56 protein-coding genes (2 of these 56 cut by a window edge) are annotated in these 55,835 nt (G+C 62.9%); 29 read left to right on the top strand and 27 right to left on the bottom strand.

From position 1 onward, the window contains the following. Window positions 1–212: the end of an XrtA/PEP-CTERM system amidotransferase gene (locus tag H6P80_RS09820; RefSeq protein WP_185801219.1), read on the top strand. It extends 1,687 nt beyond the left edge of the window; only the last 212 of its 1,899 coding nucleotides appear in the window; its start codon lies beyond the left edge, outside the window; it ends in the stop codon at window positions 210–212. Window positions 213–242: 30 nt separating this feature from the next. On the opposite strand, the gene truA is transcribed toward H6P80_RS09820, so the two are convergent. Next, a complete protein-coding gene (truA, locus tag H6P80_RS09815) occupies window positions 243–983 on the bottom strand; it encodes a tRNA pseudouridine(38-40) synthase TruA (protein ID WP_185801218.1) in 741 nt (246 codons plus the stop codon). Next, complete coding sequence (gene fmt / locus H6P80_RS09810; protein ID WP_185801217.1) at window positions 980–1,885, bottom strand: methionyl-tRNA formyltransferase; 906 nt, start codon at window positions 1,883–1,885, stop codon at window positions 980–982. Before fmt ends, truA begins: the two co-directional genes overlap by 4 nt. A gap of 53 nt (window positions 1,886–1,938) precedes the next feature. Here fmt and recR point away from each other — a divergent pair, with 53 nt between their 5' ends. Both recR and def read left to right on the top strand, forming a co-directional pair. Further along, the gene (recR, locus tag H6P80_RS09805) at window positions 1,939–2,535 is read left to right on the top strand and encodes a recombination mediator RecR (RefSeq protein ID WP_185801216.1); all 597 of its coding nucleotides are present in this window, start codon (window positions 1,939–1,941) and stop codon (window positions 2,533–2,535) included. Between the two features lie 31 nt (window positions 2,536–2,566). Further along, entirely contained in the window at window positions 2,567–3,124 is a 558-nt protein-coding gene (gene def, locus H6P80_RS09800) for a peptide deformylase (RefSeq protein WP_185801215.1), read from the top strand. Between the two features lie 144 nt (window positions 3,125–3,268). On the opposite strand, the gene H6P80_RS09795 is transcribed toward def, so the two are convergent. Continuing rightward, on the bottom strand, window positions 3,269–4,933 hold the full coding sequence (locus tag H6P80_RS09795) for a formate--tetrahydrofolate ligase (protein ID WP_185801214.1): 1,665 nt from the start codon (window positions 4,931–4,933) through the stop codon (window positions 3,269–3,271). A 214-nt stretch (window positions 4,934–5,147) separates the two neighbouring features. On the opposite strand from H6P80_RS09795, the gene rmuC reads away from it, so the two are divergent. Beyond that, window positions 5,148–6,515, top strand: coding sequence for a DNA recombination protein RmuC (gene rmuC, locus H6P80_RS09790; protein ID WP_185801213.1), 1,368 nt, complete (start codon window positions 5,148–5,150; stop codon window positions 6,513–6,515). A gap of 3 nt (window positions 6,516–6,518) precedes the next feature. On the opposite strand, the gene H6P80_RS09785 is transcribed toward rmuC, so the two are convergent. From H6P80_RS09785 to H6P80_RS09745, 9 genes are all read right to left on the bottom strand, one after another. Then, on the bottom strand, window positions 6,519–6,926 hold the full coding sequence (locus H6P80_RS09785; RefSeq protein WP_185801212.1) for a hypothetical protein: 408 nt from the start codon (window positions 6,924–6,926) through the stop codon (window positions 6,519–6,521). A 97-nt stretch (window positions 6,927–7,023) separates the two neighbouring features. After that, complete coding sequence (locus tag H6P80_RS09780; RefSeq protein WP_185801211.1) at window positions 7,024–8,406, bottom strand: cytochrome P450; 1,383 nt, start codon at window positions 8,404–8,406, stop codon at window positions 7,024–7,026. Then, window positions 8,403–9,587, bottom strand: coding sequence for an alpha/beta hydrolase family protein (locus tag H6P80_RS09775; RefSeq protein WP_185801210.1), 1,185 nt, complete (start codon window positions 9,585–9,587; stop codon window positions 8,403–8,405). The genes H6P80_RS09780 and H6P80_RS09775 overlap by 4 nt, the downstream gene beginning before the upstream one ends. After that, on the bottom strand, window positions 9,584–10,384 hold the full coding sequence (locus H6P80_RS09770) for a TrmH family RNA methyltransferase (protein WP_185802090.1): 801 nt from the start codon (window positions 10,382–10,384) through the stop codon (window positions 9,584–9,586). The genes H6P80_RS09775 and H6P80_RS09770 overlap by 4 nt, the downstream gene beginning before the upstream one ends. A 3-nt stretch (window positions 10,385–10,387) precedes the next feature. Then, window positions 10,388–10,660, bottom strand: a complete 273-nt coding sequence (locus H6P80_RS09765; protein WP_185801209.1) for an HPr family phosphocarrier protein — start codon at window positions 10,658–10,660, stop codon at window positions 10,388–10,390. After that, a complete protein-coding gene (locus H6P80_RS09760; RefSeq protein ID WP_185801208.1) occupies window positions 10,657–11,061 on the bottom strand; it encodes a PTS sugar transporter subunit IIA in 405 nt (134 codons plus the stop codon). Before H6P80_RS09760 ends, H6P80_RS09765 begins: the two co-directional genes overlap by 4 nt. Before the next feature lie 16 nt (window positions 11,062–11,077). Next, the gene (gene rapZ / locus H6P80_RS09755; protein ID WP_185801207.1) at window positions 11,078–12,004 is read right to left on the bottom strand and encodes an RNase adapter RapZ; all 927 of its coding nucleotides are present in this window, start codon (window positions 12,002–12,004) and stop codon (window positions 11,078–11,080) included. A gap of 10 nt (window positions 12,005–12,014) precedes the next feature. Next, a complete protein-coding gene (locus H6P80_RS09750; RefSeq protein WP_185801206.1) occupies window positions 12,015–13,568 on the bottom strand; it encodes a sensor histidine kinase in 1,554 nt (517 codons plus the stop codon). Continuing rightward, entirely contained in the window at window positions 13,569–14,282 is a 714-nt protein-coding gene (locus tag H6P80_RS09745) for a response regulator transcription factor (protein ID WP_185801205.1), read from the bottom strand. Between the two features lie 192 nt (window positions 14,283–14,474). Here H6P80_RS09745 and H6P80_RS09740 point away from each other — a divergent pair, with 192 nt between their 5' ends. Together H6P80_RS09740 and H6P80_RS09735 are read left to right on the top strand one after the other, a co-directional pair. Further along, entirely contained in the window at window positions 14,475–16,076 is a 1,602-nt protein-coding gene (locus tag H6P80_RS09740) for a phosphoenolpyruvate carboxykinase (protein WP_407947237.1), read from the top strand. A gap of 159 nt (window positions 16,077–16,235) precedes the next feature. Continuing rightward, window positions 16,236–16,616: a hypothetical protein gene (locus H6P80_RS09735; protein WP_185801203.1), complete on the top strand. Its 381-nt coding sequence runs from the start codon at window positions 16,236–16,238 to the stop codon at window positions 16,614–16,616. A gap of 30 nt (window positions 16,617–16,646) precedes the next feature. Here the strand turns inward: H6P80_RS09735 and H6P80_RS09730 are convergent, their stop codons facing one another. Both H6P80_RS09730 and H6P80_RS09725 read right to left on the bottom strand, forming a co-directional pair. Beyond that, window positions 16,647–17,111: an NfeD family protein gene (locus tag H6P80_RS09730; protein ID WP_185801202.1), complete on the bottom strand. Its 465-nt coding sequence runs from the start codon at window positions 17,109–17,111 to the stop codon at window positions 16,647–16,649. 12 nt (window positions 17,112–17,123) lie between these two features. Further along, window positions 17,124–18,032 (bottom strand): SPFH domain-containing protein, encoded by a 909-nt coding sequence (locus H6P80_RS09725; protein WP_407947256.1) that lies wholly within the window; start codon window positions 18,030–18,032, stop codon window positions 17,124–17,126. A gap of 238 nt (window positions 18,033–18,270) precedes the next feature. Here H6P80_RS09725 and H6P80_RS09720 point away from each other — a divergent pair, with 238 nt between their 5' ends. From H6P80_RS09720 to H6P80_RS09705, 4 genes are all read left to right on the top strand, one after another. Beyond that, window positions 18,271–19,752, top strand: coding sequence for a M28 family peptidase (locus H6P80_RS09720; RefSeq protein ID WP_185801200.1), 1,482 nt, complete (start codon window positions 18,271–18,273; stop codon window positions 19,750–19,752). A 61-nt stretch (window positions 19,753–19,813) separates the two neighbouring features. Continuing rightward, window positions 19,814–21,271, top strand: a complete 1,458-nt coding sequence (guaB, locus tag H6P80_RS09715; RefSeq protein ID WP_185801199.1) for an IMP dehydrogenase — start codon at window positions 19,814–19,816, stop codon at window positions 21,269–21,271. A 3-nt stretch (window positions 21,272–21,274) separates the two neighbouring features. Next, window positions 21,275–22,459, top strand: a complete 1,185-nt coding sequence (locus tag H6P80_RS09710; RefSeq protein ID WP_185801198.1) for an RsmB/NOP family class I SAM-dependent RNA methyltransferase — start codon at window positions 21,275–21,277, stop codon at window positions 22,457–22,459. Window positions 22,460–22,491: 32 nt separating this feature from the next. Beyond that, complete coding sequence (locus H6P80_RS09705) at window positions 22,492–22,995, top strand: hypothetical protein (protein WP_185801197.1); 504 nt, start codon at window positions 22,492–22,494, stop codon at window positions 22,993–22,995. Here the strand turns inward: H6P80_RS09705 and rsmA are convergent. The 4 genes from rsmA to H6P80_RS09685 form a co-directional block, all read right to left on the bottom strand. Continuing rightward, window positions 22,985–23,812, bottom strand: a complete 828-nt coding sequence (rsmA, locus tag H6P80_RS09700) for a 16S rRNA (adenine(1518)-N(6)/adenine(1519)-N(6))-dimethyltransferase RsmA (protein WP_185801196.1) — start codon at window positions 23,810–23,812, stop codon at window positions 22,985–22,987. The two genes, H6P80_RS09705 and rsmA, sit on opposite strands and share 11 nt — an antisense overlap. After that, window positions 23,809–24,810, bottom strand: a complete 1,002-nt coding sequence (pdxA, locus tag H6P80_RS09695) for a 4-hydroxythreonine-4-phosphate dehydrogenase PdxA (protein WP_185801195.1) — start codon at window positions 24,808–24,810, stop codon at window positions 23,809–23,811. The genes rsmA and pdxA overlap by 4 nt, the downstream gene beginning before the upstream one ends. A gap of 13 nt (window positions 24,811–24,823) precedes the next feature. Further along, on the bottom strand, window positions 24,824–26,182 hold the full coding sequence (locus H6P80_RS09690; RefSeq protein WP_407947255.1) for a peptidylprolyl isomerase: 1,359 nt from the start codon (window positions 26,180–26,182) through the stop codon (window positions 24,824–24,826). A 102-nt stretch (window positions 26,183–26,284) separates the two neighbouring features. Further along, window positions 26,285–28,537, bottom strand: a complete 2,253-nt coding sequence (locus H6P80_RS09685; RefSeq protein ID WP_185802089.1) for an LPS-assembly protein LptD — start codon at window positions 28,535–28,537, stop codon at window positions 26,285–26,287. Window positions 28,538–28,710: 173 nt separating this feature from the next. Between H6P80_RS09685 and H6P80_RS09680 the strand changes: the two genes are divergently transcribed. From H6P80_RS09680 to ndk, 3 genes are all read left to right on the top strand, one after another. Beyond that, on the top strand, window positions 28,711–30,183 hold the full coding sequence (locus tag H6P80_RS09680; RefSeq protein WP_185802088.1) for a leucyl aminopeptidase: 1,473 nt from the start codon (window positions 28,711–28,713) through the stop codon (window positions 30,181–30,183). A gap of 9 nt (window positions 30,184–30,192) precedes the next feature. Beyond that, on the top strand, window positions 30,193–30,630 hold the full coding sequence (locus tag H6P80_RS09675; protein WP_185801193.1) for a DNA polymerase III subunit chi: 438 nt from the start codon (window positions 30,193–30,195) through the stop codon (window positions 30,628–30,630). Window positions 30,631–30,718: 88 nt separating this feature from the next. Then, a complete protein-coding gene (gene ndk, locus H6P80_RS09670; protein ID WP_185801192.1) occupies window positions 30,719–31,141 on the top strand; it encodes a nucleoside-diphosphate kinase in 423 nt (140 codons plus the stop codon). Here ndk and H6P80_RS09665 read toward each other — a convergent pair. The 4 genes from H6P80_RS09665 to purM are packed head-to-tail and all read right to left on the bottom strand — an operon-like array spanning window position 31,138 to window position 34,147. Continuing rightward, on the bottom strand, window positions 31,138–31,563 hold the full coding sequence (locus H6P80_RS09665) for a hypothetical protein (RefSeq protein ID WP_185801191.1): 426 nt from the start codon (window positions 31,561–31,563) through the stop codon (window positions 31,138–31,140). The two genes, ndk and H6P80_RS09665, sit on opposite strands and share 4 nt — an antisense overlap. Before the next feature lie 59 nt (window positions 31,564–31,622). After that, a complete protein-coding gene (locus H6P80_RS09660; RefSeq protein ID WP_221892984.1) occupies window positions 31,623–32,102 on the bottom strand; it encodes a GNAT family N-acetyltransferase in 480 nt (159 codons plus the stop codon). After that, window positions 32,083–33,048, bottom strand: coding sequence for a phosphoribosylglycinamide formyltransferase (purN, locus tag H6P80_RS09655; protein WP_185801190.1), 966 nt, complete (start codon window positions 33,046–33,048; stop codon window positions 32,083–32,085). The genes H6P80_RS09660 and purN overlap by 20 nt, the downstream gene beginning before the upstream one ends. Beyond that, entirely contained in the window at window positions 33,041–34,147 is a 1,107-nt protein-coding gene (purM, locus tag H6P80_RS09650) for a phosphoribosylformylglycinamidine cyclo-ligase (RefSeq protein WP_185801189.1), read from the bottom strand. The genes purN and purM overlap by 8 nt, the downstream gene beginning before the upstream one ends. A gap of 62 nt (window positions 34,148–34,209) precedes the next feature. On the opposite strand from purM, the gene H6P80_RS09645 reads away from it, so the two are divergent. The 4 genes from H6P80_RS09645 to H6P80_RS09630 are packed head-to-tail and all read left to right on the top strand — an operon-like array spanning window position 34,210 to window position 39,827. After that, entirely contained in the window at window positions 34,210–35,475 is a 1,266-nt protein-coding gene (locus H6P80_RS09645; protein WP_185801188.1) for a heavy-metal-associated domain-containing protein, read from the top strand. After that, window positions 35,472–36,077, top strand: a complete 606-nt coding sequence (locus tag H6P80_RS09640; protein WP_185801187.1) for an HdaA/DnaA family protein — start codon at window positions 35,472–35,474, stop codon at window positions 36,075–36,077. The genes H6P80_RS09645 and H6P80_RS09640 overlap by 4 nt, the downstream gene beginning before the upstream one ends. Before the next feature lie 23 nt (window positions 36,078–36,100). Then, a complete protein-coding gene (locus H6P80_RS09635; protein WP_185801186.1) occupies window positions 36,101–38,275 on the top strand; it encodes an RNA degradosome polyphosphate kinase in 2,175 nt (724 codons plus the stop codon). 43 nt (window positions 38,276–38,318) lie between these two features. After that, complete coding sequence (locus H6P80_RS09630) at window positions 38,319–39,827, top strand: Ppx/GppA family phosphatase (RefSeq protein ID WP_185801185.1); 1,509 nt, start codon at window positions 38,319–38,321, stop codon at window positions 39,825–39,827. Here the strand turns inward: H6P80_RS09630 and H6P80_RS09625 are convergent. From H6P80_RS09625 to H6P80_RS09615, 3 genes are all read right to left on the bottom strand, one after another. After that, window positions 39,824–40,168: an I78 family peptidase inhibitor gene (locus H6P80_RS09625; RefSeq protein WP_185801184.1), complete on the bottom strand. Its 345-nt coding sequence runs from the start codon at window positions 40,166–40,168 to the stop codon at window positions 39,824–39,826. The genes H6P80_RS09630 and H6P80_RS09625 overlap by 4 nt on opposite strands. Further along, window positions 40,161–41,342, bottom strand: coding sequence for a ribonuclease D (gene rnd / locus H6P80_RS09620; protein ID WP_185801183.1), 1,182 nt, complete (start codon window positions 41,340–41,342; stop codon window positions 40,161–40,163). The genes H6P80_RS09625 and rnd overlap by 8 nt, the downstream gene beginning before the upstream one ends. A 75-nt stretch (window positions 41,343–41,417) precedes the next feature. After that, on the bottom strand, window positions 41,418–41,945 hold the full coding sequence (locus H6P80_RS09615) for a hypothetical protein (protein ID WP_185801182.1): 528 nt from the start codon (window positions 41,943–41,945) through the stop codon (window positions 41,418–41,420). 389 nt (window positions 41,946–42,334) lie between these two features. Between H6P80_RS09615 and aspS the strand changes: the two genes are divergently transcribed. The 4 genes from aspS to H6P80_RS09595 all read left to right on the top strand — a co-directional run bounded on the left by aspS (window position 42,335) and on the right by H6P80_RS09595 (window position 45,963). Continuing rightward, complete coding sequence (aspS, locus tag H6P80_RS09610; RefSeq protein WP_185802086.1) at window positions 42,335–44,125, top strand: aspartate--tRNA ligase; 1,791 nt, start codon at window positions 42,335–42,337, stop codon at window positions 44,123–44,125. Window positions 44,126–44,143: 18 nt separating this feature from the next. Next, a complete protein-coding gene (locus tag H6P80_RS09605; RefSeq protein WP_185801181.1) occupies window positions 44,144–44,929 on the top strand; it encodes a polyphosphate kinase 2 family protein in 786 nt (261 codons plus the stop codon). Window positions 44,930–44,994: 65 nt separating this feature from the next. Next, complete coding sequence (locus tag H6P80_RS09600; protein ID WP_185801180.1) at window positions 44,995–45,426, top strand: hypothetical protein; 432 nt, start codon at window positions 44,995–44,997, stop codon at window positions 45,424–45,426. A gap of 24 nt (window positions 45,427–45,450) precedes the next feature. Further along, window positions 45,451–45,963, top strand: coding sequence for a cupin domain-containing protein (locus H6P80_RS09595; RefSeq protein ID WP_185801179.1), 513 nt, complete (start codon window positions 45,451–45,453; stop codon window positions 45,961–45,963). A gap of 4 nt (window positions 45,964–45,967) precedes the next feature. On the opposite strand, the gene greB is transcribed toward H6P80_RS09595, so the two are convergent. Both greB and H6P80_RS09585 read right to left on the bottom strand, forming a co-directional pair. After that, a complete protein-coding gene (gene greB, locus H6P80_RS09590; RefSeq protein WP_185801178.1) occupies window positions 45,968–46,450 on the bottom strand; it encodes a transcription elongation factor GreB in 483 nt (160 codons plus the stop codon). Beyond that, window positions 46,450–48,465, bottom strand: coding sequence for a lytic transglycosylase domain-containing protein (locus H6P80_RS09585; protein ID WP_185801177.1), 2,016 nt, complete (start codon window positions 48,463–48,465; stop codon window positions 46,450–46,452). Before H6P80_RS09585 ends, greB begins: the two co-directional genes overlap by 1 nt. A 102-nt stretch (window positions 48,466–48,567) precedes the next feature. On the opposite strand from H6P80_RS09585, the gene dapA reads away from it, so the two are divergent. The 8 genes from dapA to H6P80_RS09545 form a co-directional block, all read left to right on the top strand. Further along, on the top strand, window positions 48,568–49,443 hold the full coding sequence (dapA, locus tag H6P80_RS09580; protein ID WP_185801176.1) for a 4-hydroxy-tetrahydrodipicolinate synthase: 876 nt from the start codon (window positions 48,568–48,570) through the stop codon (window positions 49,441–49,443). A 9-nt stretch (window positions 49,444–49,452) separates the two neighbouring features. Next, window positions 49,453–49,935 carry an SsrA-binding protein SmpB gene (gene smpB / locus H6P80_RS09575; RefSeq protein WP_185801175.1) on the top strand — a complete coding sequence of 161 codons (483 nt, stop codon included), beginning with the start codon at window positions 49,453–49,455 and terminating at the stop codon, window positions 49,933–49,935. Beyond that, on the top strand, window positions 49,928–50,506 hold the full coding sequence (locus H6P80_RS09570; protein ID WP_185801174.1) for a DUF2062 domain-containing protein: 579 nt from the start codon (window positions 49,928–49,930) through the stop codon (window positions 50,504–50,506). The genes smpB and H6P80_RS09570 overlap by 8 nt, the downstream gene beginning before the upstream one ends. Continuing rightward, window positions 50,506–52,941, top strand: coding sequence for a response regulator (locus H6P80_RS09565; RefSeq protein ID WP_235973855.1), 2,436 nt, complete (start codon window positions 50,506–50,508; stop codon window positions 52,939–52,941). Before H6P80_RS09570 ends, H6P80_RS09565 begins: the two co-directional genes overlap by 1 nt. Before the next feature lie 69 nt (window positions 52,942–53,010). Beyond that, window positions 53,011–53,367, top strand: coding sequence for a response regulator (locus H6P80_RS09560; protein ID WP_185801173.1), 357 nt, complete (start codon window positions 53,011–53,013; stop codon window positions 53,365–53,367). Between the two features lie 93 nt (window positions 53,368–53,460). After that, entirely contained in the window at window positions 53,461–54,546 is a 1,086-nt protein-coding gene (recA, locus tag H6P80_RS09555; protein WP_185801172.1) for a recombinase RecA, read from the top strand. Between the two features lie 114 nt (window positions 54,547–54,660). Further along, entirely contained in the window at window positions 54,661–55,287 is a 627-nt protein-coding gene (locus H6P80_RS09550) for a glutathione S-transferase family protein (protein ID WP_185801171.1), read from the top strand. A 146-nt stretch (window positions 55,288–55,433) separates the two neighbouring features. Continuing rightward, window positions 55,434–55,835, top strand: partial view of a DUF4410 domain-containing protein gene (locus H6P80_RS09545; RefSeq protein WP_185801170.1) — the 5' portion only. It continues 108 nt past the right edge of the window; the window shows 402 of its 510 coding nt (coding positions 1–402); it begins with the start codon at window positions 55,434–55,436; its stop codon lies off the right edge, out of view.

The following is a 55,835-nucleotide window of genomic DNA, read 5'->3' as shown; positions in this document are numbered from 1 at the left end:
CGATCAGCGCCTGGTTTCGCGGCCCGCTGGCGGGCGAGGCGGACCGGATCGCGAGCAGTTCGGCGCTGGCCGAGACCGACTGGTTTCGCCATGCCGAAATCCGGCGGATCGTGGACGCACACAAGAGCGGGCGCGAGGAGCATGGCCGGCTGATCTGGCAGCTGCTGATGCTCGATCGCTCTCTGAGACGGGTGTTCGGGCTCGGAAAATAACTGTCGCCCCAGCCTTCGCCGGAATGACGATTACGGATATTTCGCTTCCACGAAATACAATCCCTCGGGCGGGGCGTTGAGGCCCAGCCGCGAACGGTCGGCCGCTTCCAGCGCCGCGCCCAGATCGTCCCTCCTCCATTGCCCCTGGCCGACCAGCGCCAGGCAGCCGACCATCGAGCGGACCTGGTGATGGAGGAAGGAGCGCGCCTCCGCTTCGACAAGCACCTCGTCGCCTTCGCGGCGCACCGCCAAACGGTCGAGCGTCTTCAGCGCGCTGTCCGATTGGCAATGGGCCGACCGGAAGGTCGTGAAATCATGCTTGCCGACGAGCAATTGCGCCGCTTCGTCCATCGCTTGATGATCGAGCTCGCGCGGTATGCGCCACGCCTTTCCGGCTTCGAGCGCGAGCGGCGCGCGGCGATTGACGATGCGGTAGCGATAGGCGCGGCCCGTGCAGCTGAACCGCGCGTGCCAATCCTCCTCCACCTCCCGGCAATCGAGGATCGCGATAGGCTCGGCCCGCAATTTGGCGTTGAGCGCTTCGCCCAGCCGGAACGGCGTGAAGGACTTTTCGATATCGATATGCGCGGCCATCGCCAGCGCATGGACGCCGGCATCGGTGCGTCCGGCGCCATAGACCAGGGTCTCTTCGCCGCTAATCGCCAATGCCGCCTCCTCGATCGCCTGCTGCACGCTGGGGCCGTGGGGTTGGCGCTGCCATCCCATATAGGGGCCGCCATCATATTCGATTGTCAGCCGGAAGCGCGTCACGACAGGATCGTGCCCTCGGGAATGGGGAAGCCGCGGAGCAGATCCTCGGTGTTCATCGCCGATTTGCCGGCGCGCTGGACGAGGGTCGGGCGCAGCGCGCGCTCGCCGCAGGCGATCGTAAGGCGATCGTCGATCACCGCGCCCGGCGCGCCGCTCTCGTCGACGATGTCCGCCGTCAGGACTTTGAACCGCTCGCCCTCATGCTCGAAGAAAGCACCAGGCATCGGGTTGAAGGCGCGAACCGCCCGTTCGAGCATCGCGGCGGGTTCAGAAAAATCGAGCCGCGCCTCGGCCTTGTCGAGCTTGCTCGCATAGGTGGCGTGGCCGCCATCCTGTGCCTCCGGGTCGTAGGCGGAAAGATCGGCCAGCACATCGACGATCAGCGCCGCGCCGAGATCGGCCAGTTCCTGCGTCAGTTCGCCGGCCGTCTTGCGGTCGACCGGCGTTTTCCGGGTCGCGAGCATCGGGCCGGTATCGAGCCCGCGCTCCATCTGCATGATCGTGACGCCGGTGCGCATATCGCCGGCCAGGATCGCGCGCTGGACGGGCGCGGCCCCGCGCCAGCGCGGCAGGAGCGAGGCGTGGATATTGAGGCAACCGCGTTGCGGCGCTTCCAGGATCTCCCGGTTGAGGATCAGCCCATAGGCTGCGACCACCGCTACCTCGGCGGCAAGCGAGGCGAAATCGGCTTTCTCCGTATCGCCCTTGAGGCTTGCCGGGGTCCGCACCTCGATGCCGAGCTCTTCGGCGCGCAGGTGAACGGGGGAGGGACGCGGCTTCTTGCCCCGGCCCGCCGGGCGCGGGGGCTGGCTGTAAACAGCGGCGATATCGTGCCCGGCATCGACCAGGGCATCGAGCGCCGGCACGGCGAAAGCCGGGGTTCCCATGAAAACAATCCGCATGATGTGCGCTTGAACCGCTTGGCAAGCCTAAGCGCAACCCCATAGATGGGGGCATGGCCTCTCAGGAGATCGAACAGCTGACCCAGGCGCTGGCGCGCCTGCCCGGATTGGGCCCGCGTTCGGCGCGGCGCGCGGTGCTGCATCTGCTGAAAAAGCGCGAGACGGCGCTGGTGCCGCTGCTGCGCGCGCTGGAAACGGTCGGCGACAAGCTCTCGACCTGCGAAATTTGCGGCAATGTCGATACCAGCAACCCGTGCGGCGTCTGCTCGGACCCCAAGCGCGACCTGCGCTCGCTCTGCGTCGTCGAGGAAGTGGCGGACCTTTGGGCGCTCGATCGCTCCCGGCTGTTTCCCGGCAAGTTCCATGTGCTGGGCGGGCGGCTCTCGGCGCTCGACGGTGTGCGGCCCGAGGATCTTGGCGTGGACACCCTGATCGCGCGGGTCTCGGGCGGCGAGATCGACGAGGTGGTGCTGGCGATGAACGCGACCCTGGAGGGCCAGACGACCGCGCATTATCTCGCCGAACGGCTCGAAAGCTATCCGGTGCGGATCACCCAGCTGGCGCACGGCCTGCCGGTGGGCGGTGAACTCGATTATCTCGACGAGGGGACGCTGGCGCAGGCCTTGCGGGCAAGAAGGCCCGTCGCTTGACCTGAATCGTCCCAATTCCTACCTAGCGGCTATGGCCATCTTACCCATCATCGAAGCGCCCGACCCGCGCCTGAAAATCGTGTCCGATCCCGTCGAAACGGTGGACGACGAGGTGCGCGCGCTGATCGCCGACATGTTCGAAACGATGTACGACGCGCCCGGCATCGGGCTTGCGGCGATCCAGGTGGGCGTGCCGAAACGCATTCTCGTGATCGACCTGCAGGAACCGGCCGAACATGATCATGAGCATGGCGAAGAGTGCGATCACGACCATGAGCCGGTCCGCGATCCCCGGGTCTTCATCAATCCCGAGCTCTTCGATCCCGCCGAGGAAATGCGGAGCTACGAGGAGGGCTGCCTGTCGGTGCCCGACCAGTTCGCCGAGGTGGAACGGCCCGACACGATCGGCGCGCGTTGGCTCGACGAAAATGGCGAAAAGCACGAGGAGCGGATCGAAGGGATGCTGGCGACCTGCCTGCAGCACGAGATGGACCATCTCGAGGGCATCCTGTTCATCGATCACCTCTCGCGGCTGAAACGCCAGATGGTGCTCAAAAAGCTCGAAAAGGCGCGGCGCGCGGCTGCCTGACGCGGCTCGCTTGCAATGTCGGAAAATGTGGCCCTGTTCGGGTCGTGACGGACACGGCGATGCCTGGCGCAGCCTATCTGGCTGGGCCGACATCGCTGTGCGCCCACGTTGTAAACTTTGCGCGATTTCAGCAGGCGGTCAGGGCTAGAACAGCCCCTCGATCTGCCCATTCTCGTCGAGGTAAATCGCTTCGGCGGACGGCACCTTGGGCAGGCCCGGCATCGTCATGATGTCGCCGCAGATCGCGACGACGAAGCCCGCGCCGGCCGAAAGGCGGACCTCGCGGACCGTGACCTCATGCCCCTCGGGCGCGCCGAGCTTGGTCGGGTCGGTCGAGAAGCTGTACTGGGTTTTCGCCATGCAGACCGGGAAATGGCCGTGGCCCATCTCTTCCCATTGCTGGAGCTGCTTGCGTACGGCGGGCGGGATATTGACCTCCGCCGCGCGGTAGATCTCCCGCGCGACCGTTTCGATCTTGTCGGCGAGCGGGATATCGTCGGGATAGAGCGGGGTGAAGTCGGGCGCGCCGGCATCGGCCTTGTCGGCCACGATCCGCGCCAGCTCTTCCGCGCCCGCGCCCCCATCGGCCCAATGCTTGCAGACCACGGCATCGGTATCGAATTCGGCCGCCATCTCCCGGATCACCGCGATCTCGGCATCGGTATCGAGATAGAAATGGTTGATCGCGACGGTGGGCTGGATGCCGAACTTGCGGAGATTTTCGATATGGCGCTTGAGGTTCACCGCGCCGGCGCGAACCGCCCCGACATTTTCCTCGGTCAGGTCGGCCTTGGCGACGCCGCCATTCATCTTGAGCGCGCGCACCGTGGCGACGAGCACCACCGCATCGGGCTTCAGCCCCGCGATCCGGCACTTCACGTCGAGAAACTTCTCGGCGCCGAGGTCCGCGCCGAAGCCGGCTTCGGTCACCACATAATCGGCCATCTTCAGCGCCGTCGTGGTGGCGATCACCGAGTTGCAGCCATGGGCGATATTGGCGAACGGGCCACCGTGCAGGAAGGCCGGGTTGTTCTCCAAGGTCTGCACCATATTGGGCTGGATCGCGTCTTTCAGCAGCACCGTCATCGCCCGGTCGGCCTTCACGTCGCGGCAGAAAACCGGGGTCCGATCCCGCTTGTAGCCGATCACGATATTGCCGAGCCGTTCCTGCAGATCCTCGATATCCGAAGCGAGGCAGAGGATCGCCATGATTTCCGAGGCGACCGTGATGTCGAAACCGCTTTCGCGCGGAAAGCCGTTGGCGACGCCGCCCAGCGGGCCGGCGATCTGACGGAGCGCGCGGTCGTTCATGTCGAGCACGCGCTTCCAGACGATCCGGCGGACATCGATATCGAGCGGATTGCTCCAATAGATCGAATTGTCGATCATCGCGGCGAGCAGGTTGTGCGCGCTGGTGATCGCATGGAAATCGCCGGTGAAGTGAAGATTGATCTCGTCCATCGGCATGACCTGGCTCTTGCCGCCGCCCGCGCCGCCGCCCTTCATCCCGAAACAGGGGCCGAGCGAAGGTTCGCGCAGGCACAGCATCGTCTTCTTGCCGATCCGGTGGAGCGCGTCGGACAGCCCGACCGAGGTCGTCGTCTTGCCTTCGCCCGCCGGCGTCGGGTTGATCGCGGTAACAAGGATCAGCTTGCCCTGGCTGCTGCTCGCGGGGAGCGCATTGCGGTCGATCTTGGCCTTGTACTTGCCATAGGGAATCAGCGCCTCGTCCGGAACGCCGGCCTTGGCGGCGACTTCGGCAATAGGCTTTAGCGTCGCCTGGCGGGCGATCTCGATATCGGTCGGCATCCTCTGGAATTTCCTTCTTTGTGGGAAATATGAAACGAATCGGGTTTGTAAGTAACCTATACAAATTGATTGTTGCAATGCCGTGCCGGGATAAATCGTGGCGGCGGGCGATGCCGTAGCGACAGGGTGCTATCCACGGTTTCACGAGGCGCGGCTTGTATGCCGGACCAAGGCGGCTTAAGTTCACCCTTCGTTCCCCAACGCCAGAGAGCACATGGACCCGGTTTTCGTCATCCTTTCGGTATTGATCGCGACCGTGATCGGCGCGGGGCTGGGCTGGTGGGCCAATGGCCGGACACTCGCGCCGCTGCGCGAGGAAAATGCGCGGCTGCGCGAAGAAGGCGTTGCGACGGCAACCGACCTGCGAACCGCGCTCGATGGCGTGCGCGACGAGCGCGATGCCGCACAGCAGGAGCTGGCGGCGCTCAAGGCCGATGCGCGCAACCATGAAAAACAGATCGCCCAGCTTCTGGAAGCCAAGGAGGCGCTGGCCGCCCAGTTCAACGAAGTCGGCTCGAAGCTGCTCGGCGAGGCGCGTGAGGAGTTTCTCAAGCGTGCCGACGAGCGTTTCCATCAAGCCGGGGAAAAGAACGAGGAAAGGCTGAAACAGCTGCTCAACCCGGTCGGTGAACGGCTGAAAGCCTATGAGGAACAGGTCGGCAAGGTCGAGAAGGACCGGACCGAGGCCTATGGCACCCTGACCGGCCTGATCGACCAGATGCGCGCCGGGCAGGAACGCGTGCAGACCGAGGCGGCACGGCTGGTCAATTCATTGCGCAACGCCCCCAAGGCGCGCGGGCGCTGGGGCGAGCAGCAGCTCAAAAATGTCCTCGAGAGCTGCGGCCTTGCCGAACATACCGATTTTCAGACCGAGGTGAGCATCGACAGCGCCGAAGGGCGGATGCGCCCCGACGCGATCATAACGGTGCCGGGCGGGCGGTCGCTCGTGGTCGATGCGAAGGTTTCGCTCAACGATTATCAGGACGCGTTCAACGCCGATGACGACGAGGGCAGGGCGGTCGCGTTGGCGCGGCACTGCGTGTCGATGAAAACCCATATCGATGGGCTCTCGCGCAAGGCCTATTGGGACCAGTTCGAGGATGCGCCGGACTATGTCATCATGTTTGTGCCCGGCGAACATTTCCTGACCGCGGCGCTGGAGCATGATTCCACGCTCTGGGACCATGCCTTCGAAAAACGGGTGTTGCTGGCCACGCCGACCAACCTGATCGCCATCGCGCGGACGGTTTCCGCGGTGTGGCGGCAGGAAGGCCTGGCGCGCGAGGCCAAGCAGATCGGCCAGCTGGGCAAGGACATGTATGACAGGCTGGCCGTCGCGGCCGGGCATTTGAAGACGGTCGGCACCGGGCTGACCTCGGCGGTCAACAATTACAACAAGTTCGTCGGCAGCTTCGATCGGAACGTGATGTCGACGGCGCGCAAATTCGCGGAACTCAATATCGAGACCGGCAAGAACGAACTCGACGAAGTGCCGATGGTGGAAGCCGTAACGCGCAATTCCAGCACCGATACGCTGCCCGCGCCCGATGCCGACAATGACGGCGAGGAAGCCGCCGAATAGCGCCTAGGGCGGGCCGCCGCAGCCCTGCACCAAGGGCCGCCCGTTTTCGGTGACCGTGACCGTTGCCGGATAATAGGCGCCGCTCATCGCGTCGCTGCACGGATCCTCGAGTATCTCGACGGTCAGCGCCTGCGTTTCGTAACGCCGCCCGCCGCCAAATTCCGTCACCTCGGGTGTCGGCACCGTCACCGTCCGTTCGCCATAATCGGCCCGGTAGGAGATCACGTCAGGATAGATGTGTACGGTCCAGCCCGGCTCTTGCCCGACGGCGCGGAAGATCGGTTGCTGTTCGGCCTGCTGCGCTTCTTCTTCGGTGACGATGCTGGGCGAGTCCTGCACGCTGGCTTGCGGCGTTTCATCGCATGCTGCCAGCAGCGCGGCGCAGGCGAGTAGGGCGGCGGCCGCCCTCATCCGTATAATCCCTCGTCATAGAGCGGTTCGCCGCCCGCTCCGGTCGTCGCGCAGGCCGCCAGCGCAAGCATCAGGGCCATCGCCGCATATCGCATGATCAGCTTCCTCTCCGCCGTTCCATGTCCAGCCTGATACCATTTTCCGAACGCAAGGTCAGCCTCGCAACGGGTTTGGGCACATGGCCTTCGACGGGAGACACGGTCCAGTCGCGCATGACCGTCGCCAGCACGATCACCGCTTCCTGCAGCGCGAACGCCGCGCCGAGGCAAACGCGCGGGCCTTTGGAGAAGGGCAGATAGGCCTTCTGTTCGGATGCCTTGGTTTCGGCGCGCGAAAACCGGTCCGGATCGAACATGTCCGGATTGTCCCAATGCTCGGTATGGCGGTGCATCAGCCAGGGCGAAACGAACAGGATCGATCCGGGCAGGATATGCTTGCCGCGCATCTCTTCGGCCTCGGTCGCGTCGCGCGGGACGAAGGCGACCGGCGGATAGAGACGCAGGGTTTCGCGAAACACATCGCGGGTGAAGGGCAGGCGGCGCATCTTCTCGAAACTCAGATCGCCATCGGCAAAGGCGGCGTCGGCCTCTTCCTGCAACCGGCGCTGTACGTCCGGCACCTGCGCGATCAGGTAGAGCGCCCATCCGAGCGCCGAAGCCGAGGTTTCGTGGCCGGCAAGGAACATGATGCCGACCTGGTCGACGAGTTCGCGATCGTCGAAGCGCTTGCCGGTTTCCGGGTCTTCGGCGGCGATGAAACTCGCCAGCATATCGCGTTCGGGCACGGCGTCGCCGCTTTCCATCGCGGTCATACGCTCGCGCACCGGCTTGTGGAGCAGTTCGCGGATCGTCGCCGCATAGCGTTTTGCCCGATGCTTGCCGACCGAGAGCCAGTGCGGAACCCCGGCCAGCGACCACACCCCGTGGAGCCAGGCGAGGCGCTGGAACTTCTCGAAATTCTCGAAAATGATCTCGGCTTCCTCGCGGGTGAAGGAGCGCGAATAGATGGTACGGAAGATCACGTCGGCGGTGACGTGCGTCATCTCCAGGTCGATCGCCGTGTCGGGGCCGGCTGCGCCCTCGTCGAAGCGCGCGGCCATCGCGTCGACCGCCTCTTTCATCAGCGGAAAGATCGCCTTGATCCGCGTCGCCTCGAAAGCCGGGTCCATCATTCGGCGCTGCTGCTTCCACAATTCGCCGTTCGACACGAAGATGCTCTCGCCGAGCAACAGCTCCAGCATCGTCGCCATCAGGTCGGACTTGGGATAGCGATCGACGTCGCCGAGCAGGATATTCTGGACGAGATCGGGCTGGTTGACGAAATACATGGTGCGCAGCGGCAGCTTCACCTCGCCGAGCTTCATCGAATAGCTGTTGGCGTAGAGCGGCGCGGTCGAGGAGTGCAGGCTCTTGAAGAAGCGCGCCAGGGGGGTCAGCTTTTTTGGCTGGGGCTCGGGCTTCGGGGGGATATGGCCGGTCATCGCACGGCCTTCATCCGCCCCAGGCGCAACCTTGTGAAGTCCCGCACGGACGGCCGATGCGCGAAACGCTCGGCGAGCGTGCGCGGCCCGGCGGTGATCGCGAAATAATCGTAATCGGAGGGCCGCGCGGCGGCCATGATGTACTGGAAATGCAGCCGCATCCAATCGCGCGATTTTCTGTCGAACTCCGCATCCGGCATGATCTCGTGAAATTTCGCGTTGAGCAGTTTCGGGTTTTTCCGGCCGGGATTGCGGTCGCCGATCGCGGTATAGGGATCGACCAGCGCGAAACAGGCGCCGTCCGGCGGAGCGGAAATGTCGAGCCAGTCGACCGCGTCGGTCTCGGCAACCGCCGCGATTTCCTCGCGCATCGCTTTCGCTTCGGGGAGCCAGGCCAGCCACATGATCGTCTGGCCCAAGGTCAGCAGCGAGAGTTTCGGCGCGTTCTCCGGCATTTGCTCCAGCGCCCGGGCGACGGTGGCTATCGCGATAGCCGCGCCATAGCTGTGGCCCGCGACCAGGATCTCGTCGACATCGCCGTCTTTCAAGCGCGCCGCCAGATAGTCGCCAAAGGCATCGCGGCGCTTGTCGAGGATATTGGTCGGGCTGCGTTCCTCCTCGATATGGAAATTCACGATCCGGCCGACCCAGGTGAGGTTGAACTTCTGCTCCATCCGATAGGCCAGCCAGAACAGGCCGAAACCGATCGCCAACCCGGCGGCGAGGCCGATCGGGCCGAAGGCGGCAAAGCCGGCCCCGCTCAGCCCGAGGCCGAACAGCAGCAGGAACAGGATCACGAAGCCGGGCATGGTCGCGGTCATTCCCGCGGGCCAGCTCCATTGGAAGGTTTTGACGAAAACACCCGCAAGCCAGGCTTTCCACGACGATGTCAGTGTGATCCAGGCGAGCTTGGCCGGCTTTTTGACCCAGAACAGCCGAACGATATCGTCCCATTCGCAATAGACATATTCGGTCTCGACGGTCTCGCCATCCTGCGTCGAACCGACATTCCAGCGATACATGTGCTCGCCGAGCCGTTCGCGTTTGCCGACGTCGATTTCATAGCCGGAAACCTCGGCCTGTTTTGCCGCTTCGGTGCGATAGAGCTGGTGATAATAGCGCACGCCGCGCGGATCGAAGCCGCTTAGGTAGAGGACGAGACGCTTTTTGACCTTGTTCATCGGCGAAACTGGTTCAGCGCCTCATAGGCCATCACGGCTGTCGCGACCGCGGCGTTGAGGCTGTCCGCCTTGCCCATCATCGGCATTTTGACGAGGAGATCGCAGGCCGCGGCATAATCGGCGGGCAGCCCGGCCGATTCGTTGCCGACGAGCAGGAAAACCGGCTTTTCGTAGCGCGGTTCCTGGTAATCGAGGTCGGTATCCAGGCTGGTGCCGATCAGCTGGCCCTTGCCGGCGCGCAGCCAGGCGAGGAATTCCGTCCATGGCGCGGCGGCGAGACCGAGCGTGAACAAGGCGCCCATCGAGGCGCGCACGGCTTCCACCGAAAAGGGATCCGCGCAATCGTCGATCAGGATCAGGCCTCCCGCGCCGACCGCATCGCCGGTCCGCAGCATCGTGCCGAGATTGCCGGGATCGCGCAGCGCCTGCGCAACCAGCCAGATTTGCGCGCTATCCCGGTCGAGCGCATCGAGCGAGAGATCGAATTCGGGATAGATGCCGACCACCGCCTGCGGATTGTCCTTGCCCGAAAGCTTGGTCAGGATCGCGCGGCTCGTGCGGATCGCTTCGCCTCCGGCTTGCTCCGTGGCGTCGATCAGCGCCTTTGCGCGCGGATGGCTTTCGGAGTCTTCGGTGAAGAATATTTCGCTGGGAAGCCGGCCGGATTCCTCGGCCTCGCTCAATATGCGCAGCCCTTCGGCGAGGAACAGCCCCTCGCGGCGTCTATGTTTCTTGTCGCGCAGGCTCCGGGCGCGCTTGATGAGCGGGTTGGAGAACGCCGTGATCTCGCGGGGCAGGGGTCAATCCTCCCCGAATTTGGACTCGACCAGCGCTACCAGCTTTTCCACGGCTTCCTGCGCGCCGTCGCCTTCGGCGCTGATGGTGATGCAATCGCCCATCGCCGCGCCGAGCATCATCAGGTCGAGGATCGAGGACCCGGCCACGGCGTTTCCTTCGCGGCTCACCTCGACCTCGGTGTCGAGTTCGCTCACCAGCGTTACGAACTTGCTGCTTGCCCGTGCGTGGAGGCCGCGCTGATTGACGATAGTGACCGTGCGTTCGACCCTGCTCAAGCCGCCTGTCCCAATATCTCCGAGGCGACCGAGATATATTTCTGTCCTGCCTCGCGCGCCGCGGCGACGGCGTCGCCCACGGTCATCGATTGCCGTGCGCCGGCCAGGCGGATCAGCATCGGCAGGTTCATGCCGGCGATGACCTCGACCTTGTCGGGCTGCATGAGGGAAATCGAAAGATTGGAGGGCGTGCCTCCGAATAGATCGGTGAGGACGATCACGCCCTTGCCGCTCTCCACCTTTTCCACGGCTTCGGCGATTTCGCCGCGCCGCTGCTCCATATCGTCTTCCGGGCCGATACAGATCGACTCGATCTGCTCCTGCACCCCGACGACATGTTCCATGGCGGTGACGAACTCGCGCGCAAGATTGCCATGCGTCACCAGAACCAACCCGATCATTCACTCACCTGCGGTTTCATTTCCGTTTCCCCGGCGCGCGCTCCACGGAATCGAGCGACGGAAAGGCCAAATCGCGATGGGCAACCGTGGGGGAAAATCCCGCCCCACGCAACCGTTCCGCTATGCGTTCGGCCACATGTACCGATCTATGACGGCCGCCCGTACACCCGAATGCGATGGTGACATAGGCTTTTCCTTCGGCAAGGTAGCGCGGCATCAGCAGCAGCAGCAGTTCCTCGATGCGGGTCACCGCATCCTCATAGGCTTCGTCCCGGGCGATAAAGGCCGCGACATCCTCCTCCAGCCCCGTTTTCGGGCGCAAATCCGCGTCCCAGTGCGGATTGCGAAGGAACCGCATATCGAACACCAGGTCGGCATTGCGCAAAATCCCGCGTGCAAAGCCGAAAGAGGCGACCGTAACCGTGGTGTCCTCGGTTCCGCCGGACCCGAAACGCGCGCGCAATTCCTGCTGGAGATCGTTCGCGGAGCTGTCCGTCGTGTCGATGACGTGCGCCGCCCAGCGCCTGAGCGGCAGCATGAGCTCGCGTTCGAGAGCGATGCCATGCGTCGCCGGCCGGTCGAGCGCAAGCGGGTGCCGCCGCCGGGTTTCCGAAAAACGCTGCTCGAGTACGGTGCCCCCGCAATCGAGGAACAGCGTTTCGATCTGGAAATCGTGGTTTTTAGCGAATTCCTTGAGCCGGTCGACGATCGCGCCGGCGTCGAAACCCCGCGTCCGGCTATCAATGCCGACGGCAAGCGAGCGTTCATTGTTTCCGGGTTCGAAAGACGGGGCTTCCAGGAAATTTTCGAACAGGCTGAGCGGCAGATTATCGACCGTCTCCCAGCCCATATCCTCGAACGTGCGCAGCGCCGTCGACTTGCCGGCCCCCGAAAGCCCGGTAACGAGGAGGATGCGCCGGTGAGAGGCGGATTCGTCGGTCATGCCTTCTCGATCACGGTTGGGCCATCGGAAGCTTGATAATGAATCGCGCACCACTTGCCGAGTCATGCCGGTCCTCGACGGTGATCGTCCCGTCATGCCCTTCGATAATCGCCTTGGCTATGGCGAGGCCGAGGCCCGAATGATTGCCGAATCCGTCGCTCTCCGGCCGCAGGCTGTGGAAACGGCGGAAGATTTCCTCGCGCACATCCTCGGGAACGCCGGGGCCTTCATCCTCGACCTTGATCAGCACATGTTCGCCGTCATTGGTCGCGGTGATCCGCACCGTGCCGTTTTCGGGCGAGAAGGAAACCGCATTGTCGAGCAGGTTTTCAAGCACGCGGGCGAGCTGCGAAGCATCGCCCATCACCTGCGCGCTGCCCTTTCGGGGACGGCCAAAGGCGATGCGGACATTGCGGTTGAGCCCGCGCTGGTCTCGTGCGGCAACGATCGAACCGATCACTTCGCCCATATCAACAGGATCGAAGTTGGACCGCGAGAGCTCGGCATCGATCCGGGAGGCGTCCGAAATCTCGGTAACGAGACGGTCGAGCCGCCGAACATCGTCCTTCACCACATCCAGCAACTGTTTCTGCAGCGCGGGATCGTCGATGCGTTCGAGCGAATCGACGGCGGAGTGCAACGAGGCGAGCGGGTTTTTGAGCTCGTGCGCGACGTCGGCGGCGAAGGCTTCGGTGGCATCGATCCGCTTGCGCAGCGCCTGGCTCATATCCGAAAGCGCACGGGCGAGCAGGCCGATCTCGTCGCGGCGGGAGGGCAGGCGGGGGACGTCGACCTCGCGTGCCCGGCCCAGGCGCACGCGCTGGGCCGCGATCGAAAGGCGCCGCAGCGGCCGGACGATGGTGCGCGCCATGAACAGCGACAGCAGGATGGAGATGATCGCAGCGGCCAGCACGATGATGCCGAGCCGCAGCCGTTCGTCGCGGACATCGCCGCGAATGTCGCGCGCATTCCCGGTAAGCAGGAGCACGCCCTCGGGAATATTGCCGAGCGGAACCGCCGCCGAAACCATCGGCGTCCTGTCCGGTGCGAGGCCTATCTCCACCGCGCCCGGCACCCCGAGCGCGACGGCTTCGGCGACCGGCCAGGCGCTTCGGCGGTCGCTATCGGGTTCGCGAAAGGGCGGAAGTTCGTCCGCGCCGACCAGGGCCTCGATCCCGGCGTCCATCGCGCGCGCGACGTGCCGCCGCCAAGGTTCGGTGGCCGGATCGCGATTGGTGTAGGTCGGCTCGGCAAGCGCCCAGCTGTCGAGCATCAGCACGCCGTCCGCGCCATAGACGCGAATACGGTTGCCGCTGCGATTGCCCATGCGCACGGCCAGTTCCGCCCGTTCGGGGCTGTCGGCGCGACTCATCACGGTGCCGATGATATGAGCCTGGGTCTCGGTCTGCCGGGCGCGCTCGTCGAGCAATCGGACGCGGTAGCTGTCGAGCCAGAAAAAACTGCCGGCAAGCAAGCCGAGGGCGATGATGTTGACCGCGAGGATGCGGCTGGTGAGCGACCAGCGTGCCGACCATTTCAGGGCAAGATCGTCGCGAACCGACATCTATTCTTCGGCGAAACGGTAGCCGACCCCGTACAGCGTCTCGATCGCGTTGAAATCGCCGTCGACTTGCCGGAACTTGCGCCGCAGCCGCTTGATATGGCTGTCGATGGTGCGATCGTCGACATAGACATCGTCGGTATAGGCCGCATCCATCAGCTGGTCGCGAGATTTCACGATACCGGGGCGCTGCGCCAGCGATTCGAGGATCATGAATTCGGTCACCGTCAGCGTGACATTGTCGCCGTTCCAGGAGACGCGGTGGCGCGCCGGATCCATGTCGAGCCGCCCGCGCACGATGCGTTCGGGCAATTCGCCCTCCGCCTCTTCGCTGCTCTCGCTGTGCGCGGAAAGCTCGGTGCGTCGCAGGATCGCCTTGATCCGCGCGATCAGCAGCCGCTGCGAAAAGGGCTTGGAGATATAATCGTCCGCGCCCATGGCGAGGCCCAGAGCCTCGTCCAGCTCATCGTCTTTCGAGGTAAGGAAAATCACCGGAATCGAACTTTTTTCACGCAATCGGCGCAGCAGTTCCATCCCGTCCATTCGCGGCATCTTGATGTCGAGAACGGCAAGATCGGGCGGATTTTCGATCAGCGCCTTCAGTGCCGTTTCGCCGTCCGAATAGATGCGCGTCGCAAATCCTTCGGACTGGATCGCGATCGACACCGATGTAAGAATATTTTTATCGTCATCGACAAGCGCGATCGTGGCGGTCATTCGGTTATCATATCCTTAGAAAGCCCGGCGCCTGACTAGCCGTCCCCGCATCGTCCGGCAATGGGCCGCTTTTACCTGAAATTTGCCCTCGGTGCGTTGATTTTTGCGCCGTCACCTGCTTAGGGCAATCCCGAGTGATGCAGGCGCACGGCGATGCAGCCGCATCTTTTCCGAAGTTTTAGGAGACCTCTTTTGTCGAACACTATTCCCACCTTCGATCTCGCCAAACAGGGCATCGAAACCGGTGGCGCGGACCTGCACTGGAATCTCTCGACCGCGCCGCTGGTCGAAACCTCGCTGCAGCGTAACGAAGGGCATCTCGCGAAGGATGGTCCGTTGGTCGTGGAAACCGGCAAGCACACCGGTCGTTCGGCGAAAGACAAATTCATCGTGCGCGACGAGGAGACCGAGGACACGGTCTGGTGGGGCAAGGTCAACGTCCCGATGACCCCGGAACATTTCGCGGCGCTGAAAGAGGATTTCCTCAAGGAAGTGGCGAAAAAAGACACGCTCTTCGTGCAGGATCTTTATGGCGGATCGCAGCCGGAACACCGGGTTCGCGTGCGCGTGATCAACGAGCTGGCATGGCACAATCTGTTCATCCGGACGCTGCTTTGCCGGCCTGAAAAGGATGAGCTTGCCGGTTTCGAGCCCGAATTCACGATTATCGACCTGCCGACCTTCCAGGCCGACCCCGCGCGCCACGGCACGCGGAGCGAAACCGTGGTCGCGGTCAACCTGTCAGAAAAGCTGATCCTGATCGGCGGCACCGCCTATGCCGGGGAAATGAAGAAATCGGTTTTTGGCATCCTCAACTACAAGCTGCCCGCCGAAGGCATCATGCCGATGCATTGTTCGGCCAATATCGGGGCCGGCGGCGATACGGCGATTTTCTTCGGCCTTTCGGGCACCGGCAAGACGACCCTGTCCGCCGATGCAAGCCGCACGCTGATCGGTGATGACGAGCATGGCTGGTCGGACACCGCGGTCTTCAACTTCGAAGGCGGCTGCTATGCCAAGATGATCCGGCTTTCTGAAGAAGCGGAGCCGGAAATTTACGCGACTACGCGGCGCTTCGGCACGGTGCTCGAAAATGTCGTGATGGATCTCGAGACGCGCGAGCTCGATTTCGACGATGCGAGCCTCGCCGAAAACAGCCGCGGCGCCTATCCGATCGATTTCATCCCCAACTGCTCCGAGCATAATCTCGGCCCGGTTCCCAAGAACGTGATCATGCTCACGGCCGATGCCTTCGGCGTGCTGCCTCCCATCGCGCGGCTGACGCCCGAACAGGCGATGTACCATTTCCTCTCAGGCTATACTGCCAAGGTCGCGGGCACCGAAATCGGCGTCACCGAACCGGAAGCGACCTTCTCGACCTGTTTTGGCGCGCCGTTCATGCCGAGGCATCCCAGCGTCTATGGCAATCTCTTGAAAGAGCGGATCGCCAAGGGCGGCGTCAAATGCTGGCTGGTCAATACGGGATGGACGGGCGGCAAATATGGCGTGGGCAACCGGATGCCGATCAAGGCGACCCGCGCCTTGCTCAACGCGGCGCTCGACGGCAGCCTTAGCGGCGCGGAATTCCGGACCGATCCCAATTTCGGTTTCGACGTGCCGGTATCGGTCCAGGGCGTCGACGATGCGATCCTCGATCCGCGCGGGACCTGGGACAATCCGGAAGAATATGACGAGATGGCAGCGAAGCTGGTCGGCCTCTTCATCGAGAATTTCGCCGAGTTCGAAAAACATGTCGATCAGGGCGTAATCGAAGCCGCGCCCACTGCGGCCTGACCGCTTCTCTCGACCGACAAAAAAAGGGGGCGCCGGAGCAAATGCCCGGCGAATCCTGCGCGCGATGGTTAGGATAGAATTGCCGGGCGGCGGGAAAATGGATTTACCCGCTGCCGGGCCGCTGGCATAAATCGCGCCATTCATATCAGGAGCGAGGCCATGGGAATTCTGGACGGATTACTGAACCAGTCGGGCGGCGGGCTGGATCTCGACGATCTTGCGGGCAAGGTCGGCCTGTCGGCGGATCAACTGCGCACGGGGGCCGATTCCATCCTCGGCCGGCTCGCGGGAACGGGCACCGACGATCCCGACGTGGCGGCGAGCGAAGCGGCGGCCGAAACCGGCCTCCCGCTCGATCGGCTGCAGGAGCTTCTCCCGCAGCTGACTCAGCATCTGGGCATGGGCGAAGGCGGCGACGGCGCGAGCGGCGGTATCGGCGGGCTTGTCGAGCAGGCGAAGGGTTTTCTGGATCGCGACGGCGACGGCAACCCGCTCGACGATATCGCCGACATGGCCAAGGGCCTGTTCAACCGGGACTGATGCGGAAGCCGGGAACGGTCCCGGCTTTCCTCACTCCTCGGGCAGCGCCGGCAGCGGTTCGACTTCGAGGCAATTGCCTTCGGCGCCGGTGATTTTCATCCGCGCGCCTTCGGGGGCGTCGGGGCCGCTGGCCGACCACACGGTATCGCCGACCTTTACCCGGCCCGATCCATGCTCGATCGGCTGCACGACCGTGACCGTCTGGCCGATCATCTGCGCGATGCGGGCGTTGAGCAGCGGCGAGGTAGAGAGGATCGGATAGACTTCGAACCAGCGCTTGGCGACATAGACGAGGCCGACGGAACTGATCGCGAAGATCAGCAGCTCCATCGGCAGCGAAAGCGGCAGGGCATAGCCGAGCAGGCCGGTGAACAAAGCCGCGGCGCCGAGGAACATCAGATACATGCCCGGCGCCATCATCTCGACGCACAGCAGGATGATGCCGACGACGATCCACAGCGCCTCGGTGTCGATCTCGAATCCGAAAATGGTCATCGCGGTGCCTTCCTACGATCCCGAACGGGGCGGACGTCCGGCGATGGCCTGGCCGCCGTCCGCCTTGTCGCCGCCAAAGGCTTCGCGCGCCAGTTCGCCGATGCCGCCGAGCGTGCCGATCAGCTGGGTCGCCTCGACCGGGAAGAGGATGGTTTTCGCATTGGGCGAACGGGCGAAGGCCTCGATCGTCTTCACATAGTCCTGGGCGATGAAGTAGTTGATCGCCTGGGCGTCGCCGCCGGCGATCGCGTCCGACACCAGTTGGGTTGCCTTGGCTTCGGCCTCGGCTTCGCGCTCGCGGGCCTCGGCGTCCTTGAACGCGGCTTCGCGGCGGCCCTCGGCCTGCAGGATCTGCCCCTGTTTCTGGCCCTCGGCGTGGAGAATTTCGGAGGCGCGTGCGCCCTCGGCTTCAAGGATGGAGGCACGCTTTTCGCGTTCCGCCTTCATCTGCCGCGCCATCGCGTCGACGATATCGGTCGGCGGACGGATATCCTTCACTTCGACGCGGGTGATCTTTATGCCCCAGGGCGTCGTCGCATCGTCGACCACCGCGAGCAACCGGGCGTTGATCTCGTCGCGCTTCGACAGCGTTTCATCGAGGTCCATCGCGCCCATCACCGTGCGCAGATTGGTGGTCACCAGGTTGAGGATCGCCACGTAGAGGTCCGACACTTCATAGGCGGCCTTGGCGGCATCCAGCACCTGGAAGAACACGACCCCGTCGGTCGAGATCATCGCATTGTCCTTGGTGATGATCTCCTGGCCCGGAATGTCGAGCACCTGTTCCATCATGTTCACCTTGCGCCCGACCCGGTAGAAAAAGGGCACGATGATCTGCAGGCCCGGCTCCGCGGTGCGCGTATAGCGGCCGAAATATTCGATCGTGTAATTATAGCCCTGACGGACGATCTTGATCGACATGAAGACGAAGATGATCGCCAGCAGCGCGAGAAATCCGATTGCCGAAAACAGGCCTTGCATGATCGCTTCTCCCCGGGACCCTGTGAACGATATCCTTATGGCCCGATCGACGCTTCGCTGCCAAGCTTAATCGGCCAGATCTGTGTGGAATGCCGCCCATGGGAAACCGCTTGCCGTTCGTCGAAAGCCTGAGCGCGCAACGCTTGCGGCAGGCCCGGCGCGCTGCCATGCACCGCCGATGATCGTCCGTCTCCTGGCCGCCGCTGCGGCGCTTCTCCTCGCTGCCCCGCTTCCCGCCCAGGCGCTCCCGACAGAGGGGGAATTGAGGGCCCATATCGAGACGCTCGCCAGCGACGCCTTTCAGGGCCGCCAGCCCGGCACGCAGGGAGAGGCGATGGCGACCCAATATATCGCACAGCAGATGGCGCAGGCCGGCCTCCAGCCGGGCTATGGCGGCAATTTTTTCCAGCCGGTGGCGCTGGTCGAGCGCCGCGAAGGACAGGCCCGGATTCGCATCGGCGGGGCCGATCCTGCGGCCCCCGAAACCGCGCAACTGCTGCTGCTCGGCAATATGGAGAATGTCGAGCTGGCCGGCGCCCCGGTGCTCTTCGCTGGCTATGGCCTCGATACCGGTCGGGACGGGGAAGACAGCTTTGCCGATGCTCGGTTCGATGGCGCCGTCGTCCTGTTCCTCGCCGGCTGGCCCGAAGGCATGGACGATGGCCCCTCCTATCGCAGCCGGATCGCCAGTTTCCGCGAGCGCGGGGCCCAGGCCGCGATCGGCATCATCGATCCCGACCTGCCCTGGCAGGCCGCCCGCGCGGGGATGATGTTCCGCCAGACCTATCTTGCCTCGCATGTGGTGGCTCCTGTGGAGGGGATCATGTCCGCCGCCATGGCCGACGCGCTTTTCGCCGGTATCGGCCGGAATTACGCAGGGTTGGAGGCGATGGCGGCGCAGGAGGATTTCGCGCCCTCCATCCTCGACGTCGATATGGTCATCAATGTCACCACGCCGATCGATCGCTTCGACGGCTTCAATATCGTCGGCCGCCTGCCGGGCAGCGGGAACACCGGCGAGGCCGTGCTGTTCACGGCCCATCACGATCATTTCGGCATCTGCCGCCCCGAAGGCCGGGAAGACCGGATCTGCAACGGCGCGGTCGACAATGCGAGCGGCACCGCCGCGGTGATCGAGGTCGCCCGCACGATCGCTGCCGGCCCACGGCCGGTTCGCGATATCCTGTTCGTAACGACGACCGCCGAGGAACTCGGCCTGCTGGGTGCGATTGAATTCGCCGATCACCCGCCGATGCCGCTCGACGATATCGTCGCGGTGTTCAATCTCGATACCATCGCCATTGCGCCCCGCGGCGCCCCGGTGGGAATTATCGGCCGCGGGATGACCCCGCTCGACGATCTGATCGATACCGTCGCCCGGGAAGCCGGACGGGACATATATACCGGGCTCGACGTCAACGCGTTCGTGAACCGGCACGATGGCTGGGTCTTTTTCGAGCGCGGTGTGCCCGCCGTGATGGTCGGCGGATCCTTCACCGATCCCGAATTGCGGACGGGCTTTCTTTCCGGGCCCTATCACGCGCCGGAGGACGAAGCCGAGGGGCTGGAGCTGGGCGGCGCGATCGAGGATGTCTGGCTGCACATCGCGCTGGGCCGCGCTTTCGCCGATCCTGCACGGTATCGGACTCCTCAGCGCTAGCAACGCGCGCACTTCATCCCTATAGACGCGCCACACCGATTCTGGAGGAGTAAGCGCGGCCATGGAGATCACCGAAGGACTGACCTTTGACGATGTCCTGCTGCGCCCCGGCGAATCCGATATACTGCCGAGCCAGGCCGACACCACGACGCGCGTAACCCGCGAAATCGGCCTCAATATCCCGATCCTGTCGGCCGCCATGGATACGGTCACCGAAGCCGATATGGCGATCGTGATGGCGCAGCTTGGCGGCATCGGCGTGCTCCACCGCAATCTTTCGATCGAGGAACAGGCGAGCGCCGTGCGCGCCGTGAAGCGCTTCGAATCCGGCATGGTCGTCAACCCGATCACCATGGCCCCCCATCAGAAGCTGAAAGATGCGCTGGAGCTCATGGCGCGCCACAAGATTTCGGGCATCCCGATCACCGAGGAAAGCGGCAAGCTTGTCGGCATCCTCACCAACCGCGACGTCCGCTTCGCCGACAATCCGAAACAGCCGGTTTCCGAGCTGATGACCAAGGACAATCTTGCCACGGCGAGCGAAGGCGTAACGCAGGAAGAAGCGCGCAAGCTGCTTCACCAGCGGCGCATCGAGAAGCTGCTCGTCGTCGACGAGGATTATCGCTGCGTCGGCCTCGTCACCGTCAAGGACATCGAAAAAGCCGTCACCTATCCGCATGCGACGAAGGACGGTTCGGCCCGGCTGCGCGTCGCCGGCGCCACCACGATCGGCGACAAGGGTTTCGAACGCACCGAGGCCCTGATCGATGCCGAATGCGACCTGATCGTTATCGATACGGCGCACGGCCACAACAAGGCGGTCGGCGAGGCCGTGGAGCGCGTGAAGAAGCTTTCCAATTCGGTCCAGATCGTGGCCGGCAACGTTGCTACGCTGGAAGGGACCAAGGCGCTGATCGGCTCGGGTGCGGACGGCGTGAAAATCGGCATCGGACCCGGTTCGATCTGCACGACGCGGGTCGTGGCCGGCGTCGGCGTGCCCCAGCTCACTGCGGTGATGGAAGCGGCGGAAGCGGCGGCCAAGGACGATATTCCGGTAATTGCCGATGGCGGCCTGCGCACGTCCGGCGATATCGCTAAGGCGCTCGCAGCGGGCGCTTCGACGGTGATGGTCGGATCACTGCTGGCCGGGACCGCCGAAGCGCCGGGCGAGACCTTCCTCTACCAGGGCCGCAGTTACAAAAGCTATCGCGGCATGGGCTCGGTCGGCGCGATGGCGCGCGGCTCGGCCGACCGCTATTTCCAGCAGGACGTGACCGAGCAGCTGAAACTCGTGCCCGAAGGCATCGAGGGCCAGGTGCCGTTCAAGGGCCCGGCCAAGGATGTCATCCACCAGCTTGTCGGCGGCGTGAAGGCGGCGATGGGCTATACCGGCGCCTCGACGATTGCCGAGTTGCAGAAGCGGGCGAAGTTCCTCCGGATCACCAATGCGGGCCTACGCGAAAGCCATGTCCATGACGTGTCGATCACCCGCGAAGCCCCCAACTACCCGACCCGCTAGGCGATGCTTCCGGCCGCGCGGCTCCAGGCGGCGATCGAGCTTCTCGACGAGATTATCGCCGCAGCGCGGGATGGCGGCGCCGCGGCCGACACGCTGATCCAGCGCTATTTCAGAACACGGCGCTATGCGGGGTCGAAAGACCGGCGCGCGGTACGCGATCTCGTCTATCGCGCGATCCGGGGCTTTGGCGAGGCGCCTGCAAGCGGCCGGGCGGCGATGATCGGGCTGACCGCCGAGGATCCCGAACTCCTGCCGCTGTTCGATGGCTCGCCCCATGGACCAGAACCGATCGGCGAAGGCGAGGCGGGGGCTTCCGCAACGCCATTGCCGGCCTGGCTCAGGACGCGTTTCGCTTCGACCGTCGACGATACCGACATCGCCAGCCTGTCGGGCCGGGCGCCGCTCGACATCCGCGTCAATCTCTCGCGTACGACGCGCGAAGAGGTGCTGGCCGCGATCCCTGATGCCGAACCGGGCAGGCTGAGCGCCTCCTCGGTCCGCTTGCCCGATGGGTTCCGGATCGAAGACCATGCGCTGTGGCACGAGGGCCATGTCGATATTCAGGACGAAGGCAGCCAGCTGCTCGTCGATGCGGCGGATCCGCGCGCCGGGACGACGATCGTCGATCTGTGCGCGGGCGCCGGCGGCAAAACGCTGGCCCTTTGGGATCGCACCGGCGGAAAAGCGCGAATTGTCGCCTGCGATACCGATCGCGCGCGGCTTTCGCGGCTCGCGCCGCGCGCGGCGCGCTCCGGCTTCACCGATATCGAAACCCGGTTGCTCGATCCGGGCAAGGAAGCCGCGGCGCTCGGCGATCTCGACCGCGGCGCCGATCTCCTTTTCGTCGATGCGCCGTGCAGCGGGACGGGCACCTGGCGGCGCAATCCGGAGGCGCGCTGGCGGCTTACCGACAAGCGGATCGCGGGCTTTGTCGCGGCCCAGCACCACATCCTCGAATTCGCCGCGCCGCTGGTCGCGCCGGGCGGGATTCTTCTCTATGCTGTCTGCTCGCTGCTGGCGGCTGAAGGGGAGGATCAGATAGCGAATTTCCTCACATCCCGTTCGGACTTCAGAAAGGTCGATTGCGATACCATCGGCGGTGTCGCATCGGGGCAGGGCTATCTGCTCACCCCCGCGCGGCACGGGACCGACGGGTTTTTCTTCGCAAGGCTCGAAAGGTCGTGCTAAACGAACGCGAAGAGACTTTTTGGGAGTTGATTATGCGTTTTTCGCCCACCGCCATCGCCGTTTCGCTGGTGCTCGCCACGGTATCGAGCAGCGTTTACGGCCAGCGCACCGATGACGATATCGATCCGCAGTCGATCGCCCTGGTGGCCGAAGGCAGGGCGGCGCTCGCTGCCGGCGAGAATGCGCAGGCCGCCGATCTTATCGAGACCGCCCTCGCCGTCGACGCGCGCAACCGCGACGGCTTCGTCGCGCTCGCGGAAGTCGCGCAGGCGCGCGAACTTCCGGGCCTCGCCATCCGCTATTATCGCGAAGCGCTGACCATCGATCCCAACGATCTTGCCGCGCTCGAAGGGCAGGGCCGGGTGCTGGTCAGCCGCGGGGCGATAGAACGCGCACGGCTGAACCTCAGCCGGATCGAGGCGCTGTGCGAAAGCCGCTGCGCCGAAGCGACCGCGCTGGCCGCGGCCATCGAAGCCGGACCGCCGGCAACCGCGCTCGCCGCGCAGCAGGCCACCGAAGAGGCCGTCACCCCCTAGCGTCGATCGCCCGGGCTATGGCGACGAAATCCTGAACCGAAAGCGTTTCCGCCCGGCGCCGTGGGTCGATGTCCAACATTTCCAGGCTTTCAAGGGCATGGGGCAGGTTTTTGAGGCTCTGTCTCAGCATTTTGCGGCGCTGGCCGAACGCCGCCTGGGTCAGCCGCTCCAGGGTCGCGAAGACCACGCCGTCCGGCACTTTCATCGGCACGATATGCACGACCGCCGACATCACCTTCGGCGGCGGCACGAATGCGGAGCGGTGTACCTTCAGCGCGATTCGCGCCTCCGCCCGCCATTGCGCGAGTACCGATAGCCGCCCGTAAGCACCGCTTCCCGGCTCGGCCACGATCCGCCGCGCGACCTCCTCCTGAAACATCAGGGTCAGCGATTTCCACCAAGGCGGCCAGCTTTCGCCGCCCAGCCACCGCACCAGCAGCGCGGTACCGATATTGTACGGCAGATTGGCCACGATATGGGCACCGCCAAGCCCGAGAGACGCCTCGACGCTATCCATCGCATCGCCAGCGCGGATAGTAAGTTTGTCCGGAAAATGCCCGCAAAGCTCTTTCAACGCCGCGATGCAGCGATCGTCGCGCTCGATTGCGACCACGGTGGCGCCGGCTTCGAGCAACGCGCGCGTCAGCCCGCCGGGACCCGGTCCAACTTCGTAAACGGTCTCTCCCGCCACATCGCCCGGTATGGCGGCAATCCGCGCCAGGAGCTGGCCGTCGAGAAGGAAATTCTGTCCAAGCGCCTTGTTTGCGCGCAGATCATGGCTGGCGATAACCTCACGCAGCGGCGGGAGGTCGCTCACGCCGCCGTGGCGGCTTCGGCAGCGCGGTTGGCAGCGCAGAAGGCAGCAAGGCCGATAGCCGCGATTGTCGCCCCGGGATTGGCGATATCCTTGCCGGCTATCTCGAACGCCGTGCCATGATCGGGAGACGTCCGCACGATCGGGAGACCGAGCGTCAGATTGACACCTTCGTCGAAATGCAGCGTTTTGAGCGGAATAAGCGCCTGATCGTGGTAGAGGCAGAGCGCGGCATCATATTTCTGCCGTGCGGCCTCGTGGAACATCGTATCGGCGGGAAACGGCCCGCGTGCGTCAATCCCTTCGTTGCGCAATTCTTCGATGGCAGGCTGGAGAAAATCGATTTCCTCGCGGCCGAGCGCCCCAAACTCCCCAGCATGGGGATTGAGTCCGGCAAAGGCGAGGATCGGTTCGGCGATCCCGAAGTTGCGGGTCAGGCCGCGCGCTGCCGCCCGGCCCTTGTTGACGATAAGCTCGATCGAAATAATCTCGGCGACGTCGCGCAGCGGAATATGCGTTGTGATCGGGACCGTGCGGAGCGACGGACCGGCCAGCATCATTGCGGCATTTTCGCGCGATACGCCGCAGCGTTCGGCAACGAATTCGGTCTGTCCAGCATGAGTGAAGCCGATATCGTAAAGCCGCGCCTTGGATACCGAACCGGTGACGACGGCCCCTGCAGTGCCGGATCGGGCCAATCCTACGGCCAGTTCCAACGAATCAAGGGCACAGCGCGCGCCTTCTGCCGTAGGCAAACCCGGCTTGGCTTCTTCTCCCGCTTCGACGGAAAATAGTGGCAAAGCATGATCGAACACCGAGCGAGCCTGATCGGGCTCGTCGATCCGATAGATCGGGCCGTCCCAGACCTTTCTCAGCGAGCGTTCGTCGCCCACGCAGAAAAAAGGCTGAAGGTTATGCCTTTCCCGGGCGAGCCAAGCCTTGGCGGTGACTTCGGGGCCGATGCCGGCCGGGTCGCCCAGCGATACGGCAATCGGTTCCATCGAAAACTCCCGCTCAGCGATACTCGATCACCGCATCGCGCCGGAGATCGCGAAGATAGCGGCGCGCACGGCGATCGGCACGCTGCTGCTCCAGCCGCGCCATAATCACATCGGCATCGGGCTCGGCGGTTTGCTGCGGATCGTCACGGCCGCACAGCACAAGGACGCGAACGCCCTCCTCGAGCGATCCAAAGGGCGGTGTTGCCTGGCCGACCTGAAGATCGATCATGGTGCCCTGCAGAACCTCGGGAAGGTCGCCGAGCCGGATACCGTCGTTCTGCACGATCTCACCACCAAGATCGGCGGCGATCTGGTCGGCAACGCCGCAGCCGCCACCGCCCTGCGTCCGCTCGGCAAGCGCCGTCACGCGCGGTTCTGCCACCGTACGGTCGGTGCCTGCGGGAAAAGTGATGGTGATCTGCTTGAGGCTGAGAATCGCATCACGCGGGTTCGCTACGAGCACCTGTCGCCGGTCGACAAGGGCGATGATCGAGAAACCGCCGGGAACCGGGATCGGCTGGCTGATACCGTTCACCGGCATTTGCGCCACGACCGATGCGAGTTCGGGCGGCAACTGGGCCGGCTGGACCCAGCCAAGATCGCCGCCAACCGCGGCGGTCGAAGCTTCGGAGAATTGGCGGGCATAGGCCTGAAAGGAGCCGCCCGCGGATATCTGTTCGAGAATCTGGCGCGCGCCCTGAAGAACCTGTTCTTCATTGTCCGGGCGGGCGGAAAGGTAGATTTCGGCGACTCGATATTCGGTTTGTCCGCGGGTCGCCTCCAAATTGCGTACGATCTCCTGCACCTCGCGATCGCTGACGCCGACGGTGGGGTTCACATATCGGCTGAGGAGACGGCGCCAGGCGAGTTCGCCTTCGATCTGGCGCTTCATCGTCTGCTCCGAACTGCCCTGCGTCTGCAGGAACTCGGCAAATTCGGTCGGGGTCGCTTCCGAACGCTGCGCGACGCTGGCATAGGTCTGGTTGATATCGGCCTGCGGAATCTGGATATCGTTCGCCCGCGCTTCCTGGATTTGCAGCATTTCGTCGATCAAATTGCGGACGACCTGCATTCGCAGCCGCTGGCGTTCGGCATCGCTGATCTGCGCGGCACCGTTGGCAGCGAGAAACAGGTTCAGCCGATGATCGACATCGGTCTGGGTAATGATCTCACCATTCACAATCGCCGTCGGCTTGCGGATATTGGGGTCGTGCTGCCCGAACAGCATGAAATTGGCGGGCAAGCCAAGTTGCGTGGCGGTATTCGCCATCATCTCCTGGGACGCGGTCTGCTCGGCATCCTGCGCCCAGAGGGGTGTCGCGGCGGCGCCGAGCGCCACACAAATGGTCAGTAAGCCGCGTTTCACAGGCATATTTTTACGTACGTTCATGATTTAAAGGAATCCCATGTCTCTGCGCCAGTGGCCGGCATGTCTTCTCGAAATATTATAGCCTCAACGATCCTTAACCGCAGCTTAGCGGCCCAAATTCGTCAAGGCAAAGCGCAGCAGGAACGTATTGCCGCGACGCGCATCGCCCGTATCGTCATAATCGCGCCGCCACGTAAAGCCGAATTCGAGACCTTCGTCTTGATAACCGAAACCGAGGCGGGTGCGAACCGGCTCGAAACCGTCCGATTGCGAAAGCGGATCTTCGCGCTGGCTGGTAAGATCGACGACCGCAGACCCGAATAGGGACCAATAGTTTCCGATTGCCACCCGCGCCGCCGCGCGCAATTCTTCGCGGTCACGCAAATCCTCCACATTGAACGTGATATCGCGGTTGAGCCTCAGATAGCCGATCTCGCCATAGGTCGTGCGCGAGCCGACGGAAAAATCGATCTCGTTGCGGCGCAGCTCCAGATTGTCCTTGTCGAGCCGGAAACGGTGGGTGAGGGCGAGGAAGCGCCCATAGCGGATGTCCGTCCGCCCGACGATGTCGGAAAAGCGGGCCGCAAGCCCGGTGCCATCCGGAAACAGCGCCGGCTCCCTGCTCAGGCGATAACTTTGGGCAATGCTCGTGCTTAGCGAAAAACGCGGGATATCGAGCCGATATTCGCCGCCATAGGTGATTCGTGCTCCGTCTTCGAAACGATCGTTACCTGGAAAGCGGTTGAGCGAAAACACGTTGGAGGTTTCAAGCTCGATCGACCGGGAATCCTCGTTCGGTACTTCAAGGTTGGAAAGCGGGGGCGTGGCGACGAATTGGATCCGCGGGGTGATGCGCTGTACGCCGCCGAAAATCTCTCCGACGAATGGCCATGCAATATCGGCGGCGACGGCGCCGATCCCGCGAAACTGCCATCCTTCTTCTCCGCGATAGAAGGAGGTCAACGTGTTCGCATTTTCATCCGAATGATAGGCGTCGCCCCGCACCAGCGCCGTCAACGTCACTTCCTGGCCCAAAGCCGTAATCCGACGCAGGTCCCATTGCGCGCTGGCAAAAGCGCGTTGCGTATCCTGTCCATCGGTGCGGACGATACCGAGGGAGTTAAGCCGCACGTTGACCGTTCCACCGACGATGCTCTCCTTTTTCCGGTACCGATAGTCCAGAACCGGTAGCGCGATGGGTTGCTGTCCGGCATCCGAAGTGACACGCAAATCCTGGACGGCCCAGCCTGCGAGCGAAAAATAACTGTCCCGTCCGATGCGTTCGAGCGTCACCGTCGAGCGCAATCTGTCATCGCGCGAAATATCGTAGCGGCGCAGGAAGGTATCGTCGGTGGTCAGGCGCCCCGATCCGCTGGCGCTCCAATAAGGCGTAATCTGGAAACGACCATTGGCCTCGATATAGCCACGAAAATCCTCATTTCCCGACGAAACGAAACCGGCCGGGGGATTGATCTCACGCCGCGTGCCATAGGTCGCCATACCGCCGATCTGGAAGGCCCCTTCCGCAGCGAGATGGCGGTAGCGCGCCTCGATCGCCGGCAGAACTTCTGTATAGATCCGCGGCGTGATCGTGAGATCTCGGTTCGGCGCGAGTTGAAGATAATAGGGCAGGCCGACTTCCAGCCCATTCGACCGACTGAGGCGAAGGTCCGGAACCAGCAGCCCGCTTGCGCCGCCGGTCGAGCCGTCGGGATGCGAGAAGGCGGGCAATGCCATCACCGTGACCCCAAACAGCTCGAACCGCGCATTCGAATAACGGATACGGTTGGTTTCGGGATCGTGGACGATCCGTGCCGCCGTGATCCGCCAGCTCGGTTCCTGTGGTTCGCCATCATAACCATAGGCACGATAGGGGGTGTACGCGGCACTCGTCAGCGTCGACACGCCGTCTACCCGGACACCGTGGCGCGCCGCGAGCCGCCCGCCATTTTCAAGGACGATCAGCAGATTTTCAACCATGCCGTCCCGCAGCGTGTCGCTGAGCGAAGCGCTGTCGGCATAAGCCGACTCGCCGGCCGGCGACCGTATCGCGACATCGCCATTAGCCTCGACCGCACCGGTACGGCGATTCCAGACGACCCGGTCGGCGCGCAGCCGCATCCCTTCGCGAACCATATGGACATCGCCCATCGCGGTGACGATATCGGCTTCGCTATCAAACTCTACCGTCTGGGCGCTAAAGACAATCTCATCGGGATTTTCGGGCGAAGCCAGCGGCGGCAATTCCTCGGCCGACAGTTGCACGGTCGGCACGGCGTCCGGAAGCTGGCCCCCGGCCTCTTCCTGCGCCTGCGCCGGCACGGCTTGGGCGATCAGGAGCAGCGGCAGGGCCGTCATGCTGAGAATGGGGCTACGCGTCACATTTTCCACCGGTCGGGCGATCCGTCATTGCGGCGCCTATCGCACCCCGCGCGCCGTGCTGCAATCGCCTTTGCCAGCGCGCGGCGGCTGGTCTATCGGGAAGCCGAAGCCCTGCCGATACAATCAGACACGGGAGAGAACCGATTTCCATTACCGTTTCCTTCGTTTCATCGCGTCCGAATGACGATTCCGCGCTCATATTGCCTGTTCATAAGAGCGCGCCCTTGGACAACGTATTAACGGGCCTTGCCGAAGCTGACGCTTCCGCCCTGAAACGCGCAGCCGAAGCCAGCCGGTTCGACGGAGATCTCGGTTCTATCGTCGATATATTCGTAGCGGCCGGCGAAGGCAGCCGGCGGATCGTGCTGGTCGGGGCGGGAAATGGCTCGGACGCCCAGGGCTATCAAAAGGCCGGGGGCGCGGTCGCCGCAAAGCTGCTGAGTTCGGGCGAAAAGGCGATCACGATCGATGTGGGCTCCACAATTGCGGACGACAATGCCGGATCGTTGATGGCGTTCGGCGCGCTGCAACGCGCCTGGAACCTCGAAATCTATCGCACGAAAATGCCGGAAAAATCGAAAAGGACCGTCGAGACCGTCACTGTCGTCGCCGACGAAGCCGAAGCCGCGGGTTGGGAACGCTTCCAGGCCGTCTATGCCGGTATCGCTCTCGCCCGTGAACTGGTGACCGAACCTCCCAATGTCATTCACCCGCAAGGCTTCGTCGAGCGCTGCCGTCCTCTGGAAAAACTCGGCATCTCCATTGAGGTGCTCGACCGGGATGAAATGGCCGAACTGGGTATGGGCGCGCTGCTCGGCGTGGCCCAGGGCTCTGTTCGCGAGCCCAAGCTGCTTGTCATGCGCTGGGATGGAACCGGCGGCGCGCAGGAAAAGCCCGTTGCATTTGTCGGCAAGGGCGTGACTTTCGACACTGGCGGTATTTCGCTGAAACCCGGCCCCGGCATGGAGGATATGAAATTCGATATGGGCGGCGCCGCGGCGGTCGCCGGCACGATGCGCGCGCTCGCCGGCCGCAAGGCCAAGGCGCACGTCGTTGGCGTGTGCGGGCTCGTTGAGAATATGCCGGGCAGCAACGCACAGCGGCCCAGCGATATCGTGACCACTATGTCCGGGCAGACCGTCGAGGTACTCAACACCGATGCCGAAGGCCGCCTCGTGCTGTGCGATGCCATGCACTGGGTGCAGGAACGCTATCGTCCCGATGTGGTCGTCGATCTTGCAACCCTGACCGGGGCGATGATCATCGCGCTGGGCAATGAACATGGCGGTTGCTTCTCCAACGACGACGGGCTCGCCGAGGAATTGCTCGCCGCGGGCCAGTCGAGCGGCGATAAGTTGTGGCGCATGCCGCTCGGCAAAGCCTATGATAAGCTGATCGATTCCCCGATCGCCGACATCAAGAATGTGGGGCCGCGCGAGGCGGGTTCGATCACCGCCGCCCAATTCCTCCAGCGCTTCGTGCAGGATGGCGTCAAATGGGCGCATCTCGACATCGCCGGCATGGTATGGATGAAATCCGCCTCCAATCTCTGGGCCAAGGGCGCGACCGGTTATGGCGTGCGCCTGCTCGACCAGTTCATCGCCGACAATTACGAGGCCTAGAGGAGCCGGGTGCAGGTCGATTTCTATCAGCTTGCCGGGACACCGATTGAGAAAGTCGTGCCGCAACTCGCCACGAAAGTCGCGGAAACCGGTGAGCGCCTGCTGATCGTTGCCGCCGAGGATCGGCTTCTGGACCTGCTAGACGAGGCGTTGTGGACGCATGAAGCCGCGTCCTTCCTGCCGCATGGGAAGGCAGGGGCCGGCAGCGACGCCGAACAGGTCGTACTGCTTTCCGATGAACCGGCCGCCGGCAACGCTGCGAGGTTCGTCATGCTCGCCGACGGACAGTGGCGCGACGAAGCTCTCGGTTTCGATCGAGTCTTCTACCTGTTCGACGAAGCGATGCTCGATGATGCGCGCTCGGCCTGGCGGTCTCTCATGGCGAAGGACAGCGTCGAGCCGCGTTACTGGAAACAAGACCATGGTCGATGGAGGCAGGGGCCCTAGAACCGCCGAAACACTTGCCTTGCCGCGCAACATTGCCTAGGGGCACGCGCGACTTTCCAACAACAGAAATATTCGGAGTTCCGCCGCCATGGCCGTGTCACGCACCTTCTCGATCATCAAGCCCGATGCCACCCGCCGGAACCTGACGGGTGCGGTCACCAAGATGCTCGAAGAAGCCGGGCTGCGCGTCATTGCCTCCAAGCGCATCCACATGACGCGCGAACAGGCCGAAGGCTTTTACGCGGTGCACAAGGAACGTCCGTTTTTTGGCGAACTCGTCGATTTCATGATGTCTGGCCCGGTCGTCGTGCAGGTGCTCGAAGGCGAGGATGCCGTGGTTCGCAACCGGAAGATCATGGGCGCGACCAACCCTGCCGACGCCGAGGAGGGTACGATCCGTAAGACCTTCGCAGAATCGATCGAGGCGAACAGCGTTCACGGATCGGATAGCGACGAAAATGCGGCTATCGAGATCGCCTTCTTCTTCGACGAAGGCGAAATCGTCGGTTAGGCAACACCGTTGCAGCGGATCGACACGATCTCGTCGCGATTGATGCTGTAGGTCAGTTCGACCGCCGCGCAGCCGCCATCGTCGATGCTCGGCACCAACGCTTCGTCAGTCCATGTGACGGCGCCGATATTTGGTCCCATATTCTCATAAACACCATAGACAAGATCGGTGTCGGGCTCGCTCGCACCCGGACCGGTCTGGCCGTAGCGGCGCGCATAGCCGGCAGGTTCAATTTCGAGGTCCCGTCGGTCGCGGACGAGCTCTTCGATGTGATCGGCGAGTTCGAAACGCCCGGTATCCGATGAGAGATCGACCGCGGCGCGACTGGCTTGGGCCGAAATGTGCGCGGCGCCCGAAACGAGCAGGCCCATCATGGCGGCGATCGCGGCTATACGGCCGATCCTGGAAGTGCGATTTTTCATGACCGGAATATGCCCGCGGACCAGGTGACGCGATGTGACTCAGATCACGCGCAGAACATTCAACCTAGCGATTTGGAGAAACAGACGGCTTCCGGCCGCCCGCGATACTTCCCGTAATTCGGTATCCGCCGGTATCCGTGGCGTTCGTAAAACCCAACGGCTCGTTGGTTGACTTTGCGCGTCTCGACCAGTGCCGTCGCATAGCCGTCGGCGCACGCCATCCGTTCGAGCGTAACCAGCAGCGCACCGCCGACACCGCGGGTGCCGGGCAAAGCGAGCATGCGTTTGATTTCCGCTTCGTCCGGCGAAAAGGGCCGATAGCTGCCGCAGCCGACGGCGCGCCCTTCTTCGTCATATGCGAGCAGGAACGCCGCACGTTCCCCGTCGATATCAGTGATGTCGAAAGACCCTCGGCCGCTCGAGCCGGTCATTGCCGCCAAGGCGTTCGAAAGGCGGTCGAGCAGGACCACCGCATCCGGGCTGCGGGGGTCAGCCCGTTCAATCGTCAGCGCGGGCAGTTCAGAATTCGGCGGCGGCATCAAACAACCGCGTAAGCTTTTTCGGCGCGACCATGCTCCAGCTTTTCCGCAGCCATGCTTCGATATGGTTCCAATCGGTGTTCCCGGTATCGAGGCGGACCGCGATCCAGCCCGAGGCGCCGTAGTAAGCGGGGCGATAGTATAGCTCCGGCTCGGCCTCGATCAGCGCGGCCATCTCGTCAGGGCCGCTCGTCTTGGCGAGCAGGGCGATCGCATCCTCGCCATGATGCCGGACCGAGACATAGGCAAAAAACTTGCCGGTGCTTTCGCTGCCGACCCGCCAGCCCGGTGCGCCATGCGATTCGCGGAAATGCGTCTCGGGCAACGCCAGCGCCAGCTCGCCTACCTTTTCGACGAGCCAGTCGGGATCGAGTTCGCGCGAAACATAATCGGAGAGCACGCGCGAATAGAGTTGGTGCTCGGCGAACAGGATGCGCGCGGCCAAGGTATCGGACGTGTCGCCGGGCAGGATCGCGACTTCGGTCTGGCCGAGAACGGGCCCGTCGTCGAGTTCCGCCGTCACCAGATGGACCGTGCACCCCGATACCGTATCGCCCGCCTTGATAGCACGCTCATGCGTGTCGAGCCCCTTATATCTGGGCAGCAGCGAGGGATGGATGTTGAGGATACGATCCTTCCACTTGCCAACGAATTCTGGCGAGAGCAGCCGCATGTAGCCGGCAAGCGCGACATAGTCGGCGCCGGCGTTGCGAATTTCGCGGTCCAGGATCACGTCGAATTCGCCGCGCTTCATGCCCTTGTGGCTCTGCGCGAAAACCGGAACGCCTTCGGCTTTCGCCAATATCAGTCCGGCCGCGTCCGGATCATTGGCCGCGACGAGGGCGATCTCATAGGGACAATTTCCGCTTTTCGCCGCATAGAGCAGCGCCGCCATATTCGATCCCCGGCCGGAGATCAGCACGGCGACGCGCGCGCGGTCAGCCATTATGGGTGGCGCTCCAGGCGACCATCGCCGACCAGTCGTCCGCCGAACCCGAAACGGTGCAGCCCTTTTCGCTGGCTTCGATCCGGCCGATACGGTGGACGGTCTCGCCGGCTTCGGCGAGCGCTGCTTCGACTTCTTCAGCAACGTCCTGAGCAACAAGGATCGCCATGCCGATTCCGCAATTGAAAGTCCGCGCCATTTCAGCCGGTTCGATATTCCCCTGCGCCTGCAGGAACGCCATCAGCCGCGGCTGCGGCCAGTTTCCCGCCTCGACATGGGCATGAAGCCCGTCGCCGAGCACGCGCGGGATATTTTCCAACAGGCCGCCGCCGGTGATATGCGCCATCGCCTTGATCTTGCCACCCCTGACCAGCGGCAACAGCGATTTAACGTAAATCTTTGTCGGTTCGATCAGCGCATCGACGAGCAGCCGATCCTGATCGAAAGGGGCGGGACGGTCCAGCTTCCAACCCTTGTCGGCCGCCAGCTTGCGGACGAGCGAATAGCCGTTGGAGTGTACGCCGGAAGAGGCGAGGCCGAGGATGACATCGCCAGCGGCCACTCCGTCTCCGGTCAACGCCTCGCCGCGCTCGACGGCGCCGACGCAGAATCCGGCGAGATCATAATCGCCGTCGGCGTACATGCCCGGCATTTCCGCCGTTTCACCGCCGATCAGCGCACAGCCTGCGATCTTGCAGCCTTCGGCGATTCCCGCGACGACGCGCTCGGCAACGCCCCCGTCAAGCTTTCCTGTCGCGAAATAATCGAGGAAAAATAGCGGTTCGGCACCCTGGACGATCAGATCGTTGACGCACATCGCGACGAGATCGATGCCAATCCGGTCATGTCGGTCGTAATCGATGGCAAGTTTTACCTTGGTGCCGACCCCGTCATTGGCGGCAACGAGCAACGGGTCCGAATAGCCTGCCGCCTTGAGATCGAAAAAGCCGCCGAATCCGCCGAGATCGGCATCGGCCCCGGGGCGCGCGGTAGCTCGTGCGAGCGGCGCTATGGCCTTCACCAGGGCGTTGCCGGCCGCGATGGAAACCCCGGCCTTTTCGTAGCTGTAGGATTCGGGAGAATTGTGCTTGGCGTTCATGTTTATAGCGACTAGCCACATCGCTCTTGGATTTCCACGGGCAAGTCGTCAAAAGGCCCCCAATGCAGTTAGTAAAAAAGAATCTGAAGGCGCTCGGCGCACTGGCTGCGCTGGCATTGGGGGCAACCGGGATCCTGTATGCGCAGCAGGAGGACCCGCAAAACCCGCGTGATTTCGGGTTCGATGTCTCCGCCAATTATGAGGTCACGGGAATAACGGTCGATGCTTCGGGCGAGAATGCCGAGGATGCCCGCCGTATCGCCTGGACGCGCGCAGAGCGGGTTGGCTGGCGGATGCTGTGGAACCGGATCACGGGCGGCCACAGCAATTCGGCCCCCAATCTCAGCGATGAATCGCTGAGCGCCATCGTCACCGGCATCATCGTCGAGGAAGAGCAGATCGGACCGACCCGTTATGTCGCGCGGCTCGGCGTGATGTTCGATCGCGCCCGTGCGAGCCGGTATCTCGGTGTGTCGGGCGTTATCCGCCGATCGCCACCGATGCTGGTCGTACCGGTCCAATGGATCGGATCGACCCCGCAAGGTTTCGAGGAACGGACGCCATGGCAGAATGCCTGGGTGCGGTTCCGCACCGGCGAAAGCCCGATCGATTATGTCCGCGCGAGCGCATCCGGTGCGACGCCGATGCTACTGACCGTCGGCCAGACGGGCCGACCAGGTCGTGGCTGGTGGCGATTCCTGCTCGATTCCTATGGCGCCGCCGACGTCGTCGTGCCGGTCGTCCATCTTCAATATTCCTATCCGGGCGGGCCGGTCGTCGGCCGTTTCGTCGCCTATCACGGTCCGGACCGCACGCTGATCACGCAATTCTCGCTCCGTGTGCGGAGCAGCGACAGTCTCGACCAGCTTCTCGACGCGGGCGTGAGCCGGATCGACGCCGCCTATGCTGCGGCGCTTGAAGATGGCCGTCTCCGGCCCGATCCTTCGCTGAATTTCGAATTCGGTATCGACGAGGATGCGCTGGAAGAGGCGCTCGACCAGCTCGATGAAAGCGTGGCCCAGGCACCGCGGACCACTGTGGAGGCCGTGAACACCGAACAGGCGACGTCTACCGGCCGATACACGATTCAGGTCGTAACGCCCGATGCGAACGCGGTCCGGTCCAGCGAAGCGGCTGTACGGGGCACGCCGGGGGTGCGCGGCGCCAGCACCTCCAGCCTCGCCGTCGGCGGCGTTTCGCTGATGGAGGTCAATTATATCGGCGATCTCGATACGCTGGCTTCGGCGCTCGCTGCGCGTGGCTTCACCGTTCAACGCGGTGCCGGCACCTTGAGGATCAGCAGGGCCGCGCCGCCGGAAAGCGAATGAGCCAGTTCGCACTGCCGCTTGCCCTGCCCGAAGACGGCGGCGACAACGCGTTCATCGTCGACGCAAGCAACAGCGAAGCCCTGCGACATCTCGGCCATTGGCAACATTGGCCGGTTCCGGCGGCGCTGCTGACCGGCCCCCGCAAATCGGGGCGCTCCTCGCTCGGCCGGCTGTTTGCCGGCAGGACCGGCGGGACAGTTATCGACGATGCCGATCTGTCAGACGAAGAATCGCTGTTCCATGCCTGGAATGCAGCGCAGAGCAGCAAGATACCGCTGCTCATCATTGCCGACGAACCGCCTCCGCGATGGAAAATCGCGCTTCCCGACCTGCGTACGCGGATCGCGGCGACCCCCAAGATCCAGATCGAGGAGCCCGGCGACGCGCTGATCGAGCAAAGACTTCACCGGCATTTCGGTGCCGAAGGGCTGGCGGTACCGCAAAATGCAATCGACTATCTGCTGAAACGGATGGAACGCAGCCATTACGCGCTCCACCAGCTGATCGAAACCATCGACCGGATGGCTTTCGAAAGGCAAAGCCGGATTTCGCTGGGCCTTGTTCGCGATGCGATGAATGCGCTCGGTTTCATCGACGTGTAATCATCCATACGCTAAAAGCGGCTATGGACGAGTATAATCCTGAACATATCACCGAAGATTTTTCGCGTGAGACGGAAGCGGAGCCGGGTACCGAGCATCGCTATTTCAACCGCGAGCTAAGCTGGCTCGGCTTTAACGAACGCGTGCTGGAAGAGGCTGGAAACGACGCTCATCCGCTGCTGGAACGGCTGCGCTTCCTGTCGATATCGGGCAACAATCTCGATGAATTCTTCATGGTCCGGGTCGCCGGTCTCAAGGGCCAGCAACTGCAAGGCGTGGAACTGCGTTCGACCGACGGGATGACGCCCACCCAGCAACTTGTCGCGGTTTCGGAGCGCGCCAATGCGCTGATGGACGAGCAGCAGCGCGTTTGGGAAGAATTGCGCGGGCTGATGGCTGAGGCCGAAATATTCGTGCTGTCCGATACCGAGATTACGGGCGATGCCGAAAAATGGCTCGCCGCGCATTTCCACGAACATATTTTCCCCGTTCTGACGCCACAGGCGCTCGATCCGGCCCATCCGTTTCCCTTCATTCCGAACAAGGGCTTCAGTCTCGTTTTCGATCTGAAGCGCAAGAGCGATGGCGCGCCGATCCGCGAACTCTTGATGGTGCCGACGACCTTGCCCCGCTTCGTCCGAATTCCCGGCGAAACCGCGCGTTACGCGGCAATCGAGACGGTCATCCGGCGCTTCACGCATATTCTTTTCCCTGGTTATGACGTGCTGGGGCAGGGCGCATTTCGGATCATCCGCGATAGTGACATCGAGGTGGAGGAAGAAGCCGAGGATCTCGTTCGCTATTTCCGCAGCGCGATCAAGCGGCGGCGGCGGGGCAGGGTGATCCGGCTGAAGCTCGAGGCCGACATTCCCGGAGATATCGAACAGCTGATCCGCAAGGAGATGGGCGGATCCGATGCGATTGTTGCCGAATCCAGTGGTTTTCTGGGCGTATCGGATCTGGAACAATTGGTTGAGGAAGATCGGCCGGATCTTAAATTCCCGCCCTTCAGTCCGCGCTTTCCCGAGCGCATCCGCGAACATGGCGGAGACTGTTTCGCGGCGATCAAGACCAAGGATATTGTCGTCCACCATCCCTATGAGACGTTCGACGTCGTCGTCGCGCTGTTGAAACAGGCGGCCGACGATCCCGATGTCGTGGCGATCAAGCAGACCCTGTACCGCGCCGGCAAGCAATCCGCCGTCATTCGCGCGTTGATCGATGCGGCCGAGGCGGGAAAATCGGTTACTGCGGTCGTCGAATTGAAGGCGCGGTTCGACGAGGAACAAAACCTGCTCTGGGCGAACGCACTGGAACGCGCGGGCGTGCAGGTCGTCTATGGTTTCATCGAATGGAAAACCCACGCCAAGGTTACGATGGTCGTCCGCAAGGAAGACGGCGGGCACAAGACCTACTGCCATTTCGGAACCGGCAACTATCACCCGGTCACCGCCAAGATATATACCGATCTCAGCTTCTTCACCGCCGATCCGCGTGCCGGAAGGGATGCGGCGCAGCTATTCAACTATATCACCGGCTATGTTCAGCCGGAAAATCTGGAGTTGATTTCGATGTCGCCGCGCGACATGCGCAACGACCTGATGGGCCTGATCGATGCGGAGATCGCGAATGTCCGCGCCGGCAAGGATGGCGCAGTGTGGGCGAAGATGAATTCGCTGGTGGATCCGGCGATCATTGAAAAGCTTTATGAGGCATCGAACGAGGGTGTGCAGATCGAGTTGATCATTCGCGGCATTTGCTGCCTGAAGCCCGGCGTTTCCGGCATGTCGGAAAATATCCGGGTTCGTTCGGTCGTCGGACGGTTCCTCGAACATAGCCGCATCGCCTGTTTCGGGAACGGCGCTGCGCTGCCCAATCGCAAGGCGAAGATTTACATCAGCTCGGCCGACTGGATGCCGCGAAATTTCGATCGACGCGTCGAATATATGATGCCGATCCAGAACCCGACCGTGCATGCCCAGATTCTCGACCAGGTGATGGTCGCCAATCTGATCGACAACGAACAGAGCTGGCAGCTGGGCCCGGACGGCCGCTATGCGCGGATCCAGCCCGGACACGCCCGGCCATTCAACCTGCATCGCTATTTCATGACCAACCCGTCGCTGTCAGGCCGGGGCGCAGCGTTGCAGGAACAGGGCTCGATGCCCAAGAAACTCAGCGTCAAAAGGCGTGGATAAGGCGGTATCCGGCCGTCTCCCAACCGTTTAGGGTCTCGCGTCAATGGCTGTGATTTCGCTTTTCCGTCCTGAGGAAAACGACCCTGCCGAGGGGGAGGGGCGCACCGCCGTCATCGATATCGGTTCGAATTCCATCCGGCTCGTCGTTTTTGACGGCCATGGCCGGCTCCCCGCATTCCTGTTCAACGAAAAGGTGATGGTCGGCCTTGGCGCGGAGCGGCGCGAGGACGGCGGCCTCTGCGACAAGGCGATCGCGGCGGCAATGGAAACATTGCGGCGCTTCCGTCTGCTTGCGAGCGAAATGAACGTCACCGATCTGCGCACGGTGGCTACGGCGGCAGTGCGCGATGCCCCGAATGGTCCGGCCTTTATCGCCCAGCTCGAAGCCATCGGGCTGCCGGTACGGTTGCTCTCCGGCGAGGATGAAGCAAAACTTGCCGCGCTCGGGGTGTTGTCGGCAATCCCTGATGCCGAAGGGCTGGTCGGCGACCTGGGTGGGGGCAGCCTCGAACTGGCGCGAATTTCCGACGGCGAAGTCAGGGAGCGCGTATCTTTTCCCCTCGGCGTTTTGCGGGTCGCCGAACTGCGCGAGAAGAAGAAAAAAGGCGCGCTCAAGCGGGCGGTGGCCAAGGCGCTGAAATCGGCGGATTGGGTGCATCAATGCGCCGGCCAGCCTTTCTACCTTGTCGGCGGATCGTGGCGCGCGCTTGCCCGTGTGGATATGCACCGAACGAAATTTCCGCTGCCGATCGTCCATCATTATACGATGCAACCCGATCGTCCGGCGCGCCTGGTGCGATTGCTTGCCCATATCGACACGTCCAAACTCAACGGAGTTCCCTCGCTCGCGGCCCAGCGTATCCCCAATCTTCCAGATGGTGCGGCGATATTGTCCCAACTGGTCAAGCAGATTGGCCTCGGGGAACTCATCGTCTCGGCCTATGGGCTGCGCGAGGGGTTACTCTACGAGCGTCTCGACGATGAAACCCGCGCCATCGATCCACTGATCGCAGCGACCCGCGACGAAGGAGAGCGGCAGGGCCGCTTCCCCGAACATGGAGACCTTCTCAACCGCTGGATCGCGCCACTGTTTCAAGCCGAGTCCGATACCGACAAGCGCCTCCGGCTCGCCGCCTGCCTGCTCGCGGATACCGGTTGGCGCGCGCATCCCGAGTTTCGCGCCGAACGCGGGCTGGAGATGGCGCTGCACGGCAACTGGGTGGGGATCGAGAGCAACGGGCGCGGCAAGATGGCCCAGGCCTTGTTCACCAATTTCGGCGGCGGCACCGGCGGCGTGGACGAGTTCGTCAGCCTATGCAGTCAGGACGAACTGGATCAGTCCGCGCGCTGGGGCTTGGCTATGCGGCTCGGTCAGCGGCTGTCGGGCGGCGTCGCCGGACCGCTTGAGCTCAGCGAAATCGCGATCGAAGGCGATCGCCTCGTCCTGTATGTCGATAATAGCGATGCCGAGCTTTACGGTGAGCCGGTTGCCAAGCGCCACCGCCAGCTTGCAGACGCCTTTGGCAAAGAGCCCGAGATGCGACTGCGCTAGCCGCAGCGAATGGCGGTTACGTTGCGGGCTTCGTCATATTCGATATTGAGCCGGGTGGGCCGGTAATCCATCGTCACCGAGCTGTCGGGCGCAATCCAGCGCAGTTCGCGCGCACCCGTATACCGCATTGCCTCGACGCCCAGCGCTTCTGATATCGGCTGGCCGACATATCCCTGCGCCGCTTCAGCATCGCAGGGGCCCTCGCCGGCGACGGGGATCGGCGCGCCAGTCGAACCGTCGGCGGCCGGCGGCATCCAGCTATCGTCATGACCGTCCAGGCCGGGGGCGCATCCAGCAGCCAGCACAGCGGTGGCGGCAATCGCGAAAAAAAACCTATTCATCCTCTTTGTCCTCCGCGTGCGTCATCTTGAGCTTGCCGTCACGGACCGCGAACGCCAGCCGCCCTTCCACAAGATCGACCGCGTCACGGCCGAATTCTTCATAGCGCCATCCCGTGAGGATTCCCAAATCGTCGCGGCGGCCCGCGGCGAGATGCTCCAACTCGTCGGCACGCGCGACAAGCCGCGGCGCAACCCCGATCTCCCGCGCCCGTATCTTGAGCAGCAATTTGAGAAGGTCGGCGACGAGCGCGCCTTCCTTGCCAAGACCCGGCTTGCGGTCCTTGCGCGACGGCAACTCGTTTTCCGGCAAAGCTTCGGCCTTGGTCATGACGTTCATCAGTCGCCCGCCGATATCGTTGCCGGCCCAGCTTGAAGGCAGACCGCGAACCTTGCCCAGCGCCTGTTGCTGCCTGGGCGGGTGTGCGGCGAGATCGGCCAGCGTTTCGTCCCGAAGCAGCCTTCCACGCGGAAGGTTCTTGTCCTGCGCCTCGCGTTCGCGCCAGGCCGCCAGCGCCTTCAGCCGTCCCAGGACATCGGGCTTGCGGCTCTGGATGCGGACGCGCTTCCACGCTTCGTCGGGCGCGTTCTCGTAATTGGAGGGATCGGCGAGCTTATCCATTTCGGCATCGATCCAGGCGCCCCGCCCGGTTTTGCGGAGTTCGTCCAGCATGTTGGGAAACAGCTCCGCAAGATGGGTAACGTCGGCGACAGCATAGTCGAGTTGTCGCTTGTCGAGCGGGCGACGGCCCCAGTCGGTAAAACGCGCGCCCTTGTCGAGTTGCCGGCCCAGCAACGCATCGACGAGGTTCGAATAGCCGATCTGCTCGCCCAGCCCCAGCGCCATGGCTGCGATTTGCGTGTCGAAGATGGGATGGGGCGTCCGGCCCGTCAGGTTGTAGACGATCTCGACATCCTGGCCGCCGGCGTGAAACACCTTGAGCACATCCTCATTATCCACGAGCAGTTCGAGCAGCGAGGAAAGGTCGAGTCCCTGCGCTTTGGGATCCACGGCAGCGGCCTCCTTGCCGTCCGCGATCTGGATCAGACACAGGTCGGGCCAATAGGTGCTTTCGCGCATGAACTCGGTGTCGACGGCGACGAAATGCGACTGAGCCATGCGGGAGCAAAGCTGTGCCAGGGAATCGCTGTCTTCGATCACCGGGTGTATTTTCATGACCAAACCTTAGGCGCCCCTACGGCGCGCGCCACCGGTTCAAACGCCAATCTTGTGGAAAGCTGGACGATTTCCCTATTGGAGGCTTGCCCGCTCCGCGTCGCATTGATCCGACTCGCTGGCGATCTGGGTGACAAATGTCGTGAAATCCTCTGCACTGCTGCCCCGCTGGCGAATCCGGCGGTCGACAACGTCGATATCCGCAAGCACGGCGTCCCGCGATTTTCCGATCCCGGGGTCGGCGGCTATCTGCTCGGCCAGGCCAACGAATATCCGCGCTTGGGCCAGATTGTCCTGAGCACCGCTCCGTGCCTGCGCGGCCCGCGCCGGATCGCCATCGTCATGGGTCGACGCGATAACATCGAACACGTTTGAAACATTGAGCGCCGTTGCCGCACATTCGACTGCCCGATCATATCGTGCTTGCGGCGAGGCCTGCTGGTTGGCTGCCGCTTCACGCCCTGCTTCGATCTGCGCAATTTCCTCTTCCGCGGTAAGGCCGTCAGAGCAGGCCGGCAAAGTCAGCGCGGCGGCAAGAACGAAGCCACTGATCCGTATTTTCATTGGTGAAACTCCACTTTTTTCTCGGTTTGAAAATCCCATTCAAGCGAAGCTCAGGGCATGAACTCGGCATGCTTGTACGAAATGCAATCTTCGATCCTGCGCGTTCGATGTCGCGTTGAGCTGATTGGCCGTCGAAGTCGTATAGCCGGCGCAAAGATTGGCCGTACCGGACATGCCTTCGGTATCTTCGAACGGGGAACAGCCGCCGATGGCCTGTGCCATGGGTACGGCCGGAGCTGATAAGAAACGTTTCACTGAATCCGCCTGTTTTATCCAGCGCGACCCGTTTCCAAATCCTGCGTAGATGGAGGTGGCGGCGAGTCAACAAGAACAGCTCGAAAAACCGCGTTAGGTGTGAGATCCGCCGCAAGACCTATATTTCGCCGCTTGCCCGACCACGCGATTGCGCTATGGAGCCGCCCATGAACATGCACACATACCGCACGCACAATTGTTCCGAACTTCGCAGCCATCATGTCGGCGAGGAGGTCCGCCTCTCGGGATGGGTCCACCGCAAACGGGATCATGGCGATCTCGTTTTCGTCGATCTGCGCGACAATTTCGGCATCACCCAGATCGTGACAGAGGTCGACGGCCCTGCCTTCGAAACCTTGGAAAGTTTGCGCGCGGAATCGGTGATCACGGTGACCGGCAAGGTCGTTGCGCGGTCTACCGATCTCATCAACCCGAAACTCGATACCGGCGAGATCGAAATTCGGGCGACATCGGTTGAAGTGCAGTCGGCGGCCGAAGAATTGCCGATGCCGGTGGCCGGCGAGGCTGATTACCCCGAGGATATCCGCCTGCGCTACCGCTATCTCGATCTGCGCCGTGAAAGCATGCATGCGAACATCATGCTGCGGTCCGAGGTCATCACCTCGATCCGCAACCGCATGGTGAAGCAGGGCTTTACTGAATTCCAGACGCCGATCCTGACGGCTTCCAGCCCCGAAGGCGCGCGCGACTATCTTGTCCCCAGCCGCGTTCATCCCGGAAAGTTCTACGCGCTGCCGCAGGCACCGCAGATGTTCAAGCAGCTGATCATGGTCGCCGGCTTCGACAAATATTTCCAGATAGCGCCCTGTTTCCGCGACGAAGACGCGCGTGCGGATCGCTCTCCCGGCGAATTCTACCAGCTCGATTTCGAAATGAGCTTCGTGACGCAGGACGATGTCTTCGAGGCCATCGAACCCGTGCTCTGCGGCGTGTTCCAGGAATTCGCCGACTGGCAGGGCAAGGGCCGCACCGTCGATCCCGATTTCGTCCGCATTCCCTTCGCCGAGGCGATGCTCAAATATGGCTCCGACAAGCCGGACCTGCGTAATCCCATCGAGATCGTCGACGTCTCCAGCCATTTCGAAGGGTCGGACTTCGGCCTGTTCGCCAATATCGTTGGCTCGGGCGGTGTCGTCCGCGCGGTCCCGGCCCCGAACACCGGCGATAGGGGGCGCCGCTGGTTCGACAGCATGAACGAATGGGCGCGCGGCGAGGGTTTTGCGGGCCTCGGCTATATCAACCGCAAGGAAGGCGCACCTTCCGGTCCAATCGCCAACAACCATGGCGAAGAGAAAACCGCGAAGCTGCTCGCAGAATTGGATCTTGGCGATGCCGACAGCGTTTTCTTTGCCGCCGGCAAGCCCGGCGAAGCAGCAAAATTGGCGGGCGCCGCGCGGACGCGGCTTGGCGAAGAGCTTGGTTTGATCGATGAGAGTGTCTTCAAATTCTGCTGGATCGTCGATTTCCCGATGTACGAATATGACGAGGAACAGAAAAAGGTCGATTTCAGCCACAACCCCTTCTCGATGCCGCAGGGCGGGATGGAAGCGCTGGAAGAGAAGGACCCGCTCGATATCCGCGCCTGGCAGTACGACATCGTCTGCAACGGCGTGGAGCTCAGCTCGGGTGCGATCCGGAACCACCGGCCTGATATCATGTACAAGGCGTTCGAGATCGCCGGCTATAGCCAATCCGATGTCGACGAGAACTTCTCGGGCATGATCAACGCGTTCAAATTCGGCGCCCCGCCCCATGGCGGCTCGGCGCCGGGCATCGACCGCATCGTCATGCTGCTCGCCGGCGAGCCGAATTTGCGCGAAGTCGTTCTCTTCCCGATGAACCAGAAGGCCGAGGACCTGATGATGGGGGCGCCTTCGGAAGTGTCCGCCCGTCAGCTACGCGAGCTTAATATCCGCGTGGTAGAGCCGCCGAAAGACGGATAACGGCCCGGAAGACCGCATATGACGATCGACCTGAAAGACTATGAAAAAGGCGCCGGGTTCGACGGCGATTACGACGATGCCCTGATCGAACTACAAGAGCGGCTCGCGCGGGTGCAGGCCTGCTATATCGTCAACGACAAACGCGCCGTGATCGCCGTCGAGGGCTGGGACGCAGGCGGGAAGGGTGGCATGATCCGTCGTCTCGTAGGGCGTTGGGAACCGCGCCATTATGACGTCTGGGCGATCGGCGCACCGACCAAGGAAGAGCTGGCGCATCATTATCTCTGGCGGTTCTGGCAGAAGCTGCCCGGGATCGGGGAGATCGGGATTTTCGATCGCACCTGGTATGGCCGCGTGCTTGTCGAGCGGGTCGAGGGCTATTGCAGCGAGGCCGAGTGGAAGCGCGCCTATGATGAGATCAACGAGTTCGAAGCGCAGCAAAAGGACAGCGGCACGCCCATCGTGAAGCTGTTCATGCATGTGACGCAGGAAGAGCAGGACAAACGCTTTCGCGCCCGGCTCGAAAACCCCTGGAAACGCTGGAAGCTGAAACCCGACGATTTCCGCAACCGGGCCAAGCGCGACGCCTATCTCGAGGCGATGGACGACATGTTCGCCCGCACCGACACGCGCTGGGCGCCCTGGCAGGCGATTGATGGCAACGACAAGAAATCCGCACGGATCGCGGCAATGACTCATATTGCCGAGCGGCTCGAAGAAACGGTATCGATGGACCCGCCCGAGGCCGATCCCGCCCTGGTCAAACTCGCCGAGTCCCAATTGGGGACAAAGCTCAAGGATTGATTGACCCTGTTTGCGCTTTCGGGTGCGACCGTGCGATATTCCCGCAACCAAGTGAAAGGCGGGACATGCGCAAAATTCTTCTGGCAACGGGCATGCTGGGCGTGACGCTGAGCGGCTGCGCCTACGACAGCTATTCCGGCTATGGCGGATCGGACGACTATTATGGGGAGCGCGACGGCTATTACGACGCCGACTATAATGGCGGGAACGGCTATTACGGCGATCATGGCTATGGCGACCGCTACGACACGCCGTTTCGGATCAGTGAGCGCGGCCAGCTCGACCCCTGGCTCGCCGAAACCCGCGAAGGGCAGCAATTCGTGCGTGATCTTCTACGGCTAGGTTATCGTAACGAAGTCGACCGTGGCGATGCCAACCGGGCCAACGCCTATTTCCGCCGCTGGGCCGATACTGATCGCGATTACCGGCTGACCGACGCCGAAATTCGCATCGCGCTGGTCCATATCGCCAACGGCTATGGTAGACACCGCTACTGATCCAACGGTAGCGGGTGGGAAAATATGGCCGGCACGGGAAGGCGCGTCGTCACCGGGCACGACGCGAACGGGAAATCGGTGATCCTCGAAGACGGCCCGCCGCCGCAAAATCATCCGATGCAGGGTGAAGGCGTCGGCGCGGATTTTATCGAGATCTGGAACGCGCCCGAACCCGTGCCGACGCTCACGGCCGAACAGGCCGAACCGAATGATCGCAATTTCACGATCATGCCGCCGTCGGGGCATCTCATCCGGATCATCGAGATGTATCCCGAAAGCATGGGCGGTCAGCGCACCGTCATGCACCGCACCCGCACGCTCGATTACATGGTCGTGATCGAGGGCGAGGTCGTGCTGCTTCTCACCGATAGCGAAACCGTGCTGAAACAGGGCGATGTCGCCGTCCAGCGCGGCACCGACCATGCCTGGGAAAACCGCACGGACAAGATCGTCCGGCTCGCCTTCTTCCACATCGATGCGCGGTTCGATGAAGCGCTGCTCGAGACGCTGCCAAAACCGCTCGATCTGATGGCCTGAACGCTCAGCCCTCGTAGCTGATCGCGACGACTTCCCATTCCTTTTCGCCGCCGGGCAGCCGCACCGTCCGGCAGTCGCCGACCTTTGCGCGCTTCAGCGCGTTGGCGAGCGGGGAATGCCAGCTGATCCGGCCGTTCGAGGCATCCGCCTCATCTTCGCCGACCAATTTCACCACGCGCTCATTGTTATCGTCGTCGGCCAAGGTCACCGACGCGCCGAAATAGATCCGGTCCTTGTCGGGTTGCTGAACGGGATCGACGACCTGCGCGGCTTTCATGCGCTTGGAGAGGAAGGTCAGCCGCCGGTCTATCTCGCGCAGCTTTTTGCGACCGTAGATATAGTCGCCATTTTCGCTGCGGTCGCCATTACCGGCCGCCCAGCTGATTATCTCGACCAGCGCAGGCCGGTCCTTGCCGAACAGCGTCTCATATTCCGCCTTGAGCGCCGCGTAGCCGGCCGGCGTGATGTAGTTCGGCCGATCCGCCATCAACCGGGCGTAGACTTGCCCAGATAGCGCGTGAGGGGCGTCGTCGTGTTGCGAATGAACGCCCGGTTGGGATTCAGCAGATCATACATCACCGCATTTTCCATCACGCGCTGGACGTAGTTCTTGGTCTCGTAGATTGGAATTTCCTCAATCCAGCGGACTATATCGACGCCGGGCGTACGCGGATCGCCATTGGCGCGGATCCAACGATTCACGTTGCCGGGCCCGGCATTGTAGCTGGCCGCCGCCAGCACGTGATTGCCCCAGCGCTCATAGAGATTTTCGTAATAGGCGCGGCCGAGCTGGATCGAATATTGCGGGTCGCTGGTCAACGCCGATGGGCTGTACCCGCGGCCGATCCAGCGTGAAACCTCCTGCGCGGTCGCCGGCATGAACTGCATCAGCCCACGGGCCCCGGCATGGCTGACGGCGCGGGGATCGAACTGGCTTTCCTGCCGCGCGATGGCATGAACGATCGAGAAGTAGCGCTCGGTACCAGCGGGCATATTCACGGTCGGATAGCCATAATCGCTGGCATCGAAGCCGTTCACCCGGGCGCTGCGATGGGTCATCACGGCCAGATCCTGGCGCCCGAGCTGCGAGGCGAGCATCGCTGCGAGCTGATGCTCGTCGTCGGTTTCGACCTGTTGGGCGAGTTCGCGCAAAAAGGCGGACTGCTTGTCCCACGCGCCGAGTTCACCGAGCATGCGGATCGCCTGGACAATTTCGCGGCCGTAAAAGGCTTGCTGCGCTTCGGTGCTGGGCGGTTGCCGGCGAACCACGGGAACGCTCAGGGAGCGACCCAGCCGTTCGGTAGCGAGCTGCCCGTAGAAATAATCGTAATAGGCGGCTGCTTCCTCATAGAAGCGGTTGGCCGCATCGCGCTGTCCGGCAGCTTCAGCGGCTCGGCCCGCCCAGTAAAAGCCCTTGGAGCGCGTCTGCGGCGTCCGTGCAGCGCGGCCATAGCGCTCGAACATGCCGATCGCCTCGGTGGGCCGGTTCTGCTCCCAAAGCGCTGTGGTTCCGGCCAGCCAGACAAGGCTTGTATAGTCGTCGCGCACGCCAAGCGCCTGTTCACTGACATCGGTGCCCGGGTCGAAAGCATCATCGACCCGGCTCGCGATACCGTAGGCGAGCGTCCATTGGCGATCATTGGCTGCGGAGCGGGCGTTGGTGAGCAGCACTTCATACCATTCTTCGGCATCGCTGGGCCGGTATTGCAGGGCCGTGCGGTTGGCGAGCAGATTGCGCGCCTCTGCCGACCGTCCATTGTTGCGTAGCCAGCTTGCCCGCGCTGCGACATAGCCGGGATCGCCCATCGCCGAGCCGCCGGCTTCCGCGCCGGCACCGGTCGCCAGCCTCAGCCGAGCGGAATGGGCATCGCGCCGGGAAGCCGATGTCAGCGAAATGACGCGGCCCGCCGCGCCTGTATCGCCTTGCCAAAGCAATTCGTCGAACCGGGCGTCATGGTCCTCGGCCGTAAGCGCCGAACCGAAACGACCAAGCAGAGCGGCTTCGTCGGCAGGGGCCGAGTTGCGATTGAACGCTCCCATGCGCCATCCGCGACGGGCGGATTCCCGCGCTTCTTCGTTTCGCCCCGTAGCAGCCAGCGCTTCGGCGTAGCGCAGCGCGCCAGAAGGCGTCACCGGGGGATGGCGGTCGAAAAAGGCGATCAGCGAGGCGGCTGAGGTTCCGGTCGCCGGGATCTGGTTTTCCGCTACGCGACGCATGCGCGCTTCGCCCGGCCAGTCCGGGTGCGAAACGAGGAAGCTTGCATAGTCGTTGAAGGGCAGGGAATCGCTCTGCTGAAGCCGGTTCCACTGCAATATCGCTTCGCCGAGCGGATTGGCGCGCGGCACGGAACCGACGGAATTGCTGCCGGATACGCCGAGCCGGTTCGCATACCAGGCCCGCTGTTCGGATGTCAGCGATTGCGCGGCGGCGGGCGCGCATGCGGTCAATGTCGCGGCGGCGAGCGCGGCGAGTGTAATTGTGTGCTTGATCATGCTGGACATAATGCGGGGTCAATCCTTATCTGGCGGTGAACGCCTCGGCGGACACATAACCATATGGGCGGCGCTATGCCGCGCAAACCGCCTGAGGTGAAGGAGATTTCTATGTTCAGCGGGTCGATTCCGGCTCTGGTGACGCCGTTTCGCGACGGAACGTTCGACGAAGACGCCTATCGGAGTCTGATCGACTGGCAGATTGCGGAAGGGTCGAGCGCGCTCGTCCCCTGCGGGACAACCGGCGAGGCGGCGACCCAGGCGTTCGATGAACATTTCAACGTGGTTCGCGTCTGTATCGAGCAGGCGGCCGGACGGGTGCCGGTGATCGCCGGGTGCGGATCCAACGATACGCGCAACGCGATCCTGAACCTGCAAAAGGCACAGGAACTGGGCGCAACGGCCGGCCTCCTCGTGCCGCCCTACTACAACCGGCCGAGCCAGGAGGGAATCTATCGGCATTTCGAGGCGATCGTTGGCGCGTGCGACTTGCCGATCGTCCTCTATAATGTCCCCAGCCGGACGGCGAGCGATATCGCGGTTTCGACGATGGCACGGCTCGTGAAATTTCCGAGCATCGTCGGCATAAAGGATGCGACCGGCGACCTTGCTCGCGTCGTTGAGCAGCGCGCCGCCTGCGGCGAAGATTTCTGCCAGATTTCGGGCAATGACGATCTCGCCCTGGCGTTCAATGCGATGGGCGGAGTCGGGTGCATCTCGGTAACGGCGAACGCGGCACCGCGGCTTTGCGGCGAATTCCAGGCGGCCTGGGCGGCCGGCGACGTGGCGAAGGCACGAAGCCTTCACGATCGGTTGTATCCCTTGCACAAGGCAATGTTCGCCGATGCCTCGCCAGGCCCGGTCAAATATGCATTGAGCAAGGTTCGGCCCGGTTTCCCTGGCGAACTGCGCCTGCCGATGACATGGCCGTCCGAAGACGCACAGGCAGCCGTTGATTCAGCATTGAGTCATGCGGGGCTGCTCTAAGGATTTTCCATGGCCCGGCCCCGTCCTGAAACATTCGACAAGGTGAAGACCGTCGCCGAGAACCGGCGCGCGCGCTATGACTATGCCATCGAGGAAAAACTCGAGGCGGGAATAGCGCTGACCGGGACCGAGGTGAAAGCCCTGCGCTTCGGCGAAGGCTCGATCGCCGAAAGCTATGCCGATGTCGAGGGGGGCGAGGTCTGGCTGATCAACGCCAACATCCCCGAATTCAGCCACGGCAACCGCCACAATCACGATCCGAAACGGCGGCGGAAATTGCTGCTGCACGTCAACGAGATCAACAAGCTGCACGGTGCAGTCGAGCGCAAGGGCATGACGCTGGTGCCGCTTTCGATCTATTTCAACGGCCGGGGCAGGGCGAAGGTCGAACTGGCGCTCGCCAAGGGCAAGAAGCAGCACGACAAGCGCCAGACGGAGAAGGCGCGCGACTGGAAGAGGGAGCAGGGACGCCTGTTGAAAGACCATGGCTAAGCGGCGCAAGAACAGCGAAAGCGGCCCGTTCGTCCGCTGGGTTCGTCGCCACTCGCCAAGCCGCGAAGAACTGGCGAGGAACCGGTTTATCAAACCCTTCGCTTCCCGCATCATGCACAGCCATTTGTGGCGCTTTAGCCGCCGCTCCGTCCCGCGCGGGGCAGCGCTCGGCATGATTGTCGGCATTTTCGTGATGATCCCCGGGCTGCAGATCATCGCTTCGGCGCTGCTCGCGCTCCCGTTCCGGGCGAATATCCCGGTTGCCGCCGCCGCGACCTTTGCGAGCAATCCCATCACCACGCCGTTCATCCTGATTGCGGCGGTGTTTGTCGGTAATGACGTGTTCGGGCTCCATGCGAACCCCGCGCATTTTCGCGTGATGTACGAAAATGGCGCCTCGGCCTCCCAATGGCTGGCCTGGCTTGCGACCGACGCCGCACCGGCGCTTGTTGGCGGGCTTTTGGTGATTGCCGTTATTTCCGCCGCGATAAGCTATTTGGCGGCAAGCTGGTTTTGGCGCTATCGCGTGGGCCGACGTTGGAAGAAGCGGCACAGGGAGCTCGCGCACTGATGGCTACACTCGCGCCGCAGGGAAAGGACAAACGCCCGGCGGCAACGGCCTTTGCGGATCGGGCGCTTCTCGCCATCGTCGTGATTCTGGGGCTCGCATCGGCCCTGTTGCTGATGTTCCTCCTGGAAAGCCCTTTCTTTGCTGCCGGGTTCGCCGCCTTTTTCCTGACCGCCATCGCCGCCGCGACTTTCTGGGCGCGATTGCGGCCCGCGGGCACCGTGGGTGCGGTCGGCCCGGACCGCGCATTGGTGCGGGCCACGATCGAGGGCCGCACGACGGCAATCGCGGTCACAGACCGCCAGGGCGTGCTGATCGCTGCCAACAGTGCTTTTGAAACCGAGTTTCCGGGCGCGCCGACGCCTCCGGGATTGCGGTTCGAGGATGACGGGCCGGACCGGCTGACCCAGGCCGGGCGCGCGGCCTGGCGCGACGGGCACGGGCAGGCGATGGCGCTCCGCACCCCTCAGGGAAGCTATGACGCAAGCGTCGAACGCGGGGGCGAGAAGGGCGATTTTCTGATCTGGCGTTTCCTGCCCGCCGCCTCGAGCGATCTTATCGGCGAGGCCCGGCGGCTGATGGAGGGCGCCGCCGGCACCGCGCTCGGCGTTGCCGGCATGATGACCGCCCTGGTTGACAGCAAGGGCAGGATGATTGCCGCCAACCGCGTCTTTCGCCAGCGCGCCCTGGGATCGTCGTCGGACAAGCTGCGCGGACGCGATTTCACCGGTCTGCTTGAAACCGGCGAGGACCGGATGATCCGGATTTCGCTGGAAGGCGAAAATGGGCCACCTTTGCGCTTTGTTCAGGTACCGATTCCGACCGACGGACCGGAAGGCGATCCGCTTGCCTTCTTCATGCTCGACGAGATTGCAGGGCCGGGGCAGGCAACCGGTGCCGAGCATGTCCATGCCCTGCTTGCGATGCTTCCGCTCGGGCTGGCACTCGCCGAGCGCGATGGCCGCCTGTTGTTCATGAATGCGGCCTTCCGTCGCGCCGCCGGGCTCGGCGAACATGAGCGGCCCGTCTATCCCGGCGACCTCGTCGTCGATGAGGATAAAACGGCGGTAGCCAATGCCGTGCGCCGTTTCGCGAACAGCGCGTCGACATCCGCCGATATCGCGCTGCGCCTCAAGCACCAGCCTGACGAAACCGTGGCGATGACCGTGGCGGGAGCGCACGGCCTGGGCGACGCCGCCGTGCTGTTGAGCCTCAAGGACAATAGCGACGACGAGAAACTCAAGCGTCAGGTCGCCCAGGCAACGAAGATGCAGGCGGTCGGCCAGCTCGCAGGCGGCGTCGCACACGATTTCAACAATATCCTCACGGCGATCATCGGCCATTGCGATCTGATGTTAATGCGCCATTCGCCGGGCGACAGCGATTATGACGACATTCAACAGGTCAAATCGAATTCCAATCGCGCGGCGGGGCTGACCCGTCAGCTACTCGCCTTTTCACGCCAGCAAACCTTGCGTCCCCAGATATTGCAACTGCCCGACGTCGTTTCGGAGGTCTCCAACCTCCTAAAGCGACTGCTCGGCGAAACCGTCGAGCTCTCCGTCCATCACGGACGCAATCTCGGTCCGGTACGCGCAGACCCCGGCCAGCTGGAGCAGGTGATCGTCAATCTGGCGGTCAATGCGCGCGACGCGATGCAGGCGGCGCACGGGGAAGAGCGCGGCACCTTGATGATCGAAACCTTCGCGATGACGTCGACCGAAGCCGAAGCGATGGGCGAAGACATCATGCCGCCGGCCGACTATACGGCGCTCCGCGTCAAGGACACCGGTATCGGCATTTCGCCGGATGCGCTCATCAAGATCTTCGAACCCTTTTACACGACAAAGGAAGTGGGAAAGGGGACAGGGCTCGGCCTGTCGACCGTCTATGGCATCGTCAAACAGTCGGGCGGTTATATCTTCGCCGATTCCGAACTGGGCAAGGGCACCGCCTTTACCATCTATCTTCCGGTCCATCGCGGCGATGCGGTGCCAGCCCCGGCCGCGCCGCCCGCCAAAGCCGCCGCCGCGAAAATACCGGCGAAGGACGGTGGTGGTGCCGAACCCTGGGGAAGCGGCACGATCCTGGTTGTCGAAGATGAAGACATGGTTCGCGCCGTCGTCGAACGCGCACTCTCACGGCAAGGCTATACCGTCGTAACCGCCCGAGACGGAGAGGATGCTCTGCAGGTCGTGGGCACGCGGACCGATTTCGATCTCATCCTTTCCGATGTCGTCATGCCAGGGATGGACGGGCCGACAATGGCACAGGAACTTCGTACGACATTGCCCGATGTCCCGATCCTCTTCATGTCCGGTTATGCCGAAGAACAGCTGCGTCAGTCCATCGACATCGAACAGGTGCATTTCCTTCCGAAACCATTTTCGGTGCAGCAACTCGCCGACGCCGTAGCCGCGATCGTCAAGCCGCAATAGTCGGCAATTACTGACATATTCGCAGCGATGCCTCTTTGCCCTGCAAATCTTTGGCGGTAAGGCCGGGATATGACGGGCGTAAGAATATTGATTGTCGAAGACGAGCCGCTGATCGCGATGATGCTCGAGGATTTCGTCGAAACGCTTGGTCACCGCGTAACCGGTGTCGCGGACAATCTGGAAGACGGATTGGCGGCGGTTGCGGGAGGGGCGTTCGACGTCGCGATACTCGACGTCAATCTGCGGGATCGCAAGGCTAGCTGGCCGATCGCCGACGCGCTGGACGATGCCGATATGCCATTCCTGCTCGCCAGCGGAGGCGATCTCGATTCTCCGCCGCAACGCCATTCCAGCCGGCCCTATCTCAGCAAACCCTTCACCCTCGAAAGCGTCGGAAACGCGATCAACAGCGCCGTCACCTCCTGAATTCGTTCCCTACTTGTTCTTTCGGAACAAACTGTGTACATAATCCGCAAGCGTTGAACCCGCGACGCGGAGCTTCTAGGAGGGAAACAGGTAATGGCAGCTCAACTCAAAGTCATAGAATCCGAAAAAACCATGAACGATACCGACAGAGAAAAGGCGCTCGACGCCGCACTCGCGCAAATCGACCGGGCCTTCGGCAAAGGCTCCGCGATGAAGCTTGGCTCGCGCGAAAAACTGGAAATCGATTCGATTTCTACCGGTTCGCTCGGTCTCGATATCGCACTCGGCATCGGCGGTCTTCCCAAGGGGCGGGTCGTCGAAATCTACGGGCCTGAAAGTTCGGGCAAGACCACGCTGGCGTTGCACACGATCGCCGAGGCGCAAAAGAATGGCGGTACCGCTGCATTCATCGACGCCGAACATGCGGTCGATCCCGGCTATGCCAAGAAGCTTGGCGTCAATATCGACGAACTGATCATTTCTCAGCCCGATACCGGCGAACAGGCGCTGGAAATCGCCGACACGCTGGTGCGTTCCAACGCCATCGATGTGCTCGTCATCGATTCGGTTGCCGCGCTCGTGCCGCGCGCCGAAATCGAGGGTGAAATGGGTGACAGCCATGTCGGCCTGCAGGCCCGGTTGATGAGCCAGGCGCTGCGTAAACTCACCGGGTCGATCAACCGGTCGAAATGCATGGTGATCTTCATCAACCAGATCCGCATGAAGATCGGTGTGATGTACGGCAGCCCGGAGACCACGGCCGGTGGCAATGCGCTCAAATTCTACGCGTCGGTCAGGCTCGATATCCGCCGGATCGGCCAGATCAAGGACCGCGACGAAATCGTCGGCAACACGACACGCGTAAAGGTCGTCAAGAACAAGGTCGCGCCGCCGTTCAAGCAGGTCGAATTCGACATCATGTACGGCCAGGGCATTTCCAAGGTCGGCGAGATTCTCGATCTCGGCGTGAAGGCCGGTATCGTCGAAAAGTCGGGCGCTTGGTTCTCCTATGATTCGACGCGGATCGGGCAGGGCCGCGAAAACTCCAAGTCCTTCCTCAAGGAAAATCCGGAGATTTGCGAACAGCTCGAACGCGCCATTCGCGGCAAAGAGGAAGAGGTCGCCGAAGAGATGATGGCCGGCCCCGATATCGATGACGAAGAGGGCGGCGAGGAATAAATCCGCAACTGCCGCTACGGCTTTCGTGAAAGGCTCGCCCTTCCGGGCGGGCCTTTTGCTTTTCGGGTAGCTTGGCCTTAGCCAAGATGGGCCGCACCGCAGGGAAATTACGCCATGACCGTTATCGTCCATCATCTCGAAAATTCGCGTTCGCAGCGCATCCTCTGGCTGCTCGAAGAACTGGGCCTCGACTTTGAGGTCAAACGCTATGAACGCGACAAGAAGTCGATGCTGGCGCCGGCCGAACTCAAGGCCGTCCACCCGTTAGGAAAATCGCCGATGATCGAAGTCGATGGCAGAACGCTGATAGAGACCGGGGCTATCGTGGAATATCTCGTCGCCAAGGCCGATGGTATGCTCGGTGCACCGTCCCATATCGACGAAACCCAGCGTTATCGCCAGTTTCTCCACTATGCGGAAGGATCGATGATGCCGCCCCTGCTCTCGATCCTGATCGTGGACCGGCTCGGCCTGCTCGGACGCCCGGCGCGCAAGCCGCTTCTCGCGATGCTTTCGCAGCATCTCGCCTGGCTCAACGCGGAACTTGGCGAACGTCCCTGGTTTACCGGCGAGAGCTTCACCGCGGCCGACGTGATGATGAGCTTTCCGCTGGAGGCATCCCAGCAGCGCGCCGGACTGGACGCCCGTTACCCCAACCTTCTCGCCTGGCTCGACAAAATCCATGCCCGGCCGGCCTATCAGACAGCGCTGCAACGAGGCGGTCCCTACGCTTTCGCCTAAAATATAGGGGCGTGGCGGGACGGTGCCCGGTCCGCGTTTCCGCATTGGGGCGCGATCTGGACCTATCGGGCGTTGCCATGGCTAAGGAACTATTGCTCAAAGACATACGGAAATATCTTTCCGCATAAAAAGTTTAGGGGGTCGCAATGACAAAAATCCGTAGCCTGATCGCCGCCGTCGCGGCGACCATTGTCCTTTCCGCCTGCGCGGGCAGCAGCAACATGGTCATCAGTCCGAACCGAACAGCCTATACCGCCCAGTCGGTGACGCTCGAATATGACGGCGGCACGATCGATGTCGAGCAAGATTCGGTGGACGAATTGCAGCGCTATATGGACGAGGAATTTTTCGGCGATGCGCAGAACGCCGCGGCGTTCGCGCGCGGTTCCGAACTCACCGTCCGCTACGGTTTCATGACCTTCGACGAAGGCAGCCAGGCCGCCCGCTATTTCCTCGGCGGGCTCGGAGGCGGCGAAGCCCGGATGGTCGTACGCGCGGAATTCTTCGATCCACAAGGCAATTCGCTGGCCGTCATCCAGTCGGAAGGC

The sequence above is a fragment of the Parasphingopyxis marina genome (assembly GCF_014237875.1).
Lineage (GTDB): Bacteria > Pseudomonadota > Alphaproteobacteria > Sphingomonadales > Sphingomonadaceae > Parasphingopyxis > Parasphingopyxis marina.
This window is presented reverse-complemented; position numbering and strand designations above follow the sequence as displayed.

Excerpts from the sequence above, each read along its gene's own strand:
- fmt (WP_185801217.1), bottom strand. The coding sequence starts at position 1,885 with ATGCGGATTGTTTTCATGGGAACCCCGGCTTTCGCCGTGCCGGCGCTC.
- recR (WP_185801216.1), top strand. The coding sequence starts at position 1,939 with ATGGCCTCTCAGGAGATCGAACAGCTGACCCAGGCGCTGGCGCGCCTG.
- def (WP_185801215.1), top strand. The coding sequence starts at position 2,567 with ATGGCCATCTTACCCATCATCGAAGCGCCCGACCCGCGCCTGAAAATC.
- H6P80_RS09795 (WP_185801214.1), bottom strand. The coding sequence starts at position 4,933 with ATGCCGACCGATATCGAGATCGCCCGCCAGGCGACGCTAAAGCCTATT.
- rmuC (WP_185801213.1), top strand. The coding sequence starts at position 5,148 with ATGGACCCGGTTTTCGTCATCCTTTCGGTATTGATCGCGACCGTGATC.
- H6P80_RS09785 (WP_185801212.1), bottom strand. The coding sequence starts at position 6,926 with ATGAGGGCGGCCGCCGCCCTACTCGCCTGCGCCGCGCTGCTGGCAGCA.
- H6P80_RS09780 (WP_185801211.1), bottom strand. The coding sequence starts at position 8,406 with ATGACCGGCCATATCCCCCCGAAGCCCGAGCCCCAGCCAAAAAAGCTG.
- H6P80_RS09775 (WP_185801210.1), bottom strand. The coding sequence starts at position 9,587 with ATGAACAAGGTCAAAAAGCGTCTCGTCCTCTACCTAAGCGGCTTCGAT.
- H6P80_RS09760 (WP_185801208.1), bottom strand. The coding sequence starts at position 11,061 with ATGATCGGGTTGGTTCTGGTGACGCATGGCAATCTTGCGCGCGAGTTC.
- rapZ (WP_185801207.1), bottom strand. The coding sequence starts at position 12,004 with ATGACCGACGAATCCGCCTCTCACCGGCGCATCCTCCTCGTTACCGGG.
- H6P80_RS09750 (WP_185801206.1), bottom strand. The coding sequence starts at position 13,568 with ATGTCGGTTCGCGACGATCTTGCCCTGAAATGGTCGGCACGCTGGTCG.
- H6P80_RS09745 (WP_185801205.1), bottom strand. The coding sequence starts at position 14,282 with ATGACCGCCACGATCGCGCTTGTCGATGACGATAAAAATATTCTTACA.
- H6P80_RS09735 (WP_185801203.1), top strand. The coding sequence starts at position 16,236 with ATGGGAATTCTGGACGGATTACTGAACCAGTCGGGCGGCGGGCTGGAT.
- H6P80_RS09730 (WP_185801202.1), bottom strand. The coding sequence starts at position 17,111 with ATGACCATTTTCGGATTCGAGATCGACACCGAGGCGCTGTGGATCGTC.
- H6P80_RS09725 (WP_407947256.1), bottom strand. The coding sequence starts at position 18,032 with ATGTCGATCAAGATCGTCCGTCAGGGCTATAATTACACGATCGAATAT.
- H6P80_RS09720 (WP_185801200.1), top strand. The coding sequence starts at position 18,271 with ATGATCGTCCGTCTCCTGGCCGCCGCTGCGGCGCTTCTCCTCGCTGCC.
- guaB (WP_185801199.1), top strand. The coding sequence starts at position 19,814 with ATGGAGATCACCGAAGGACTGACCTTTGACGATGTCCTGCTGCGCCCC.
- H6P80_RS09710 (WP_185801198.1), top strand. The coding sequence starts at position 21,275 with ATGCTTCCGGCCGCGCGGCTCCAGGCGGCGATCGAGCTTCTCGACGAG.
- H6P80_RS09705 (WP_185801197.1), top strand. The coding sequence starts at position 22,492 with ATGCGTTTTTCGCCCACCGCCATCGCCGTTTCGCTGGTGCTCGCCACG.
- pdxA (WP_185801195.1), bottom strand. The coding sequence starts at position 24,810 with ATGGAACCGATTGCCGTATCGCTGGGCGACCCGGCCGGCATCGGCCCC.
- H6P80_RS09690 (WP_407947255.1), bottom strand. The coding sequence starts at position 26,182 with ATGCCTGTGAAACGCGGCTTACTGACCATTTGTGTGGCGCTCGGCGCC.
- H6P80_RS09685 (WP_185802089.1), bottom strand. The coding sequence starts at position 28,537 with ATGACGGCCCTGCCGCTGCTCCTGATCGCCCAAGCCGTGCCGGCGCAG.
- ndk (WP_185801192.1), top strand. The coding sequence starts at position 30,719 with ATGGCCGTGTCACGCACCTTCTCGATCATCAAGCCCGATGCCACCCGC.
- H6P80_RS09665 (WP_185801191.1), bottom strand. The coding sequence starts at position 31,563 with ATGAAAAATCGCACTTCCAGGATCGGCCGTATAGCCGCGATCGCCGCC.
- H6P80_RS09660 (WP_221892984.1), bottom strand. The coding sequence starts at position 32,102 with ATGCCGCCGCCGAATTCTGAACTGCCCGCGCTGACGATTGAACGGGCT.
- purN (WP_185801190.1), bottom strand. The coding sequence starts at position 33,048 with ATGGCTGACCGCGCGCGCGTCGCCGTGCTGATCTCCGGCCGGGGATCG.
- purM (WP_185801189.1), bottom strand. The coding sequence starts at position 34,147 with ATGAACGCCAAGCACAATTCTCCCGAATCCTACAGCTACGAAAAGGCC.
- H6P80_RS09645 (WP_185801188.1), top strand. The coding sequence starts at position 34,210 with ATGCAGTTAGTAAAAAAGAATCTGAAGGCGCTCGGCGCACTGGCTGCG.
- H6P80_RS09640 (WP_185801187.1), top strand. The coding sequence starts at position 35,472 with ATGAGCCAGTTCGCACTGCCGCTTGCCCTGCCCGAAGACGGCGGCGAC.
- H6P80_RS09635 (WP_185801186.1), top strand. The coding sequence starts at position 36,101 with ATGGACGAGTATAATCCTGAACATATCACCGAAGATTTTTCGCGTGAG.
- H6P80_RS09630 (WP_185801185.1), top strand. The coding sequence starts at position 38,319 with ATGGCTGTGATTTCGCTTTTCCGTCCTGAGGAAAACGACCCTGCCGAG.
- H6P80_RS09625 (WP_185801184.1), bottom strand. The coding sequence starts at position 40,168 with ATGAATAGGTTTTTTTTCGCGATTGCCGCCACCGCTGTGCTGGCTGCT.
- rnd (WP_185801183.1), bottom strand. The coding sequence starts at position 41,342 with ATGAAAATACACCCGGTGATCGAAGACAGCGATTCCCTGGCACAGCTT.
- H6P80_RS09615 (WP_185801182.1), bottom strand. The coding sequence starts at position 41,945 with ATGGGATTTTCAAACCGAGAAAAAAGTGGAGTTTCACCAATGAAAATA.
- aspS (WP_185802086.1), top strand. The coding sequence starts at position 42,335 with ATGCACACATACCGCACGCACAATTGTTCCGAACTTCGCAGCCATCAT.
- H6P80_RS09605 (WP_185801181.1), top strand. The coding sequence starts at position 44,144 with ATGACGATCGACCTGAAAGACTATGAAAAAGGCGCCGGGTTCGACGGC.
- H6P80_RS09600 (WP_185801180.1), top strand. The coding sequence starts at position 44,995 with ATGCGCAAAATTCTTCTGGCAACGGGCATGCTGGGCGTGACGCTGAGC.
- H6P80_RS09595 (WP_185801179.1), top strand. The coding sequence starts at position 45,451 with ATGGCCGGCACGGGAAGGCGCGTCGTCACCGGGCACGACGCGAACGGG.
- greB (WP_185801178.1), bottom strand. The coding sequence starts at position 46,450 with ATGGCGGATCGGCCGAACTACATCACGCCGGCCGGCTACGCGGCGCTC.
- H6P80_RS09585 (WP_185801177.1), bottom strand. The coding sequence starts at position 48,465 with ATGTCCAGCATGATCAAGCACACAATTACACTCGCCGCGCTCGCCGCC.
- dapA (WP_185801176.1), top strand. The coding sequence starts at position 48,568 with ATGTTCAGCGGGTCGATTCCGGCTCTGGTGACGCCGTTTCGCGACGGA.
- smpB (WP_185801175.1), top strand. The coding sequence starts at position 49,453 with ATGGCCCGGCCCCGTCCTGAAACATTCGACAAGGTGAAGACCGTCGCC.
- H6P80_RS09570 (WP_185801174.1), top strand. The coding sequence starts at position 49,928 with ATGGCTAAGCGGCGCAAGAACAGCGAAAGCGGCCCGTTCGTCCGCTGG.
- H6P80_RS09565 (WP_235973855.1), top strand. The coding sequence starts at position 50,506 with ATGGCTACACTCGCGCCGCAGGGAAAGGACAAACGCCCGGCGGCAACG.
- H6P80_RS09560 (WP_185801173.1), top strand. The coding sequence starts at position 53,011 with ATGACGGGCGTAAGAATATTGATTGTCGAAGACGAGCCGCTGATCGCG.
- recA (WP_185801172.1), top strand. The coding sequence starts at position 53,461 with ATGGCAGCTCAACTCAAAGTCATAGAATCCGAAAAAACCATGAACGAT.
- H6P80_RS09550 (WP_185801171.1), top strand. The coding sequence starts at position 54,661 with ATGACCGTTATCGTCCATCATCTCGAAAATTCGCGTTCGCAGCGCATC.